The 57671-nt window shown below is 52.5% G+C and carries 36 protein-coding genes, 1 tRNA gene and 1 pseudogene (1 of these 38 running past the window's edge); 32 read left to right on the forward strand and 6 right to left on the reverse strand.

Going from position 1 to position 57671, the window contains the following annotated elements; all coding sequences use genetic code 11:
• Positions 1 to 1350: the 5' portion of an amidase gene (locus tag ACXYMU_RS05760; RefSeq protein WP_458985408.1), read on the reverse strand. 243 nt of this gene lie to the left of the window's left edge; 1350 of the gene's 1593 nt are visible here — the first part of the coding sequence; the start codon lies at positions 1348 to 1350; the stop codon falls past the left edge of the window.
• A 202-nt stretch (positions 1351 to 1552) separates the two neighbouring features.
• Here ACXYMU_RS05760 and ACXYMU_RS05765 point away from each other — a divergent pair, with 202 nt between their 5' ends.
• The 6 genes from ACXYMU_RS05765 (at position 1553) to ACXYMU_RS05790 (ending at position 7845) form a co-directional block, all read left to right on the forward strand.
• Positions 1553 to 1771 (forward strand): energy transducer TonB, encoded by a 219-nt coding sequence (locus tag ACXYMU_RS05765; RefSeq protein WP_458985409.1) that lies wholly within the window; start codon positions 1553 to 1555, stop codon positions 1769 to 1771.
• 56 nt (positions 1772 to 1827) lie between these two features.
• Positions 1828 to 2244, forward strand: coding sequence for a hypothetical protein (locus tag ACXYMU_RS05770; protein WP_458985410.1), 417 nt, complete (start codon positions 1828 to 1830; stop codon positions 2242 to 2244).
• 493 nt (positions 2245 to 2737) lie between these two features.
• The gene (locus ACXYMU_RS05775) at positions 2738 to 3109 is read left to right on the forward strand and encodes a nuclear transport factor 2 family protein (RefSeq protein WP_458985411.1); all 372 of its coding nucleotides are present in this window, start codon (positions 2738 to 2740) and stop codon (positions 3107 to 3109) included.
• Between the two features lie 249 nt (positions 3110 to 3358).
• On the forward strand, positions 3359 to 5839 hold the full coding sequence (locus ACXYMU_RS05780) for a zinc-dependent metalloprotease (protein ID WP_458985412.1): 2481 nt from the start codon (positions 3359 to 3361) through the stop codon (positions 5837 to 5839).
• A gap of 376 nt (positions 5840 to 6215) precedes the next feature.
• Positions 6216 to 6608, forward strand: a complete 393-nt coding sequence (locus tag ACXYMU_RS05785; RefSeq protein WP_458985413.1) for a VOC family protein — start codon at positions 6216 to 6218, stop codon at positions 6606 to 6608.
• A gap of 292 nt (positions 6609 to 6900) precedes the next feature.
• A complete protein-coding gene (locus ACXYMU_RS05790; RefSeq protein WP_458985414.1) occupies positions 6901 to 7845 on the forward strand; it encodes an NADP-dependent oxidoreductase in 945 nt (314 codons plus the stop codon).
• Positions 7846 to 8105: 260 nt separating this feature from the next.
• Here ACXYMU_RS05790 and ACXYMU_RS05795 read toward each other — a convergent pair whose 3' ends face one another.
• Positions 8106 to 9305: a phosphoglycerate kinase gene (locus ACXYMU_RS05795; RefSeq protein WP_458985415.1), complete on the reverse strand. Its 1200-nt coding sequence runs from the start codon at positions 9303 to 9305 to the stop codon at positions 8106 to 8108.
• Positions 9306 to 9620: 315 nt separating this feature from the next.
• Between ACXYMU_RS05795 and ACXYMU_RS05800 the strand changes: the two genes are divergently transcribed.
• The 5 genes from ACXYMU_RS05800 to ACXYMU_RS05820 all read left to right on the forward strand — a co-directional run bounded on the left by ACXYMU_RS05800 (position 9621) and on the right by ACXYMU_RS05820 (position 18553).
• Positions 9621 to 12320, forward strand: a complete 2700-nt coding sequence (locus ACXYMU_RS05800; RefSeq protein ID WP_458985416.1) for a D-alanine--D-alanine ligase family protein — start codon at positions 9621 to 9623, stop codon at positions 12318 to 12320.
• A gap of 139 nt (positions 12321 to 12459) precedes the next feature.
• Positions 12460 to 13236, forward strand: coding sequence for a PASTA domain-containing protein (locus tag ACXYMU_RS05805; protein ID WP_458985417.1), 777 nt, complete (start codon positions 12460 to 12462; stop codon positions 13234 to 13236).
• 77 nt (positions 13237 to 13313) lie between these two features.
• Positions 13314 to 15128 carry a T9SS type A sorting domain-containing protein gene (locus ACXYMU_RS05810; protein WP_458985418.1) on the forward strand — a complete coding sequence of 605 codons (1815 nt, stop codon included), beginning with the start codon at positions 13314 to 13316 and terminating at the stop codon, positions 15126 to 15128.
• Entirely contained in the window at positions 15125 to 15433 is a 309-nt protein-coding gene (locus ACXYMU_RS05815) for a rhodanese-like domain-containing protein (protein ID WP_458985419.1), read from the forward strand. The genes ACXYMU_RS05810 and ACXYMU_RS05815 overlap by 4 nt, the downstream gene beginning before the upstream one ends.
• Before the next feature lie 363 nt (positions 15434 to 15796).
• Positions 15797 to 18553 carry a S8 family peptidase gene (locus ACXYMU_RS05820; RefSeq protein ID WP_458985420.1) on the forward strand — a complete coding sequence of 919 codons (2757 nt, stop codon included), beginning with the start codon at positions 15797 to 15799 and terminating at the stop codon, positions 18551 to 18553.
• A gap of 503 nt (positions 18554 to 19056) precedes the next feature.
• Here the strand turns inward: ACXYMU_RS05820 and ACXYMU_RS05825 are convergent.
• Both ACXYMU_RS05825 and ACXYMU_RS05830 read right to left on the reverse strand, forming a co-directional pair.
• Positions 19057 to 20346, reverse strand: coding sequence for a site-2 protease family protein (locus tag ACXYMU_RS05825; protein ID WP_458985421.1), 1290 nt, complete (start codon positions 20344 to 20346; stop codon positions 19057 to 19059).
• Complete coding sequence (locus ACXYMU_RS05830) at positions 20333 to 20965, reverse strand: HAD family hydrolase (RefSeq protein ID WP_458985422.1); 633 nt, start codon at positions 20963 to 20965, stop codon at positions 20333 to 20335. The genes ACXYMU_RS05825 and ACXYMU_RS05830 overlap by 14 nt, the downstream gene beginning before the upstream one ends.
• Positions 20966 to 21066: 101 nt before the next feature.
• Between ACXYMU_RS05830 and ACXYMU_RS05835 the strand changes: the two genes are divergently transcribed.
• The 5 genes and pseudogenes from ACXYMU_RS05835 (at position 21067) to ACXYMU_RS05855 (ending at position 24422) form a co-directional block, all read left to right on the forward strand.
• Positions 21067 to 21140: transfer RNA gene (locus ACXYMU_RS05835), tRNA-Ile, on the forward strand.
• Between the two features lie 213 nt (positions 21141 to 21353).
• Positions 21354 to 21671, forward strand: a pseudogene (locus ACXYMU_RS05840) (hypothetical protein); the annotation flags it as partial.
• A gap of 18 nt (positions 21672 to 21689) precedes the next feature.
• Positions 21690 to 22553, forward strand: coding sequence for a tyrosine-type recombinase/integrase (locus ACXYMU_RS05845; protein ID WP_458985423.1), 864 nt, complete (start codon positions 21690 to 21692; stop codon positions 22551 to 22553).
• 389 nt (positions 22554 to 22942) lie between these two features.
• Positions 22943 to 23221: a hypothetical protein gene (locus tag ACXYMU_RS05850; protein ID WP_458985424.1), complete on the forward strand. Its 279-nt coding sequence runs from the start codon at positions 22943 to 22945 to the stop codon at positions 23219 to 23221.
• A gap of 364 nt (positions 23222 to 23585) precedes the next feature.
• Positions 23586 to 24422 carry a hypothetical protein gene (locus tag ACXYMU_RS05855; protein ID WP_458985425.1) on the forward strand — a complete coding sequence of 279 codons (837 nt, stop codon included), beginning with the start codon at positions 23586 to 23588 and terminating at the stop codon, positions 24420 to 24422.
• Positions 24423 to 24746: 324 nt separating this feature from the next.
• Here ACXYMU_RS05855 and ACXYMU_RS05860 read toward each other — a convergent pair whose 3' ends face one another.
• Both ACXYMU_RS05860 and ACXYMU_RS05865 read right to left on the reverse strand, forming a co-directional pair.
• On the reverse strand, positions 24747 to 26414 hold the full coding sequence (locus ACXYMU_RS05860; protein WP_458985426.1) for a carbohydrate-binding protein: 1668 nt from the start codon (positions 26412 to 26414) through the stop codon (positions 24747 to 24749).
• Between the two features lie 1107 nt (positions 26415 to 27521).
• Complete coding sequence (locus tag ACXYMU_RS05865; RefSeq protein ID WP_458985427.1) at positions 27522 to 27869, reverse strand: DUF7793 family protein; 348 nt, start codon at positions 27867 to 27869, stop codon at positions 27522 to 27524.
• Between the two features lie 128 nt (positions 27870 to 27997).
• On the opposite strand from ACXYMU_RS05865, the gene ACXYMU_RS05870 reads away from it, so the two are divergent.
• The 16 genes from ACXYMU_RS05870 (at position 27998) to ACXYMU_RS05945 (ending at position 57623) form a co-directional block, all read left to right on the forward strand.
• Positions 27998 to 30442, forward strand: coding sequence for a GNAT family N-acetyltransferase (locus ACXYMU_RS05870; protein WP_458985428.1), 2445 nt, complete (start codon positions 27998 to 28000; stop codon positions 30440 to 30442).
• Between the two features lie 11 nt (positions 30443 to 30453).
• Complete coding sequence (locus ACXYMU_RS05875; protein ID WP_458985429.1) at positions 30454 to 32148, forward strand: PAS domain-containing hybrid sensor histidine kinase/response regulator; 1695 nt, start codon at positions 30454 to 30456, stop codon at positions 32146 to 32148.
• Between the two features lie 58 nt (positions 32149 to 32206).
• Positions 32207 to 32476 (forward strand): hypothetical protein, encoded by a 270-nt coding sequence (locus tag ACXYMU_RS05880; protein ID WP_458985430.1) that lies wholly within the window; start codon positions 32207 to 32209, stop codon positions 32474 to 32476.
• Positions 32477 to 32659: 183 nt separating this feature from the next.
• Positions 32660 to 33004 (forward strand): hypothetical protein, encoded by a 345-nt coding sequence (locus ACXYMU_RS05885; protein ID WP_458985431.1) that lies wholly within the window; start codon positions 32660 to 32662, stop codon positions 33002 to 33004.
• 75 nt (positions 33005 to 33079) lie between these two features.
• Positions 33080 to 34021 (forward strand): hypothetical protein, encoded by a 942-nt coding sequence (locus ACXYMU_RS05890; protein WP_458985432.1) that lies wholly within the window; start codon positions 33080 to 33082, stop codon positions 34019 to 34021.
• Positions 34022 to 34217: 196 nt separating this feature from the next.
• Positions 34218 to 38366, forward strand: coding sequence for a hybrid sensor histidine kinase/response regulator transcription factor (locus ACXYMU_RS05895; protein WP_458985433.1), 4149 nt, complete (start codon positions 34218 to 34220; stop codon positions 38364 to 38366).
• Between the two features lie 1046 nt (positions 38367 to 39412).
• Positions 39413 to 41230 carry a family 16 glycoside hydrolase gene (locus ACXYMU_RS05900; protein WP_458985434.1) on the forward strand — a complete coding sequence of 606 codons (1818 nt, stop codon included), beginning with the start codon at positions 39413 to 39415 and terminating at the stop codon, positions 41228 to 41230.
• 17 nt (positions 41231 to 41247) lie between these two features.
• The gene (locus ACXYMU_RS05905) at positions 41248 to 43227 is read left to right on the forward strand and encodes a c-type cytochrome (protein ID WP_458985435.1); all 1980 of its coding nucleotides are present in this window, start codon (positions 41248 to 41250) and stop codon (positions 43225 to 43227) included.
• A 57-nt stretch (positions 43228 to 43284) separates the two neighbouring features.
• The gene (locus ACXYMU_RS05910; RefSeq protein WP_458985436.1) at positions 43285 to 44052 is read left to right on the forward strand and encodes a 3-keto-disaccharide hydrolase; all 768 of its coding nucleotides are present in this window, start codon (positions 43285 to 43287) and stop codon (positions 44050 to 44052) included.
• Positions 44053 to 44116: 64 nt separating this feature from the next.
• Complete coding sequence (locus ACXYMU_RS05915; RefSeq protein WP_458985437.1) at positions 44117 to 44794, forward strand: GDSL-type esterase/lipase family protein; 678 nt, start codon at positions 44117 to 44119, stop codon at positions 44792 to 44794.
• A 1105-nt stretch (positions 44795 to 45899) separates the two neighbouring features.
• On the forward strand, positions 45900 to 49106 hold the full coding sequence (locus tag ACXYMU_RS05920; RefSeq protein ID WP_458985438.1) for a SusC/RagA family TonB-linked outer membrane protein: 3207 nt from the start codon (positions 45900 to 45902) through the stop codon (positions 49104 to 49106).
• Between the two features lie 18 nt (positions 49107 to 49124).
• Complete coding sequence (locus ACXYMU_RS05925; RefSeq protein ID WP_458985439.1) at positions 49125 to 50795, forward strand: RagB/SusD family nutrient uptake outer membrane protein; 1671 nt, start codon at positions 49125 to 49127, stop codon at positions 50793 to 50795.
• Between the two features lie 29 nt (positions 50796 to 50824).
• The gene (locus ACXYMU_RS05930; RefSeq protein WP_458985440.1) at positions 50825 to 51982 is read left to right on the forward strand and encodes a glycan-binding surface protein; all 1158 of its coding nucleotides are present in this window, start codon (positions 50825 to 50827) and stop codon (positions 51980 to 51982) included.
• A gap of 23 nt (positions 51983 to 52005) precedes the next feature.
• Positions 52006 to 53301: an IPT/TIG domain-containing protein gene (locus ACXYMU_RS05935; protein WP_458985441.1), complete on the forward strand. Its 1296-nt coding sequence runs from the start codon at positions 52006 to 52008 to the stop codon at positions 53299 to 53301.
• 139 nt (positions 53302 to 53440) lie between these two features.
• The gene (locus ACXYMU_RS05940) at positions 53441 to 55105 is read left to right on the forward strand and encodes a glycosyl hydrolase (RefSeq protein WP_458985442.1); all 1665 of its coding nucleotides are present in this window, start codon (positions 53441 to 53443) and stop codon (positions 55103 to 55105) included.
• Positions 55106 to 55214: 109 nt separating this feature from the next.
• The gene (locus ACXYMU_RS05945) at positions 55215 to 57623 is read left to right on the forward strand and encodes a xyloglucanase (RefSeq protein WP_458985443.1); all 2409 of its coding nucleotides are present in this window, start codon (positions 55215 to 55217) and stop codon (positions 57621 to 57623) included.
• Positions 57624 to 57671: the final 48 nt, after the last annotated feature.

The following is a 57671-nucleotide window of genomic DNA, read 5'->3' on the forward strand; positions in this document are numbered from 1 at the left end:
GTCGCCCACTTTGGCTGGCGGGTTGTTCCAGGTGGGGTAAATCAGGGCATCTACCTGGTACCTGTCCATGGTGGCTACCACGGCTTCCCGGAAAGCGATCCGGCGGGCATCTGTATAGGCATCGCTGCAACGGTCTTCCCCTGTTTCATCTTCCTGGCTAAACTCCTGCTTCAGGCTCTCGGCAATGTAGGGAGCGTATTTGCCCGACTTAATCACTTCCTCGAGGCTGGTAACCGGCGCCCCATCGCCAAGCGAAAAGAGGTATTGGTTGATGTCTTGCTTAAAAACAGCGCACCACTGGTTTTGGCGCAGCTGCTCAAAGTCCGGTACTTCCACTGAGTCCACCACCACAGCGCCCAGGCGGCGCAGGTCGGCAATAGCCTGCTCAAACAAAGCCTTCACCTGCGGGTCGGGGTCTTTTTCGCTCAGCGTCCGCAGCACCCCGATGCGGGCACCTTTCAGGCCGTCTTTCTTCAGGAACTGGGTATAATTGTCCGGCACCTTGCTCTCGCTGTATTCTGTCAGCGGGTCGGCGGGGTCGTAGCCGGCAATTACCTCCAGCACTTTGGTGGCATCCTCTACGGTGCGCGCCATCGGGCCGCCTACATCGTTGCGCAGGTACAATGGCGCTATGCCGCTGCGACTGGTCAGGCCTAAAGTAGACCGGAAACCAACAAGCGCATTGTGCGAAGAAGGCCCCCGGATCGAGTTGCCAGTATCGGTGCCTAAGCCCACGGTGCCGAAGTTAGCAGCCACTGCCGCCGCCGTGCCCCCACTGGAGCCGGCAGGCACATAGGCCAGATTGTAAGGGTTCAGGGTTTCGCCGGCAATGGAGCTAATGGTCACTTTCGGGCTGAAGGCCCACTCGGCCATATTCGACTTCGCCAGCACGATGGCCCCGGCCTCTTTCAGCGCCTTTACCTGGTGGGCATCGTCGGAGGGTGCGAAGCCTTTCAGGGCCAGCGAGCCAGCTGTGGTTTGCAGCCCTGCGGTGTTGTAGTTGTCCTTTACGATAACCGGGATGCAGTGCAGTTTGCGCAGTTTCCCGGTTTGGGCGTATTCCTGGTCGAGTTGCCGGGCCGTAGCCAGCGCTTCGGGGTTGGTGACGATGATGGCGTTGAGCTTGGTCGGCTTGTCGTAGCTTTTGATGCGGTTGAGGTAGGTGGTCACGAGCTGCTCGCAGGTGCAGGTACCATCCTGGAAAGCCTGTTGTATCTCTGCAATAGTAGCTTCCTCTACCTGCAGCGGCTTTTTCTTTTTGGCAGTAGCCTGTTGGGGTTGGGTAGTGCAACTGCTGAAAAGCAGGGTAAGTAAAAGGGAAAAGGTAAGCGAAAGCTGTATGGCGCGCATGTACAATATCAGTCAGAATGTCTTCAGGTAAAGCTAAGGCTTATTCGGCAAAGAGGAAAAGGGAGGCGCTAAAATAAATCTAATATAGTTTTGTATAATGCTGATGCTATATAGTATATTCGGTAAATCAATTTCATTTAGAAGTTGAATTTAGGTGGCAAGTGAGGAGTTACTTGGAAAAATTCAATAGCCTGAAGCAGCAATGGAGAATAATATAACGGGCAAGGTATTAGTCCAGTACACGATTGATGCAAATGGTAATGTTAAAGATGCTGTTGTCGTTGAGGGGATTGGGTATGGATGTGACGAAGAAGCTTTGAGAGTTATCAAGTTAGCAAAGTTTAAAAATTACATGAATCAGGATATTGAAAGAAGGTCAAGAGTGCCATTTGAAATAAAATCAGAAACTAACAAAAATTAAAGCACATTGAGATGCACTTTAACCAAAACGTTGGCAATTGTAAACCCTAATAAAAGATGAAAAAAACTTTACCCTTAGATAAAGGAGAGATAGAATTAAGCGAAGATATGCTGACTATCCGGGACAATGCTAAAAGGTATAAATGGAAGAGAATTCTTTATTCATGCATATGGATTGTCTATGGTGTATTATCTCTACTCAGATACACAAAAACAGGTGACCAGTTCTTGCTATGGTCTGGTGTAATCATTGGGTTAGGGCATGCAGGAGCAATAGTTTACAAGCTATTTGAAACGACCAGCAGTCAAATAGAATTGCATAACATCAAAATAGCTGTTTTCAAGAGAAGATTTGGCACTTCATATCTAATGCTAAAATTGAAAAGTGGATCTAAAAGAAGAATCAACAAAATTGAGCCTATAGAAGATGATTTAAGAGCTTTTTTAGACAGAAAGAGTATCGTAACCCGATAAATTAATTTTGCCAATAAGGTGAAGCCTTAATCTTTGCTATGCTTCGGGCTCCGGCTGCACGAACACCGTTGTAGCAAATCTTAAATTAAAAATAAAAAAAATGAATAGCATTAAAGATCTATTTTCTAACACTTGGAGAAAGTCTCTTATAGTAATTGCGACGTTGATTATTGTATTCCTAGCAGGTTATCATGTAGGGGGTAGTATCGGCGAGCTTATTTTTAACCTCACGCATTAATCTATTACTGACACTTTAGAATCAGTTGTAAAATTAGCTGTAAGTTTTGCGTTGGAAACCAGTATGCCACGACCCATACGGATAAATGCCTTTGAAACGCTTTTTCAAATCTTCTGCTAAAATTGTGCAGGCTGCAATGGCGAAAATAAATGATTCCATAAAATAGTCTAAGCGGAACAACTAGTGAATAAAAACCTTTTATTCTTAGCCATCTTCATGGTACTGATTTCCTGTAACAACCAAAACAAACCAACAATGGAAACAAAAAATGTGGATTTAGTGAATCGGTATTTTGAGCACTTCAATAACCACGACTGGGAAAAGATGGCAGCAATGTACACAGAAACGGCTGCGTTCAAAGACCCATCAATCGGACAAGGGATTGTAAAACAGACACGAGAACAGACTATCCAAAAGTACAGTGAGTTAAATGAGGTATTTCCTGACTTAACCGACAAGGTCATTCAGGTATACCCGTCAGGAGAAAAGCATGTCATTGTAGAGTTTGTATCGAGCGGAACAGCACCAGATGGGTCTGTATTTGAACTTCCAATCTGCACGATTTTCACTATAGAAAATGGTAAAATCATTAAGGACTTTACCTATTACGATAACTTTGAAGAATAAAGAAAACAGATCATAACACTGCACAGGCTCAAACCTCGGCTGCGCCTTGCTCTTAGCCTGTCCAATTCCGTTGCCGGACCCTCAACTCTCTCATCCCAATAATTGCGCTGTGTGATACCTGCGGTATCAAAGCAGGAGCCAGAAGATGCAATCACTCGCAGCTTCGTTCAGGATATTTTTAGAATAAAACCTATCTTTAAGGAGCGCTTTGCGGCGCTCTTTTTTATTTCCGTTTATCAAACTACACACATGTCTAAATTTTACCAGGTGCTTGGTGCTGCCTGTCTAATAGCCCTTTCGCAGGCAGGTTGTACGGTCGCGACAGTGCCTGACAAAGCAACCGCCAGCAAAACAGAAAACAGCAAAAAGCCCAAACCCGCCGCCAGAGGGGGTATGAAAAGCTATGCCGAGGTGATCACCAAAGATGCCGTTTCGGATCAGGGCCTCTTCAACATCCACAAGGTGGGCGACAAGTATTATTATGAGATTCCGGACTCGCTGTTGCAGCGCGACTTCCTGTGGATCAGCCGCTTTGCCGGTTTGCCTTCGGGGCTCGGTGGCGGTTACGTGAACGCGGGTTCGTCGGTGAACGAGCAGATGGTGGAGTGGCAGAAGTTTGGCGACAAGATCGTGCTCAAGACCAAATCGTACAACGCCGTGGCCGCCGACTCGCTGCCGATCAGCCTCTCGGTGCAGGCCAACAACTACCAGCCCACAATCTATGCGTTTGATATTGCCGCGCTGTCTCCGGACTCTGCAGGCTATGTGATCGACGTGACCAAGTTCTTCACCAGCGACGTGAAAGCCTTCAGCGGCCTGGACTCCGACATGCGCAAGAACTACAAGGTGAGCAAGCTGGATGAAAGCCGCAGTTTTATCTACAGTGCCAAAAGCTTCCCGCTGAACATTGAGGTGAAGCAGGACTTCACGTTTGAGGCTTCGGAGCCGCCAACCAATGCCGCCACGGGTGCCATTAGCCTGATGATGAACCAGTCGATGGTGTTGCTGCCGCAGGTGCCGATGCAGCCCCGCCTCAACGATTACCGCGTGGGCTACTTCAACATCAAGCAGTTCGACTACGGCTCCGAGGCCCTGAAAGCCGACGAGAAATCCTATATCCGTCGCTGGCAACTGGTGCCCAAAGACATCGAAGCCTATAAGCGCGGCGAACTGGTGGAGCCCATCAAGCCCATCGTATACTACCTCGACCCGGCCACCCCGGACAAGCTTCGCCCATACATCAAAGCAGGGGTAGAGCAGTGGCAGGAGGCTTTTGAGACAGCTGGTTTCAAAAATGCCATCCTCGCGAAAGACCCACCTTCTAAAGAGGAAGACCCCGATTTCAGTCCAGAGGATGTGCGCTATTCGGTGATCCGCTACGTGGCCAGCACGACCCGCAACGCCGTGGGGCCAAGTGTATCAGACCCGCGCTCCGGCGAGATCATTGAGAGTGATATTATCTGGTACCACAACCACCTGCGCTCGTACCGCAACCGCTACCTGCTAGAGACCGGTGCCGCCAACCCGAGCGCCCGCACCCTGGATACGCCGATGGACGACCTGGGCGAGATGATGAAAGAAGTGATCACGCATGAGGTGGGCCATGCCCTGGGCTTGCCGCACAATATGAAAGCCAGCGCCGCCTACCCCACCGACTCGCTCCGTTCGGGCAAATTCACGCAGCAGTATGGCATCGCCGCCACCATCATGGACTATGCCCGCTACAACTACGTGGCCCAGCCCGGCGATAAAGACATCCGCTTTGTGCGTCAGCTCGGCCCATACGACCATTATGTGATCAACTGGGGTTACCGCTACCTACCAGAGGCCAACAGCGCCGAAGCTGAGGTGCCAACGCTATCGCAGTGGATCAAGGAAAAGTCCGGTGACCCGATCTACCAGTTTGGCAGTGGGTATGGCAACCACGACCCCGAGAGCCAGACCGAAGGTATTGGGGCCGATGTGGTGCAGGCCAGCACCTATGGCCTGAAAAACCTGAAGCTGGTGGCCCCGAAACTTTACGACTGGACCGCAGCCCAAACTAACGACTACGACGACCTGGATGAACTGTATGGGGAGTTGCTGGGGGTATGGAGCCGCTACATCGGCCACGTGGTAACCAACGTGGGCGGGGTGCACGAAAATCGCCTGAAGCCAGAGCAGCAGGGCTTTATTTATACTCCTGTAGCCGCCAAAACGCAGCAAGCATCGCTGGATTGGCTGTTGAAAAACGCCTTTACCTCGCCGGAGTGGCTGCACCAGGCTAAGATCGCCCGCAACATCCACCACGCCAGCTATGTAGAGGGCATCCGAAGCCTGCAGGTGCGCCACCTTAATAGCCTGCTCTCCGCAGACCGTATGGCCCGCCTGATGGAGAACGAGGTGAACAAAGTGCCTTACAATGCCCTCGACATGGTGCGCCAATTGCAGCGCGGCATCTGGAGCGAGGTATACAGCGGTGCCAAGATCGACATCTACCGCCGCAACCTGCAGAAAGCCTACCTCGACCGCATGAACTACCTGCTGAACGAGCAGCCACCGCGTAGCCGCAGCAGCACGCCGGTTGATATGAGCCAATCTGATATCCGCTCTATTGCAAGGGGCGAACTCGTGAACCTGCAACGGCAGCTGAAAAGCGCCCGCAGCCGGTATGGCAACGACCTCTCCCGCTACCATGTGGAGGATGCCCTTGTCCGGATCGACAACATCCTCAACCCGGTGAAAAGCTAAACGAAAACGCCCCTTGATTTCAAGGGGCGTTTTTTTATGTAAGCCGGGTCAAACCACCCCCGGCCCCTCCTTGTCCAAGGAGGGAAGTAAGGCCTCATCTGCCTGGCGCAATTCTTTAGAATTGTGCCTTTATATAAAATCGAATCTGTGATTCGATTAAACCGGAGGTTTAGCCACAGTTGTTAAGTGAGCAACTGGCTTAGTCGAGTCACAGACTCAACATTATATACAGTCATGGATTCCAAATCCGCGCCATAAGCTGGGGAAAAAATTATGCACCAGACTCCATTCTTGGGAGGGGTAGGGGTGGGTTTTCATCCCTTAGGGATTTCTTTAATTTTGTGACTTCAAATCATACCCTCAACCCCTTATACCCATGCATCACATTACTGCCACCATCAACCACATCGCCCTCTACGTCCACGACCTGAAGCGGAGCGTTAAGTTTTATGAGGAGGTGCTGCAATTGCGCCAGATTCCGGACCCGTTTCAGGATGGCTGGCATGTATGGTTCAGTATGGGCGGGCGTAGCCAGTTGCATTTGATTGAAGGGGCTCCGGCTGAGATTTTGCAGGAAAAGAACAGGCATGTATGTTTCAGTGTGGCCTCGCTGGAGGAGTTTATGGAGAATCTGGACGAACTGGCTATCCCATACGGCAATTTTGCAGGCGAACCCAAGGCCCAAAACAAACACTCGGACGGCATCCGCCAGATCTTCTTCCAGGACCCCGACGGCTACTGGCTGGAGGTGAACAACGACCACGCGTAGCTCTTTTTTCCTCATTGGGGGTAGGGGCCTCGGCAAAGAAGGGGGCAGGGGGGATTACATTGCAGTGATACATTTCACGGTTATCTCGCGTGCTGTCTTACACTTAAAGAAGTGCTTAATATCGCTACCGGCCTTTCATCCCCTACTTCCTTCTTTGCCAAGGGCCCCTACCCCCAAGGGGGACTTTTTCCCGAATTATGATTTTGAGAAATGACTGCTTGGATTGCGTTTTAGCCAAAAACCTTTTATGCTGCATCAAGTTAAAAAGAGATATATTAATGAGAACGTAGTTATGAAAGCAATTACCTTAAAGGCGCCGGGAGGCGTGGAAAACTTCGAGATACTAGATATTGAAAAGCCAATTCTCAAGCCTGACGAGGTGCTGGTGAAAGTAAAGGCCATCAGCATTAACCCCGTGGATACCAAAACGCGTGAGGGCAAGGCGTTTTATAGCCAGTTAAAGGAAGATGTACCGGTGATTGTGGGCTGGGATATTTCCGGAGAGGTTGAAGCTGTGGGAAGTGAGGTGGTTGACTTCAAACCCGGCGAACCTGTATTCGGAATGGTGAACTTTCCGGGGAGCGGTAAGGCCTATGCCGAGTATGTAGCGGCTCCGGCTGCACACCTGGCGCACAAGCCTGTCAATATCTCACACGAAGATGCGGCGGCGGCTACGTTAGCGGCGCTCACGGCCTGGCAGGTGCTGGTGCACGAGGCGAATATTCAGGCAGGGCAGCGGGTGCTTATCCATGCGGCGGCTGGCGGTGTGGGGCATTATGCGGTGCAAATCGCGAAGCACTTCGGAGCTTATGTCATTGGCACGGCTTCTGTCGAGAACCATGATTTCCTGCGCAGCATCGGCGTGGATGAAACCATCGATTACAAACGACAGCATGTGGAGGAAGTGGTCAGGAACGTAGACCTTGTATTCGACTCGCTGGGGGCTGAGAACTCCATGAAGTCGCTGAAAACGCTGCGGTCTGGCGGGAAACTTATTTCCATCCTGGGCGGGGCCAACGATACCGTGCAGGAAGAAGCGAGCAAGCACCACGTGGAGGCCAGGAGCTACCTGGTTCACTCCAGCGGCGAAGACATGGCCAAACTGGCAGAACTCCTGCAACGTGACATTATCCGCTCGCATGTGGCCTTTACCTTCCCCTTTGAGGAAATGGGCAAAGCGCATCAGCAGGTAGAAACCCGCAAGACCAGAGGAAAGGTAACAGTGCTGATAAAGTAAGTGATTAAAAGGGATGAGCCAATTACAACAACATGGATTTGAAAGTCCGAAGGAGCTGTAACTGGCTAACTGCAATAGGGTATGACTGTTTCGTGTTTTTGAAGTTTCTATCTTTTTCGATTTAGGGTGAAATATGAATGATAGTTATGACACCACTATAACTCAGATTTCTTGCTAAGGCGCCAAATCACGAAGAGAAACAAAAAAGCCCTGTAGGTTTAGCTAACCTACAGGGCTTTTTACATTGAAATTTATAGCGATTAGTAATCGTTGCGCTCCAGGGCGGCAACGCCCGGCAGGGTTTTTCCTTCCATATACTCCAGTAGCGCGCCGCCACCTGTTGATACATAGGATACGCGGTCTGCGTAGCCCAACTGGTTCACGGCAGCGGCAGAGTCACCCCCACCGATCAGCGAGTAAGCACCCCGGCGGGTTGCTTCTACCACAGCCTCGGCTACGGCCTCGGTGCCTACCGAGAAGTTAGACATCTCAAACACACCCATCGGGCCGTTCCACAGAATGGTCTTTGAGTTGGCGATCACGCTGGCGTATTGCTCACGGGCCTCAGGGCCTATGTCCAGTCCCATCCACATCGGCTTGATGTGGTGGCTCAGGCAGGTATCAATGTTGGCATCATTGCTGAACGCATCGGCCACCACAGAGTCAACCGGGATCATCAGCTGCACGCCTTTCTCGCGGGCCATGGCAATCAGTCGGCCTGCCAGTTCTACTTTGTCTTCTTCTACCAGCGACGAGCCGATCTGGCCACCATCCGCTTTCACGAAGGTATAAGACATGCCGCCGCCGATGATCAGGTTATCCACCTTGTCCATCAGTTTCTCGATGATCAGGATTTTGTCGGAGATCTTGGCACCGCCCATGATGGCAGTGTAGGGGCGCTCCACGTTATCCAGCACGCGGCGGGCGTTGTCCAGTTCGGCCTGCATCACATAGCCCATCACTTTGTCGTTCGGGAAGTAGCGCGCGATTACGGCCGTAGAAGCGTGCTCGCGGTGCGCAGTACCGAAGGCGTCGTTCACGTATACATCACCCAAACTGCCCAACTCGCGGGCAAAGTCAGGATCGCCCTTCTCCTCCGCCTTATGGAAGCGCAGGTTCTCCAGCAACAGGATTTCGCCTGGCTGCAGTTCGTGCGACAACGTGGCCGCATCCGGACCCAGGCAGTCCTTGGCGAACTTCACCTCCGTGTTGAACTCCTCTTTCAGGCGGGGCACCAGGTGCTTCAGCGAGAATTTGTCTTCCGGTCCGCTTTTCGGGCGGCCCAGGTGCGACATCAGGATAACGGCACCGCCATCGTCCAGGATTTTCTGGATGGTGGGCACTGCCGCACGGATGCGGGTATCGTCGGTGATGCGGTAATTCTCGTCGAGGGGCACGTTGAAGTCAACACGCACCAATGCCTTCTTGCCGGCAAAGTTATACTGGTCTATCGTTCTCATGAAATGAAATGGTTTCGTTATCTGATACTCGTTGTTCGTTAATCAGAATTTTTTGTTGCTGTAGCAAATATAGTAAAACAGGTATAAGTTTGGCGTAAAAGCCATGGGTTTGTGAACGGGAGATGCTACTTTTTGAGTTATTTACAATGGTGCCCCCTCCATGGTAGGCGGGCGTAAGTGCCCAGCGCGTGTTTTGGTATGATTCCAGGGGGGCGGGGTACCAAGAAACCGGGCGCATGAGGGCGGCGGCTAAAACAATTTTAACTGACAGGGATATAGCATAACTTTATTACCTGATTTATTACCTTTGCAAGGATGAAAGTAGGAATAATTTTCGGGGGACCATCCCGTGAGCGCGAGATCTCGTTTGCAGGTGGCCGTACGGTATACGATAATTTAGACAAAGCGCTTTTTGAGGCAGTGCCGGTTTTCGCCGACAGCCTCGGTAACTTTATACTGCTCGATTGGCAGTATATCTACAAAGGCACCATCCGGGACTTTTACCCGCCCGTGGAGGCCTTGCCGGAAAGCGAGCACGGGCTGCAGATCTACCTGGAGTCGTTGGGCGAGTTGAGCATTGCCGAGCAGGACGCCATTATTGCTAAAGCCGGCAAGCGCCTGCTGCCGCATGAGTTCAAACAGCACTTTGACTTTGCCTTTTTGGCGCTGCATGGGCCTTACGGCGAGGATGGCAGCATTCAGGGCTTGCTGGAGTGGTACCACATTCCATACTCCGGTTCCGGCATCCTGCCATCGGCCATTGGCATCGACAAGGCGGCACAGAAAGAGATGCTGAAGCAGCACGGCTTCCCGACACCAGACTACAGCACCATACCCTACGCCGATTGGTCTGACCACGCGAAGCGGAGAGATATTTTTGAGCGATTGGTGGCCAAGCTGGGCTTGCCGCTTGTGCTGAAGGCGCCGCACCAGGGTTCTTCTATCGGGGTGTCCATCATCAAGGAGCACGACTTTGCCCGGTTTGAGGAAGGCGTGGAGCGCAGTTTCTTTACCAAGACTATTTACAAAGACCGCTGGCAGGCGCTGAGCGAGGAAAAACAACTGGCCAGTATGAAGCAACTGGTCGATATCCGCGAGGGCATCGGTATGCCGGTGCTGCTGCAAGACGGTGCGGTGATCTATCACCCGGAAGAATTACTTGGCCACATCAACCAGACATTCCAACAGGGTGCTGCTGACAGCATCATGCTGACAAACGTAGAGCACGAGCAGCAGGTGCTGGTAGAGGCGTTTATACAGGGCAAAGAGTTTTCGTGCATCGTGGTGCAGGAAGAGAACGGGAACGCCCTGGCTTTGCCGCCGACTGAGATCGTGAAAGGTACGGAGGTATTTGATTACCGCTCAAAATACCTGCCGGGCCTAAGCCGGAAAATCACCCCGATCAACCTGCCCACAGAGCAGATACAGGAAATACGGGAGGCATGCGCCAAGCTTTACAAGAGCTTTGGCTTTAACGTGTATGCCCGCCTGGATGGCTTTATCACCGAATCCGGCGAGATCTTCCTGAACGACCCGAACACAACGTCGGGTATGCTGCCGTCGTCGTTCTTCTTCCACCAGGCAGCTGAGATCGGACTCAACCCGTCGCAGTTCCTGACTTATATCATCCGTACCTCGGTGGCTGAGCGCCTGAAGTCGGGCAAGGATACTGTGAAGTTGACGCGCTTGCTGGCGAAGCTGGACGGCGCTATCCAGGACGAGCAGGCCCATCGCCATGATAAAGTGCGCGTGGGCGTGATCATGGGTGGCTACTCCTCGGAGCGCCATATCTCAGTGGAGAGCGGCCGCAATATCTATGAGAAGCTTTCCTCGTCTACCAAGTACGAGCCGTTTCCTGTCTTCCTGACGGGAAGTAACGAGGCGCACCGCCTGTATTCCATCCCGGTCAACATCATGCTGAAGGACAATGCAGACGATATCAAGGAAAAAATTCATCATTTTGAGCAGGGCGGCAGACCGCACCCGGTGCTGGCGCAGATAATAGCAGAAGCCGAAAGCATCACCCGCAAATACACGGGCCGCAGCCTGCAGGAGCCGCAGCGCATTTCGTATGCCCAGTTGCAGAACCTAGTTGATGCCGTGTTCATCGCCCTGCATGGTCGCCCGGGTGAGGACGGCGCCTTGCAGGCGGAGTTGGAGAAACTGCACATACCTTACAACGGGTCCGGTATTCGATCTTCCCGCATCACCATCAATAAGTACGATACCAACGAACTGCTTGCCAAGCACGGGGTGCTGGTGGCCAAGCACGAAATGGCGCTCAAGGAAGACTGGCTGAAGGATGAGGAAGCATTTTTTAAACATATAGAAGCTGAGTTCCCATACCCATTTATCGCCAAGCCCGCAGACGATGGCTGTAGTTCTGCCGTTAAGAAAATAAAGAACCGTCAGGAACTGGCCGCTTTCTCCAAACTGATGTTCCGGGAGATGGAGGAGCTGGACGCGGAATGCGCCCGCACACTCTCGCTTGGCTTTAAAGAGGAGTTCCCGAACAAGGCAGGCTTCCTGGTGGAGACGCTGATCTCAAGGGAGGGGGCAAAGCACTTCCTGGAGATAACCGGCGGCCTTTTAACGAAGTTCGGCCCGGATGGAGACGTGGAGTATGAGGTGTTTGAGGCATCTGAGGCGCTGGCGGAAGGCGAGGTACTGTCGTTAGAGGAGAAGTTTCTGGCCGGAGAAGGGCAGAACATCACCCCGGCACGTTACGCCGCAGACCCGACGCGCCGTCAGAAGATATCCGACAAGGTGAAGGAAGACCTGAAGCGCGTAGCGCAGATCCTGCAGATTGAAGGGTATGCCCGCATCGATGCCTTTGTGCGCGTACTGGACAACGACGAGGTGGAGACAATCATCATCGAGGTGAACTCGTTGCCGGGTATGACGCCGGCCACCTGCATTTTCCACCAGACAGCTATCAACGGGTATAAGCCTTACGACTTTATCAACCGTATCCTGCAGTTCGGCATGGAGCGAAACAAGATGAAGAGGAATTAGCGCGTCAGGAAATTGAAAAGTCAGCGCGACGGGAAGGTTTTAGCGTGGAGAGTTGCATGCAACAGTTCATCCTAAAGCCATTTAACAAGCGGCAATCACCACATTAATCAGTAAGCAACCTGGTATTTATACATCAAGCATGTTAAAATCAAATTCATTTTTAGGAGTACTCCTGCACCTGGGCCTGATGATTCTCATCGTGGTGATCCTGGTGGTGGGTTTCTTTTATGTATACCTGCCTTCTGCCACCAACCACGGCGAGAGCATTTCGGTGCCTCGCATAGAGGGCATGCAACTAGGCGATGCCGAGGAACTGCTGGAGGAGCAGAACCTGCGCTATTTCATCAACGACTCCAGCTATCATTCCGACAAGGCTCCTTATACCATCCTGACGCAGGACCCAGCCCCGGATGCCTTGGTAAAAGAGAACCGGAAAATCTACATCAGCGTGAACATGAAAAACCCGCCGATGATCAAGATGCCCAAGCTGATTGACGGGTCGGTGAAGAACGCGGAGTTGATTCTGAAAAGCTATGACCTCAAAAAGGGCAAGGTGACGATGGTGCCTGACCTGCAGCAAAACGCCGTGCTGAAGCAGTTTGTGAACGGGAAGGAAGTGAAGCCGGGTGATCCGATTCCGAAAGGCTCGGTGGTAGATCTGCACGTGGGCGACGGGCTGGGCAACACTGAGTTTGAGGTGCCGGAGGTGATCGGCATGCCGGTGGATGAGGCTTCGGTGCTGTTGGTGGGGCAAGGGCTTCAGATTGGCAACATCATTTATGTGCAGGGCAGCCAGGAGCCGGACGGCACGGTACTGAAGCAGCGTCCTTTCTCAGAAGTCGGGGCCATGATCCGGGTAGGGGAGTTCGTGGATCTTTGGGTGGCAGGCAGTGAGCCGATGGAGGACCTCGACTAAACTTTTGAAATTATTCAGCGAGCGCCTGCCCTAAAACGGCGGGCGCTTTCGTTGTAATCCTACATACCGCACAAAGCATGAGACGAACGCTGGCATTTCTTATCGTAACGCTGTGGGCCCAAATTGCCTGGGCGCAAGCCGTGCTGCAACCTTTGCAGCAGGAAGCGCGCACAACCAGCCAACAGGCTTTGCGCGGCGTCAATGCCACCCTGTCGTTGCCGTTCTTCGATGACTTTGCCGCGACTTCGGGTGCGCCAGCGCTCTCCAGGTGGCAGGCAGGCGGGGGCGTGTACGTAAACAACCGCTTTGCCCTCGAGCCCATCACCATTAACGTGGCTTCTTTTGATGGCCTGAATGGCCTTGGCAAGCCCTACAGCCCCGGCTCTACGGGGGCAGGCGCATCCGATACGCTTACATCACAGTTTATTCGGCTGACAGGCTTGAGCCCGTCGGATTCGGTGTACCTAAGCTTTTACTGGCAGTCGGGAGGCCTGGGCGACGTGCCTGACCGGACGGTGAGCAACCTGCGTTACCTAGCGCTGGAGTTCAGGGACAATACGGGGGCCTGGAGAGAGGTATGGCGACAGGCGGCAGTCGGTGTGGTCACGGATTTTACCCAGCAGTTTATTGCGCTACGCGAGCAGGCCTACTTTCATGAAGGCTTTCAGTTTCGGTTCCGGAACGTGGGGCAGCGCAATGGGCTTGCCGATGTATGGAACCTGGATTACGTGCTGCTGGACAAGAACAGGCGCAAAGCCCAACCCATTACCCGCGACATTGCCATCAGCGAAAGCATAAGCAAATTGCTCAGGCATTATACCGCCATGCCTGCCCGGCAGTTCCTGGCGAACCCTGCCGCAGAACTGGCCGAGGAGGTGAGCGCTACCCTGAACAACCTGGGCAGCCTGCCGGGGGCTATCAGCTGGCGAGGCTACATCCGGAAACAGAACGAGGCGAGAGCCGATACATTTTTGCGGGCGCAGGCATTGGTGCCCGGCAGCGCTAGGCAGTACCGGGTTGCGGGGAGCCCTACTATCAGCACAGCAAGCCTGCCGCGCCAGGGGCCCTTTACGCTGCTGCACGGCATACGCCTGGACACGCGGGAACAGAACCCTTTGCAACGCGCGAACGACAGCACGGAGCGCAAAACAGTATTCGCCAATTACTTTGCCTATGACGACGGCACCGCCGAGGCGGGTTTCAGCTTCGTGGGAACCGGCAACACGCAGGTCGCCCAGCGCTTCGATGTAAACCAGCCCGACCAGCTGAGCAGTTTCCGGGTATATTTCCCCCGGATAGACGGCAGGAGCGTGGAGGGCGCTACGCTGACATTTAAAATATGGGCGGCAACGACAGACGGCCTGCCGGGCGAGGTGCTGCACCAGCAAAACTTCCAGGTGCAGTACTCCGATGCCCTCAACAGCTTTTACGAAGTGCCCCTGACCAGGCTGGTACCCGTGGAGGGCAGCTTTTTTGTGGGCTGGTCGCAGGCAGGGAGCCTTTTCATCAACATCGGCTTCGACCGAAACGAGCGGGCAACGAATCGCCGCTATACCCAAACCCCCGGTGAGGGCTGGGTGCCGGAGAATGTACTGGAGGGCGTTGTGATGCTGCGCCCGGTGCTGGTGGGCGAGGCACTTGGCTTTGAGGAGGAGCAAGCAGCTGCCAGGTTGCACGTGTTTCCCAACCCGTCGGCTGGGTTGGTTTATATAAACGAGCCTTATGAGCAGGTGGAGGTAGTAGATGTTATAGGCCGGAAGGTGCACGAGCAGGCTTACAGCGGGCCATCGAACCCAATTAACCTAAGCCAGTTGGCACCAGGTCTGTACACTTTGCGTATTTATACTAGAAAAGCTATTATCATTAAAAAACTAATATTGACAAAACTATGATTACTTCATCAACCGATATCACGGCAGAAGAGCTGAAAGAGCGTTTAAGCAAAGGCGAAACGCCTATTATTATAGATGTGCGGGAAGACTGGGAGTACCAGGAGACAAACATTGCCGGTGCTAAGAACATCCCGCTTGGCACTTTGCCGCAGCGCCTCGACGACATCGAAGACTACAAAGATCAGGAGTTGATTGTACAGTGCCGCTCTGGTGCACGCTCTGCCAATGCAAAAGCCTTCTTGCAGCAGCAGGGCTTCAGCAATGTGCGCAACCTGCTCGGGGGTATACTGGCCTATCAAGGTTAAAACATCGATAAGGAGTAGCTAAAAAATTAATGGACGGCAGGGAAGTTTAATACTTCTCTGCCGTTTTTTTTTGAGTGGTTTATGTTCATTTGGGCTTAAAACGCCTAACAGTTGTAAGTATATACTTTTGCTATATTTAGTTAAAAAGCAATAGAGGTTTATTATAGTGTTTTTATAATGCTAGTAAAATATAAACTCATATAAAAATAAGTAATGTTACCTGAGGGGGTAATGAGTTGTTTTTTAAGGAGTTGATAAAAGATACATTTGATCATGTACAATCCGGTGCTGTAATGACTTCCGTAGTTATTCGTCACCGGTACCTAAACTAATTACATGTCAAACTTTTACTACTTACTTCTTATGAGAAAAATGATAAGTGCTCTTGTCCTTAGCCTGTTAGCTATTGGGCAAGTCTTCTCACAAGCCTTTGTGGATCCTAAGCTAAAGGCCGCACTCGCTGAACAGGCAACCCCTGTGCAGGTAGTGGTTACGTTTGCGGGCCAGGGCGCCCCAACTGCGCTGGATATCGCAGCCCTCTCGCAGGCAGGCATCACGAAAGGTCTTACCCTGCGCGCACTTCCGATGGCAGGTGTCGTGGCCACGGCCGCTCAGGTGAATGCGCTGGCACAAAACCCAAATGTGCTTTCACTGTACCTGAACGAATCGCTGAAGCTGGAAAATAATGCGGCTACGTCTATCACAGGTGTGAACAAAGTACGCAACGAGATGGCTTTCACGGTAAAGAACGGCGGTTTGCCGGTTTCCGGGAAAGGCATTGGTGTTTTGGTGAACGACAGTGGTGTAGACGGCACGCACCCAGACCTGACTTTAGGTAAAAACCTGAAGCAGAACGTGACGGCTGCCACTAACCTGAATTCCGTATCGGGTATCCTGCCCTATACACCTGTCGAGAATATTCCTAACACCGACGCCACAGGCGGACACGGCACACACGTTGCCGGAATTGTGGGTGCCACAGGCCAGGCGTCTTCTGGTAAGTACGCCGGGGTTGCCCCGGGTGCCGGGCTGGTAGGGTATGGCTCTGGCGCAGCTTTGCTATTGCTGGATGTGCTTTCCGGTTTCGACTATGCCATCATCAACCAGGCAACTTATAATATCCGCGTGATCACGAACTCATTCGGTACCACCAGCGACACAGGCACGGATGTGAACCCGAATGACCCGATTACCCTGGCTACCAAGCGTTGCGTAGACAGAAACATTGTCGTGGTTTTCTCTGCCGGTAACTCAGGCCCTGGCTCAGGCACCATAACGGGCCAATATAAAAAAGCCCCTTGGGTAATTGCTGTTGCCGCTGGTGACAAATCCGGCCGTTTGGCTAGCTTCTCTTCCAGAGGCGTCCAAAACAAAGGAGGCTCTTTTACCTTGAATGGCTATACCTATAACTGGGAGGATCGCCCGACCGTGACGTCTCCGGGTGTGGATATTATCTCAGCGCGTGTGCTGGCACCGGTATCCTCTTTATCGGCCGATAAGGATGCCACAGAGCTTGCTCCGGCGCATGTGCCATACTATACGCACATGAGCGGTACGTCTATGGCGGCTCCGCATGTGGCAGGTATCGTTGCCCTCATGCTGGAGGCCAACCCTAAGCTGACCGTATTCCAAGTGAAAAGCATCCTGCAGCAAACTGCCACCAACATCCCGAACAGGGCTTCGTGGGAAGTAGGCGCTGGTTACGTGAACGCCTATGCTGCCGTTGACCAGGCTTTCCGGGCAACTGCGCCTTATGGCTCCACGCTGAACATGAACAGAACCTTCAACAGCAACGTGAACGCTAACTCGGTAACCGAGAACTTCACGATCAACTACAACCCTGCCACTGCTGCTACCAACCGCACAACGTTTAACGTAGCGCCTGGCACTACCGGCCTGGAGGCTAAGATCAGAACAACAGGTATAGAAGGTGAGACTGGCAACCCGGTACGTTTATCTCTGATCTCTCCTAGCGGTGTGAAGACAAGTGCTGGTATCCCGGTGCTTTTCGCGCTGAGCTATGACCGCGGTGTGGCCGTTTCCTCTCCCGAAGCAGGAACCTGGACAGTTGAAGTTTCCGGATTGAACGGCGTCGGATTCCCTGAGTCTATCAAAGGTGTGATCAATATGATGACAGCTGCCGGTACTTCCGGGCTGAACGACATCACCGGACACCCGGCAGAAGCAGCCATTAAAATGGCCGTGAGTAGCCGTTTAGCGGATGGCCTGAAAGGAGGAGGGTATAAGCCGGATGAATTGCTGAAGCGCATCGAACTGGCCGATTACCTGATGATGGGCGAAGGCGTACGCCAGTTCCTGCCTATTAACGGTTCCTTTACCATGACTGATGTAAACGGCGATAACCTGCTGGTGGAGTCGATTGTAGCCAAGGGTGGCGCACTGCGTGACCAGGCATTGGCTTACGAGGGCATCATGAAGCCATTGGCGCCAGGTAAATTCTCGCCAAGCGGCAAAGTGACCCGTGCTGACATTGCGTACTCGCTGGTACAGGCACTAGGCTTACAGCCCTTCGCGGTGGAGCGCAACGGTAAAACCCCTACCGTAACGGTGGATGGCAAAACCTACCCGATCGAAGATGCCGCTTCTATTCCGGCTGGCTTAGAGGGCTACGTGAGCGTGGCGCTTGAGCTGAACCTGATCAACGCTTTCTTTACCCTGACGCAGGGGCCGTACGACTTGCAGCCTGTGCTACATGCCTCGTTCAAGCCAGGTCAGAACCTGACCAGAGCCGACTTCGCTGTGATCATCACCCGCACCCACGCACAGTGGAACGCGGCGACACAGCCTATGGCTGCATCCAGCAGTTCTTCTGCCACGGATGCGAGCGGCTTAGCCGCCGCCAAGGAGTATGCCTATAGCTACCCGAACCCTTTCTCTGGCAGAACCACCATCACCTACGTAGTAGCGCAGGATGGCCCGGTGCAGGTAGAGGTGTATGACGTGTTGGGTAAGAAGGTGAAAACCTTGGTAGCCAAAACACTGAAATCCGGCAACTATTCTGTGGACTTTGACGGAAATGCGCTGCCAGGTGGTACTTATATCTACCGTGTGCAAGCCGGCGACAAAGTATACTCTAACCGTATGATCCTGACGAAATAAATTAATCCTGCTAAGTTGTTGAGATTGAAAAGAGCCGCCCCGTATGGAGCGGCTCTTTTTTGTTTTTGCTTGTTGTACCGTCCTGCCACAGGTTTACATAAAAGCTGGCTTGTATGGACGGAGTAGCAAGAAGGGCCTTTTAAGGAAAAGTCAAAAGGACCACAGCCTAGCCTTCAAGTTGGCCGTAGTGGACTTCCTGGCCTGCCTAAACACGCCGGAACCTTGTTGAATCGGGCAACTTCTTGCAGCACGATTCATATGTTACATAAGGCTTTCTTACAGTATAAAATAGAAAACCATGTCTCACACAATGTTTAGGGTGCGTCCTGGGTATGCCATGAGCAACATGAATCTGCTTTTACGGAGGAGGCCCTTATGGTAATTCGGGCGCAGGGTACAGGCAGTTTAGCGCTGGCTTGATAAAAGTATAGGGCCAGCATATACAAGTTATCCTGGCCCTTTACCAATCCTGCAGGTCGGTGCTGATATGCCAGCGCCTCACCTTAATCAATTATGAAAGGGGACGGGCTGAAGCAAAGTATGAAAATAATAAAAGCCAGGATGCCCAAAGCCTTGCGGAAGGGTGTCAGCGGACGCTCATCGGGGCAGGAGGGATGGAAGATGCCCATCACCTGCGACAGGAGCAACCCAAAAACCAACCAGCCGCTATACCCGTCTGCCTTCGGGAAAACAAACGAAACCAGCACCTGCACGAACAACACCAAGCCTGTGAGATAGAAGGTATACCGAAGGTTAGGCGTCGCCGGCTGCAGCACAAACACCAGGTATAAAATATAAAAAGCCCAAATCCAGATATACCCCTCCAGGGCCGGCAGAAAGCCCGAAAGGCTGTAGAGCACTAGTAGCAAAGCCCCAGCCGCGATCAAGCCAAGCCGTTTATCGTCCAGGATCTTGCTGAAAGCCCAGTAGCTAAAGGGGGCGAAGACCACTAGCAGTTCCTCCGACCACAAGGGCTCTGTGTTAGGCGAGATGATACCCAGTCCGGCATAGGTGATGAACAGGGCAAAGAAAATCGGTGACAACTGGTTGAAGCGCCTGTCGCCAATCAGTCCATACAGCACATGCCCACCATCCAATTGGCCAATAGGCAGCAAGTTAAGGGCAGTGAAAAACAGCGCCAGGTAACCCGCAAACACAAGGGGGTAATGGATGACCTCGTATTGGTTTGGTAGCAAAGCCGGGTCAGCCACAAAATGCTCGAAGCCCATAAACAGGAGGTTCCGGCCTAGCGAGAAACTGCCCAGGCCATCTTCATACACGTAGCGGGCGTAGTCTAGGCCAAACCGCTCATACTCGGGATGCACCTCAAAAATGTACGTAGGAGGCGGCAGGTGTGTAAAAGCGTAAAAGAGCAGCGGGATGGCCACTACAAAACCAGCCAACGGTCCTGCCACCCCTATGTCGAAGAACTGGCGACGCGAGAAGATGCGCTCTTTGATACGGATAAATGCCCCCATGGTGCCCAGCGAAAAGGAGATGCCGAACCACAGCGGGATATAATACGGCAGCGTAACGCGGGTGCGGTAGTAGCGGGCCGTAAAGTAATGCCCGAATTCATGCACCGTGAGTACGCCTAAAAAAGGGAGTGAAAAGTACAGGCCGCCTGCAAACTCCGCCCATGTGAGGGTGCCCGTCCAGTTGAAGCCCTGTGGCCCGAAAAAGAAGAGCTTCCCATACCGCCATTCCGAACCTGCGATGGTGGTGGTGGTGAGGGTAATGCAGAAGAGCAGCAGGTGCAAGCCATACGTGCGTTGCTGCTTAGTGAAGGGCATCCTTGAAAAATTCGTTGATCGTAAGCGGTGGCTGTAGGTGCAGGGTTTGCAGCCCTATCTTGCTGGCGCTCTCGATGTGCTGTATGCTGTCGTCGATAAAAAGCGTTTCGCTCTTCTGTAGTTTGTTCTGGACGATGATCTCCTCAAAAACCAGGGCGTCGGGCTTGCGCTTCCCGATCAGGTGCGAGTAATAGCTTTGCTCGAACAGCGAATCGAGGCTTGGGATGGTGAAACTATGCGACACGATCTCGTTAAACCGGATCAGGTGGATGGCGTTGGTGTTACTTAGCAGAAACAAGCGGTATTTTTTGCCCAACTCCAGCAGCAGGTCGATGCGCTCCTGCGGAATGTCGAGGAGCATGGCGTTCCAGGCCGCGTCAATTTCCTCGTCGGGAGCCGAGATGGCGTAGGCCTCACGCAACTCCTGGCGAAACTGCTCCGGTGAGCTGGCCCCCGTCTCAAACATATCAAACAGTTTCGACTGTTCGCGCTGACTGTAAGCGATATCGCAGTTGTTCCTGCACAGTTTCTGTAATTCGGCAATGCTCTTGTAATAGTCGATGTTGATGATCACACCGCCGAGGTCAAAAATTATATTCTTGATTTGCGTGAGTTCCACTGAAAAATTTTTGGTTTCTGTTTGAAATATTGAATGCAAATATGTAAAATTGCACTCCCAAATCAAAGAAAGCCCTTCACAGAGGGCTTTTTTATGGGAACGGGCCTATAGCTCATTCGGTTAGAGCAACTGACTCATAATCAGTAGGTGCCTGGTTCGATTCCAGGTGGGCCCACATCCTTTGTAAAGCCAGACAACAAAATGTTGTCTGGCTTTACTGTTTTCGCCCTTTTCCGTACAATTAGCCTATACCAAATAAGAGAATTTGATGCCGTTTTATACGTTCTCGCGGCACACTCTACGGATTAAAAACGGCACACTACTTTTCTATGATTTCTATCCGACTCTACCTGCATACGAAAGTAAGTAAAAAAGCACGCACTCCCTCTACATGGATGTGCACTGTGACGGCGTGGCAAGGCTCCGGCAGGCCACTGGCGAGACATTAAGGGCCCAAGACTGGAACCCCAACCGCATGGCGGTGCGCGGCTCTCATGACTACCATAAGGAGATCAACGCACGCCTTGAGCGCCTGAAGCTGCGGGTGCAGAGCGAGTTCCGGGAGATGCTGGACCGGGAGCAGGTACCCTACGGCGATGACCTGCGCAGAATACTCAGGCCCCTGCGGAAGCAGAAGCTGGAGGGGCAGGCACAGACTGCTCCCGAGATCCTGCTAGCCTTTGCAGAGAAGTACAAGGAGCGGTAACAGGTAGGGGGTAAGAAGGTGACAGACTCTTACGCCAGAAAGTTTAAGCAGGTGGCCGGGCACCTGGAAAACTTTCGTCCCGGCCTGCACCCAAGGGACCTGACAGAGAAGGTATGGCATGAGTATTTGAAGTACCTGTATGAGGATGCCGGGGTACAGGACTCTACTGTAGGAAAGCATTTGCAGTCCTGGAAAGTGGCCCTGAAGGAGACGGGGCTACCGCACGAGCACCACTGGCTGCGCAATACCTTCAACAGCCAAAAGTTGAAGCCGGATTTGTCATGGCCCGAGGTGCTGAAACTGGCCAATCACACATATGAAGACATGCAGCTGCAGGAGGCAGCTCATGCCTTTGTGATTGACTGCCAGCTGGCCCTCCGATGGGGGGATCTCTCCACCCTCACGGAGAACCACCTGATTGAGCTGAACACCCCTTCCTATGGGACAGTGCAGTGCTTCAGGAAGCGGCAGGGGAAAACGGGGCAGCCGGTACTGGTGCCTTTGCCTCCCTTAGGTGCAAAGCTTTTCCATCAGTACAAGATGGTACCGGTCCCACGTGCTGCCCGCACCGGTACACCCAACCTGACAGAGTATAACAAGCGGCTGAAGAAAGCGGCGGCGGCAGCAGGGCTTAAGCGCATGGTGGCAGTGGAGACGATCAAGAACGGGCATGTGACGGAGGAAATGAAACCCCTGCACAAGGTGATCTCCAGCCATAGCGCGCGCCACACGGCTGCCACCAGGATAAGGGAGGCTGCGGGCTATGAACTGGCACAACTGCTCTTAGGTCACGCGGCGACGAGCAACACGGCAATATACGCCCACCTCGACCCGGTGAAGACGGCAGAGCGGGTACTGAAGGCCTGGGAGTACTATAAATAGATAAAACCTTTATCGTTGATAGGAGGCCTTTCGTGTAGGCCAAGGTGCTCAACTATCGAGCAATCTCTTTGAGGATTCAACTGCCACTTCTGATTTTTACCATACTAATATTTGACTGCTAATTTAGCCTTGGCTCATAAGTTGTGTAATAGTAAATCATTTCTGGGCCTTGGCGGCTCAGCAACAGGTATGCTTAATCACTGTACTTATCATAACTACTGTTAAGGGACAAGTATAGCGCAGCTGTGCCTGGAGTGCCTCAACGGTCAAGCATTCGCCTTCTGTACCACACCTGGAGGACTACTTACCTGGGCCGTAGCCCAGTCCGATAGGCTCTTTGATGGCTTCTACGTGATTTTTTTACACATACAACTTATTAATCTAAAGCCATGATGTCCTACAACCAGCTCACGCCCCGCCAGCAAACAGTCCGGCAGAACGCCTTCAGGACGGTGTTCTATGCTGTGTTCGCCTGTGTGTCATTGTGGCGCGTTTCCGAGCTGCAGGAGGAGGCGAACGCCGACGCCGGAAAGATAGAAGATGCCATCATAGGGTATCAGGCGCTGGCAGAGGAGAAGGACTGGGCGGACACCCTGTTCATGAGCGATTACATGCGCGACAGCCTTACGCTAGAGCAGTACCGGCTTTGGTGTGAAATGGGGAAGTAGTGCATATCTAGATACCCTACTTGGCTGATACTTTCTTTCCTTTTGTAAGGATGAGTTGCGAATACTCACCTCAGGCCAGAGGCGCTGGCAATAGAATTTCCGGAGGGGTTTTGTGCTTAGGCAGAATCCGAATCGTTGCAGTATTATTAGAACCAATAGAGAGGGTGCAAGCCAGGCGGGAGTTGCAGTAAAGGTGTTACAATGTGGAACAGGTTGCGGCATGTTATAGGCGGACCGCATCATCCTTTCTTCCCCGATATTCATTAAATCGGCTCCTATATATTAAATATTATTTTTTATATCCTTTCTTGCTTTTATTCAGTATATAGCCTCCAAACCATACTGTCTCGCAAAAGCCCCACTTATGAAAAAACTATACCTGTTGCCTGTCGCGCTGTTCTTTTTCTTTGTGTCCTGCAATGATGAGGACGGTACCCCAATCCCTAACCCTATTGAAACGGAAGCCACCTGCATGGTGCTCGAAGAAACCATGAGCTCACTTAGCGGTCTTAATGACCGAACAGCTACTGTGGAGTATGACGCGGAAGGGCGCATTGCGTCCGTTACCTACACGAACAGGCATGGAGCTGGGCTTGTTGATAGGTATGAGCGGAACTCTGACGGCAAGATCAGCAAAGTCCAAACCTTCAACGGAGCTAACGTTACATGGGAGATGGACGTGGAATATAATTCCAAGGGAGATGTGATAAGAGGGACAACATCTGAAAATGGAGGCATGGTTACCCAGGTTATCCAGCTTGAGTATGAGTATGATCCACAGGGGAACATAACGAAGACCACAAGGACAGTAGTGAGGAATGGGAGAGGAGAAGGAAGCAGGGTCAAAACCTACGAGTACACAAACGGAAACCTAACTAAAATGGTAATTACAAGCGGTAACTCTGTTAACCATTACGTCTATGAATATGACCTGGACAAGCCTGCTTTCCCTTTAGAATTCGATAATCTCTTCTCAATCACTTGGGACCGTGGGACACCATCCAAGAACCTGGTGAAGAGGTATACCATAACACATCCTAATAATGAGGATTCCAAAGATATTGTTGACTTCACCTATAAATTGAACGAGGCAGGAATGCCAACTAGGACCACCAGCACGTCTGTTGCTTATATTGGTGAGGCCGTTTACAATCACGCAGCAGACTCATTGGTTACCACCCGTTCCTACAAGTGTGAGTAGTGACTATCCTTCTGCATAAACCATATACCTGTTAGAATAACTCACCAGGGCAGCAGTCTTGGTGAGAACACAGCACGCCCCCTTATTTCTCCGGAATCGCACCCTTAGAAACCCCCTCTATTTAACATAAGAGTAGTTGTCAGAGAAACCTTAAGCCCGGACGTAACTGCCAAAGCCGCTGCCATCTGACCTTAACGGCTCAGCTATTGAGTGACACGCAAGAATTAGGTGGCCCCTGGGGCGCACGGATAGCCCAACCATAGCCCTCAGTGCACCCCAGAGTCCAACCATCTTGCCCTGTATATTCGTGAGTCGGGTGCGTGACTACTCGACTACCAAAACGTTGGTAACGGTCTGAGCGGCCGAGTGGTCCTCCCAACTCCATACCAGGTCGTTCTCTGCGTCGAATTCCACCGCGTGCGGACCCGTGCCGATGTTGCCATCGCCCAGCCAGTTGGCAACGAGGATATTGCCGTTGCCGGGAACAACACTGAAGCCCGAGAATTTTCTCAGCCTCGCATTCGGGTGAGTGGCCATGCCGCCCCAGAATTTGACGATGTCGCCGGTTGGGCCGAACTGTACCACCTTGTTGTCATCCCTGCCCGGCTCGTGCAGGCTGCCGATAGGACCCATCGTGGCCCGCGTGTCGCCGTTGGCAAGGCGGTTGGCAACGTAGCCCCTGCTGCCAAACAGCAACTGCCACCAGACGATGTCTCCGGTCGGATTGACCTCGAACACCTTAAACATTAAGTCGTTGTTGATGTCGCCGGTGAATAGCGTGTTGCCGTTCGCCAGCCGACGGGCCAGGCGTAAGGTGGTGATATTGTTGACCGTCACCCTCGAAACTTCCGTGCCTGCGCTGTTTACTTCCGAAAACATCACTTTGGCGGGCGTGGTCCCGGAAGCCGCTGTCGACCAACCAAGCAGGGTATTGCCATTGGCCAGGCGCTGGGCAGTGGATACGCCCGAGTAGGTGCTGATCGACCAGCCCTTGGCGCCTGTGGTGCGATCGTATTCAGCAGCACCGTTGCCGTGGCTCACCAGTACCTTGTTATTGGCGACCAACTGCAGGTCGCGCGACCCAATGGGAATCGGCACTGTCCAGCTCTTCGAAGGGTCTTTTTGGTTGAGGTAGACGAGCTTACTGAAGCCATTATCGACCATGAATAGAATGTGTTTGATATCGCCGCTGCTATAAGTAAGGTTATCAATATTTGGCCCACTGGAACCAATAGCGGTTAACCGTATTCTGTTTACCCCCGCAATTAAGTTAGCATTTGCCGAGGAAACAGACCAGTTGGACCAATCGCCTGTTGGTGAAAAAGCAAGGCTGGCCGCAACGGTAGTGCCGTTTACCTGCAACTTCAAGGGGCGATTGCTGGTTTCCCCATTGGCATATCTGAACTTCAGCGAAAATGAGCCGGCATCCGCAGCGTTGACTGTCCATTCGACATAGTCTCCCGTTGCATTTATATAGTCGGCAAATCCGCTTCCGGTATAGCCGGGGCGGTTGTTGGCCACTACTGCGCCGCTTAAGACTGCCTGCTCCGCTTCTGTAGTTCCTGACTGAGCTATAGAAGTCTCAATTGCAAGATGATCAATATTTGGCCCACTGGAACCAATAGCGGTTAACCGTATTCTGTTTGCCCCCGCAATTAAGTTAGCATCCGCCGAGGAAACAGACCAGTTGGACCAACCGCCTGTTGGTGAAAAAGCAAGGCTGGCCGCAACGGTAGTGCCGTTTACCTGCAACTTCAAGGGGCGATTGCTGGTTTCCCCATTGGCATATCTGAACTTCAGCGAAAATGAGCCGGCATCCGCAGCGTTGACTGTCCATTCGACATAGTCTCCCGTTGCATTTATATAGTCGGCAAATCCGCTTCCGGTATAGCCGGGGCGGTTGGTAGCCACTACTGCGCCGCTTAAGACTGCCTGCTCCGCTTCATAAGTACCGATTTTGGCATCCTGACTGGAACTTATCGGATCTATCATTTTCTCATTAAGTTCAATCGCATCTTTTTCACAACCTGTAAAGCAGAAGGCAAAAGCAATGAGAAAACTAACAAACAGCCTTCTTGCTGTAGGCAAATAACTGTCGTTAAGCGCATTCTTGTTTAAACGTTCCATTTTTTTAAGTTTTAATGATTAAAACAATATTGACCTGTTTGCAGCGGCGAAATAAAGTGAGCTGTCTGGCATCTGGGGAAATCATGCAGCATCCCCCGCTGACAGGCAGTATTCGCCACCTAAAGGATGTTTCTGAAAAGAATTTGATAACTGTACATGCGTTTGAGAGGGGGAAATAATTTTTTCACAGAACCCAGCTTTTATAGTGAAACTGACATGAATGGCGCAAGCGATAAAAGCTATTACCCCTGTAGGAACAAATCAGCAGAACTGATTTCAACAGTTGATTGGTCAAGAGCGAAAAATTAGCTATGCTACTTAACAGTAGCCATCGTAGGGGTGGTTAAACCGGCTGAACTAAGCCAGACAGCTTATTAGCAACATGCAGCAGCCGAATAAAATAGGGACACTGAATCAGTTTCCACTAAAATGAGTGTCATCTAACTATGTCTGGCAATAAAAGGTAGCGCAGATAAACGTTTAACTCAAGGTATTTGTGATGAATATGTAGATCAAGCTTCAGGTGGCTTATCAGCTTCTAGGAGCTGCAGAGGGGAGGCTGTGGAGTAGCTCTGGGTGGAAATATGCTTTTACTCCGGCTGACGTGTATCTTACAATGTCATAAAATATTGTCGATATAGTTATATACGCGTGGTTCTTTCTGAAGTTGGTGTAATAGCTAGTCGGAAAAGAAGGCAAGCGTTGCAGCAGCATTTGTTTGGAATGCCTCTCTAGCTATACTAGGTTAAAATCAGTTGATTATGGTTGAGCCACTATACCAGAAAATATTGGAATTTGAGATTTAAGCAGATAGGGACTGATCACGAAGGTTATGTTCTATAGAAAACATAGGAGATAAGAATTATTGCCTCGCCATGTGCATTCCTCCATTCTTAATGTATCAGAATCCAGGATACCATGTATAAGCGCGTAATGGTTTCTATTAGCAAGGCGTTTAGTACTTTTTTGAGACTAGGCTGTTTTGAACTGTTGCAGCCATTCTACAGCACTTGCCTCATCCGTAAACATACGGGTAGGGTTCTTGGGCTTGCTGACCCTAATGAAAAAATTAGCCATCATGCGGAGCATGGGGGAGTCTAACACGATAGCGCTCGCTTTCACCAGATCATTGCCATCTTCGGCCATAAAATCACGTGCCTCTTTAGAAATGTCTCTGACATTCCGGACATCAAAAAGGCTTGGGTAAGCAGTCCCGTTCTTAAATTCAATACGTTCTTTTACAACTTCTCTGGCTATAGTTATATCAAGATGGTGTAGTGGCTTATAGCATAAAAAAAAGATGCCGTCTTTCACCTTCATAGTAACATAGTCTGTGCTTTTAGACTTACTTTCGCCTGTATTTTTAGAATTCGCCATTCAAACGGAATCTTAACATTTCTGAGAGTGCGTGCTTACACATCAACTTCAGCAGCAATTATACTAAATAAATGGCTAAAATTAGGCATAATAATATTCTTGATACGGTAGACTCCGTATTATCAGTTTCCAAAAAAAACGGGATAATCCATTTACATGCGCAGGATGAGGAACTTAACGGACGTGAGCTTACCCTGAAGGGCGAGCGGGTGCTGCATTTTGGAACCTGCGGCTATTTAGGGCTGGAGCATCACCCGGTCGTGAAGCAGGGCGCCATTGATGCCATTGTGCGCTATGGCACACAGTTCCCGATGTCGCGCACGTACGTGTCGAACCCCCTGTATGCCGAGTTAGAGCAGCTGGTGCAGCAGCTATACAGAGCGCCTGCCGTGATCTCTAAGAATTGCACCCTGGCGCACTTAACCACCATCCCGAGCCTAATCCGGCAAACGGACCTGGTGATTCTGGACCACCAGGTGCACGCCAGTGTGCAGGAGGCGGTAAAGAAGCTGCTGAGCCAGGGCGTGGCTGTGGAGATGATCCGGCACAATAACCTGGAAATGCTCGAGGACCGCATCAAAAAACAACGCAGCAAGTATGAGCGCATCTGGTACATGGCCGATGGGGTATACTCGATGTATGGCGACTTCGCCCCGATCAAGAACATGATTGCGCTTGCCGAGAAATACGACCAGTTATATCTCTATGTGGATGATGCGCACGGCATGAGCTGGGCCGGTCAAAACGGAACAGGGTATGTGATGAGCCAGATGGAGAATACGCTCTACCGCAAGATGGTGCTGACAGCTAACCTGGGCAAGGCCTTTGGCGCTTGTGGCGGGCTTTCTATTTTTCCGGAGGAGGAATGGTATCATAAAGTAAACAACTTTGGCGGTCCGCTGACTTTTTCGGTGCAGATTGAGCCTGCCACATTGGGGGCAGCCATTGCCTCTGCAAAGATTCACCTGAGCGAGGAGATTTATACCCTCCAGGAGGCATTGCAGCAGAAGATCGCTTATTTCAATGCGCTGCTTAAACAAACAGGCCTGCCTTTGGTGCATGAGAGCGAAAGCCCGATCTTCTTTATCGGCACAGGCACCATGGACATGGGGAATTACCTGGTGCAGGCCCTCCTGAAGGATGGCATATACGTCAACCTGGCGACCTTCCCGGCAGTGCCTGCCAAAAACATCGGTATACGCATTACCATATCGTTAAAAAACACGCAGGAGGATATTGAGAAGCTGGTGAATCTGCTGGTGCTCAATTTCCGGAAAGCACTGGAGGCGACTAATCAGACGCATGAAAAGATTCGGAAAGCCTTCAAGATGCCTGCCCTTGATTTGCAGGCTGCCGTGGCTGAGGCAACCGGCTTAAAAAAGGAAACGCTGCAACTGAGCACCTTTGATTCTATCCGGGCCTTTACACCAACGTTTTGGAATGACCTCCTCGGTTACAGGGGCATGTTCGACTGGAATGGCCTGTGTTTTCTGGAAAAAGCGTTTCGGGGACATGGAGCGCCTGAGCACGATTGGGATTTTAAGTACTACCAGGTGCAGGATGAGCAGGGCGAAGTGGTGCTGCTGACTTTCTGTGTGACGGCGCTCCATAAGGAGGATATCTTTTCGCGGGTGTCGGTATCCAAGGTGGTAGAGAAGGAGCGGGAGAAAGACCCGTACTACCTCACCTCCGAGGGCATCATTATGGGCAGCTTGTTTACCGAGGGCAACCACATGTACCTGAACAGGCGCCACCAGCAGTGGAAGAATGCTTTTAAGCTGCTGTTGGGCGAATTAGCAGCAGAGCAAGAGAAAACCGGTGCTGCCAGCGTGATGCTGCGCGACTTTGACGCCGGAGACCTGGAGCTAAACGATTTTATGGTGGAGCAAGGGTATATGAAAGCCGATATGCCGGAATCCTGTGTTATGCCACAATTAGGCTGGAAAAATGAGGAAGAGTACCTGGGCACCCTGACCAAGGAAAGCCGCCGAAACTTTAACCGCTATGTGCGGCGTTATGAAAACAATTTCGACGTGGAAGTGCGTGACCAGCTGCCGGAGGCTGAAATGGCGCATGCCATCAAACTTTTTGGCAACGTAAAGGCAAAGAATTTTGGCATCAATATTTTCCTGTTCCCCGACGAGGTTTTCCGGCAAATGAACACTGACCCGAACTGGGAATTCATTACCTTAAAACTAAAGCAGGCGCAGGGCGGCGGCGAGTTGCCGGTTGCGGTTTGCTTCTGCCATAAGAACGCTGCCAAAGTATACAGCTTTATGCTGACAGGGCTGGACTACGATTATACCCATGAATTTGGGGCTTATCGGCAGGCTTTGTATCAAATTGCGAAACGGGCCAATGAACTTGGCTATAATAAAGCTAACTTTGGCATCTCGGCAACCCTGGAGAAAAAACGCGTGGGGGCCAGACCATACCCTAAAGTGGCTTATTTCCAGGCAAAAGACAATTATACGCTTGAGATGCTGGAGACGACCATCGCTATAGAAACAGAATAAACGAGAGATAAGTGAAGATTCTCAGGCAAAGGATAGAGGAAATCATCGAATTGATCACAGAAGTGGCCAATGGCAACTTCGATTACCAGCTTGAAGTATCCGAAACCGGCGACGAGTTGGACGCAGTGATTGCCGGCATCAACATGCTGGGGCAGGAGCTGAAAAGTTCGACCGTCTCCCGGGACTTTATGCAAAGCATATACCAGGGCGTGGTGGACATGCTGCTGGTGCTGAACACTGACTTCACTATCCGCAATGTGAACGAGGCGTTTGAGGAGATCACGGGGTATAAGGAGGCTGAGTTGATTGGCAAGCCCCTTGATGACGTTTTCGCCTCGAGCGTCAACCCTTTGCTACCCGAGGTCCTGGATCAGTTTCAGCGAACCGGGAAAGTCCTGAATGTAGAGTTGCTGCTCAGCTCCACTGAAGTACGGCTGATACCGGCGTCATGCTCCATTTCATACCTCAGAAACAGCAAGCAAGAACCAGACGGCATCCTGATTGTCGCCAAAGACATCACCGACCTCATCAACAAGGCCGAGGAATTGAAAGAGGCGAAGGAGAAGGCTGAGGCAGCCAATGAGGCCAAAAGCAGCTTCCTCTCCAGCATGAGCCACGAGATCCGGACGCCGCTGAACGGGATCATGGGCTTTACGAACCTGCTGAAGGACAGCCCTCTTACCACCACCCAGGCGCATTATGTCAGCCTGATTAAAACCTCCGGCACGAACCTCTCCAAACTGCTCAACGACATCCTGGACCTGCACCGCATTGAGCAGGACAAGCTGGCGACCGAGTCTATACCCTTTGACCTGCGGGAAGTGATGGCGTCACACCTGAACCCCTACAAGCACATGGCCGAGGGCAAGGACATCTCGTTTAGTTATGAGTTTGCCCCAGAGGTGCCCCGCGTGGTAGTGGGCGACCCAACGCGCATCAACCAAATCCTGATTAACCTGATCAGCAACGCCATCAAGTTCACGGACAGGGGAAGCATTAGCATGTATTGCAGCCCGCTGAAAATAGAGGAAGAGAGCGAATCGGTGCTGCTTAAATTTACCGTCACCGACACGGGCATCGGTATCCCGACAGAGAAGCAGGCGATCATTTTTGACTCCTTCACCCAATCCGACCAATCCACGTCGCGCAAATACGGGGGCTTTGGTCTGGGCTTGGCGATCTGCAAAAAGCTGGTCAACCTGATGGACGGGAACATGGGCATCGTGAGCCCGGTACCCGGGCAGGAGGATGGGGCGGTCTTCTGGTTCAGTCTCCGGTTGCCGTACGTGAAAAGCGGGGAAGTAGAAGTGGATGAAGATGAGCTAGACCCTAACTTCACTCTGGCACAGAACACCCGCATCCTGGTGGTAGATGATAACTCCGTGAATGTGATGCTGATGCAACTGGTGCTGGAGAACCTGGGCGCTGTGGTCACCACGGCCAATGGCGGGGAAGAAGCTGTGCAATTGGCGTTGGAGCATTCCTATGACCTTATTTTTATGGACATCCAGATGCCCGGTATGGACGGCCTGGAAGCCGCTAGCCGCCTGCGGAGAGCCAACATGCAAAAGCCAATCATTGCTTTCTCGGCCAATGCCTACCAGGTTGACATCGCCAAGAGTCTGAAGGCAGGCATGGATGACCACCTGTGCAAGCCCTTCACCAATCGCGATCTGGTAACCATCCTGAAGAAGTGGGCCTCATAAACCTTGCCTCAACCCATTGCAGCCTTTTGTCGTTTAGCCAGCATACCATCCTCACCGCATGAGCCAGGACTACAAAAAAGTAAAAGACAGTTTTAGGGAGCTGTTAGAAGAAATAGTGGCAAAAAAGCCCTTTACACGCATTCAGTACTTCTCTGATATCCGGGAGTTTATCACCACCACGGCTATCCCCAAAGCGCTTTTCGAGCAGGATGGCGCAGAGTACCTCCGTCTGGCAACAGGGGAGGTAATCCGGTTAGACAGAATCGTGCGCGTTGGGGACAAGGCAGCCCCAGGGTATAGCGAAGATTACTTTCAGTGTGACATTTGATCCAACTGCCTGAAATCCTTTTCTCAATTTCTTCGGCGGCGTCACCATCCTTTCATTGCCTGTAAGTTAATTTCCTAGCCTGAGAGTGGTAGGCACGATTATTCAGGGGAACCTGTCGTCGGGTTTTGGTCCGGCCCTGCTTTTTTGTTCTTTTGTAGCAGATTAACCCACGTCTACTGCAAAATGAAAAAAATACTCCTGCCTTTTTTGGCGGTCTCCCTCGGGTTGGCCAATTCAGCATCAGCCCAAATCCCCGCTGTATCGCAAGCCCCGGCGGCCAAGCCGAAATCAGAGTTGCGGTATAACCTGACAGAGGACGGCTCAAAATACGTGAAAGCCACTTTCCTGAACCAGGTATGGCTACGCTGGAATGAAAGCAACCCCGGCACGACCGTGAACAGCGACCCCACCGACAACACCCTGGACATCGGACTTCGCCGTACCCGTATGCAACTCTACGGGCAACTCTCGGACCGTGTGTTCTTCTATACCCAGTTCGGTATGAACAACTTCAACTATTTGGCGTAGAATGCAGGCAACCGAAAGCTGCAGGCCTTTTTTCATGATGTGCTGGGGGAGTATAATGTGTTTAAGGGCAGCGATATGCTAAAACTTGGCGGCGGCCTGACCATCACAGGTGGCCTCAGCCGCTTTTCACAGCCCAGCATCGGCACCATCATGACAACGGACGTACCCGTATTCGCGCAAGCCACCGTGGACCAAACCGATGAATTCGCCCGGAAGCTGAGTGTGTATGCCCGTGGGCAGGTTGGCAAACTCGATTACCGCATTGCCCTTTCTGATCCGTTCCCGATTCAAACCAACGGGCAGGCGCCTCCGGCCTTGGGGCCGAACGCCACTTTTACCCCTTTTGGCCATACAAAGCAGTATCAGGGCTTTTTCATGTATAACTTCCTGGATAAAGAGGCGCATACCACCCCTTATATGGCCGGCACCTACCTGGGTGATAAGAAGGTGCTGAACCTGGAAGGCGGCATCATCTACCAAAAAGACGCAACCTGGCACACCGGCAATGGCACAGAACCAAACTTCGAGCATATGACGCTATGGTCCATAGCGGCGTTTGCTGATATGCCGGTGCAGGAGAATAAATACGCAGTGTCGGCCTACGCGGGCTATTTCAATACCGACTACGGCACCAACTACATCCGTAACAACGGCCTTATGAACCCAGCCAACGGCAACAGCGACCCTGCTGCCTTTAACGGCGCGGGCAATGCTTACCCGATGTTTGGTACCGGTGAGACGCTGTATACCCAAGCGGGTCTTCGGCTACCACAGGATTTGCTCGGCGACCAGGGTACGCTGCTGCCCTATGCCTCATACCGCCGTTCCGCCTATGATCGGCTCGAAGACGCGATGGAAGTGTATGATATGGGCGTTAACTGGCTCATCAACAAACATCAGTCGAAGGTGTCGGTAAACTACCAGTTAAGGCCGGTATTTACGCAACAGGCGAGTGGCGCAGTGGTAAAAACCGACCACGCGAGTTCTGCCTGGCTGCAATACCAGGTATACTTTTAACCTTTCGGCATTTTGCAATAAAGTAATCCCCATTGGATTGCTTTTAAGGCCTGTGGTGTGTTGCCACGGGCTTTTTTGTGGTATGCCGGGGCCGGTAGGGTGGCTGAGGTGCAGTTAATATTTGCATGCAAATGGAATTATTTTGCTGATTATTGCTTAGTTTAGAAGAGCAATAATCTAATCCTTTCCGGTAACAATGCATCTTCTAAGGTATTTTGGCCTCCTGCTGCTATATACACTCGTTTCTGGTTGCGTGCTAGCGGCCTCGCCGTTGCAGCACCGGTTCTCGCACCTCGATATTAACAATGGCCTGTCTAACAACCAGGTCAAAAGCTTTCTGAAAGACAGTCGGGGATACCTATGGATTGGCACCGCCTCTGGCCTAAACCGTTACGATGGTTACAAGTTCAAGGTGTTTAAGTATAACTCCAACGACACCACCTCGCTGCTGAACAACGATGTCCGGAAGCTGATGGAAGGGCCGGATGGGAAGGTTTGGGTGCAAACCAGCGCAGGCATGTGCGTGTATGACCCAAAAACGGAAAAGTTCATCAGGTACCCCTCTAAACTGGCCCGGCAATACAAATTACCACAGGCGGCAGTAGATGACATCGTGAAAGACCCCGATGGCAACTACTGGTTTGTGAGCGCTGGCAAAGGGCTGACGCGGTATACCCCTGCCAGCGGCAAGTCCATACACCTTGCCCATGCCGTGAACAAACCCCATACACTGAGCACCAATTCCATCGCAACAATCCGGGCAAATAGCCGGGGCGACCTTTGGGTGGTCCACCGGAACGGCTTGCTGGAGCGGCTCGACCACAAAACCCTGCAGATAACAGAGCGGCACGAGGGCATTTTCCACACCCTGAAGCAGGCGCAGCAGCAATTCGGCATGACCGTGGACAGTGATGACGATGTATGGGTACACGTGCAGGAACAGGAGCGCGGCGTGTTCTTTTATGACCAGCAGCAGAAAACGCTTTCGCAGTTTAACAAGGCTTCCGGGCAGGTGCCACTTAACAACAACGTGGTGCGCAGCGTGGTGGAAGCCAGCAAAGGCCAGGTATGGGTAGGCACCGACCATGGCGGCATCAACGTGATCGACAAGCGAGACTTTTCAGTGCGGTATATCCGGCATAACGAGAAAATGGGGCAAAGCCTGGCCCACAATAGCATCAACACGCTGTACAAAGACGTTGACGGCATTATTTGGGTAGGCACCTTCAAGAAAGGCATCAACTATTATCACCCCGACAATATCCGGTTTCCGCACCTGGAGCGGCAGAACGTCAACTCGCAGGCGCTGCCTTTTGATGATGTGAACGCCTTTGCCGAAGACCGCAAAGGCAACCTCTGGATTGGCACGAACGGCGGCGGCCTGATTTACTGGGACAGGGGCGCCGGCTCATTTACCACCTACCGCCATGATGTCCGCAACCCCAACAGCCTGACTTCAGACATTGTTGTGAGCCTGCTGCTTGACAGCCGCGGGGTGCTGTGGATCGGCACATACCTCGGGGGGCTGGATAAGTTTGATGGTAGCACCTTTACCCATTACAAAAACCAAAGAGGCAACCCCCACACCCTGGCCGACAACAGCGTATGGGAACTGTACGAGGACCGCAAAGGGAATTTGTGGTTAGGCACGCTCCACGGCGGCCTAGCACTTTTTGACCGGGAAACAGGCAATTTCCAGCAATCGCGTTTTGGTGAGGGCGAGCTGCCCATTCATTGTGATTACATTTCCTCGCTGGAGGAAGACGCGAAAGGCAACCTCTGGGTAGGGGGCGGGTATGGCATCGACGTGATCAACCGTGAAACCGGGAAGAGCGTTTACTTTGCCCATAACCCCCAGGACCCACGCAGCCTTGTCAGCAACAACATCACCGATATTTACCGGGACAGCAAGAACCGCCTTTGGATCGGGACTACAGAGGGGCTGGACCTGTACGAGGAGGAAACCAACACCTTCCGCCATTTCACCAGTGCCGATGGCCTGCCCGCCGATGTGGTGGTAACGATTGTAGAAGATGCGGCCAATAACCTGTGGCTCTCTACGCCGAGCGGCTTGTCTTGCATGCTCCTCGACGATAAGAATGGCTTGAAGGTTAGCTTTCGGAACTACGATGAACTGGATGGGCTGCAAAGCAAGGCCTTTAACGAGAACGCCGCTTTGGTTACGCGCGCGGGTGAGGTTGTGTTTGGCGGCCCTAATGGCGTCAACCTGTTTTCTCCGGCAAATATTGGCACCAATAGTACGGCCCCCCGGTTGGTGTTCACCGACTTTCAGCTGTTCAACAAAAGCCTGGTGCCCGGCAACCCCGTGAAGGGGCGGGTAATCCTACAACAGTCCATCGGGACAACTGACCAAGTTACCTTGAAGCATGATGAGAACATCTTCTCGATAGAGTTCGCGGCCCTGAGCTTCATGCATCCCGAGAAGACCGAGTACCGCTACAGGTTAGAGGGTTTTGACGAGGAGTGGCACACGGTAACCAACAGCAGCCGGCGGGTAACCTATACCAACCTTGACCCCGGGAAGTATACCTTCCGGGTGATGGCGGCCAATAACGACGGCGTTTGGAATGAGGAAGGCATTCGGATGGCAATTGAGGTGCTCGCCCCGATCTGGCTTACTCCCCAGGCCTATATCCTTTACGCGCTGTTGGCTGTGCTGCTGCTTTGGCTGGTGCACCGCGTGATGCTGCAGCAGGCTAAGGCCAAGCTGGTGCTGGAGCAAGAGCGCCGCGAGGCAAGCCAGATGCACGAGCTGGACCTTATGAAGATCCGCTTCCTGACCAATGTCAGCCATGAGTTCCGGACGCCGCTTTCACTGATACTGGCCCCTGTGGAGCGACTCCTGAAGACAACTGAAAACAAAGACCAACTGCAACAGTTCGAGATGATCAACCGCAACGCCAAGCGCCTGCTCAACCTCGTGAACCAACTGCTCGACTTCCGGAAAATAGAGGTAGAGGAACTAAGCTTATACCCCTCTGAAGGCAATGTGGTGAAGTTTGTGGAAGGCACCGTGAAGTCCTTCTCAGAGCTGTCGGAGAAAAAGAACATCACCCTTACCTTTAAATCGAATGTAGAGGCGCTGCAGGTGTCGTTTGATATGGACAAGCTGGAGAAGATCCTGTTCAACCTGTTGTCTAATGCCTTTAAGTTTACGCCAGATTACGGGAACATCCACGTCTCCCTGAACTGCTTCGACAACGACTCTTCTTCGGAAGGCATCAAAATACTGGAACTGAAAGTGAAAGACACCGGCATTGGCATTGCCAGGGAAAACCATCAAAAGGTGTTTGAGCGCTTTTTCAGGGATGTGGTGCCAGGCAGTATGGTAAATCAGGGCAGCGGAATTGGCCTGTCCATCACCCAGGAGTTTGTGAAAATCCATGGCGGCATCATTACCCTGGATAGTGCGCCGAACATGGGAAGCTGCTTTACGGTAACCATCCCTGTGAAGGAAATGCTGCCAAACCCTGCAGATAAAGTGGATTCGTTGCTTTCTGCAGACAAGGTAGCGCCTGCGGGCATAGAAAAACCGGTGTCGGGCAGTGGCCACGACAATGCCCCGTTGGTGTTGCTGGTAGAAGACAGCGAGGATTTCAGGTTATACCTGCGGGAAAACCTGAAAGATCACTTTACGATTATCGAGGCCAGGGACGGCAAAGAAGGCTGGCAGAAGGCCTTGGCACACCTGCCCGACCTGATTGTGAGTGACCTGATGATGCCGGAAGTGAACGGAATAGACTTTTGCCGCAAGGTGAAAGCTGATTCGCGCACGTCCCATATCGCATTTGTACTGCTAACGGCCCACGCCTCCGAAGACAAGATGCTGGATGGCCTGAACATCGGCGCGAATGATTACATCACCAAGCCTTTCAGTTTCGAAATCCTGCTATCGCGCATCCGCAACCTCATTACACAGCGTGAGCAGCTGCAAAAAGTGTTTGAGAAGAAGATTAGCGTGCAGACAAGCGAAGAGAAGATCGTGTCGCTGGACGACAAGCTTATCCAGAAGGCGATTAAGGTGGTGGAGGATAACCTGGCCAATACCGACATGTCGGTGGAAATGCTGAGCCGTGAGCTGGGCGTGAGTAGGGTGCACCTCTACAAGAAGCTGGTGGCGATTACGGGGCAGTCGCCTGTGGAGTTTATCCGGAAGATCCGGCTGCAGCATGCGGCCCAGTTTCTGGAGAAGAGCCAGCTCACTGTGGCAGAGGTCGCCTACAAGGTTGGGTTTAATAACCGAAAGTACTTCACCAAATATTTCAAAGACGAATACAAGATTCTCCCCTCGCAATACGCGGAAAGCCGGCAGCCTAATTCCTGATAACCCATACGATCATTTGAACTACATCGGGTCTGATGAGCAAGACTTGCCTGCTGATGCTTGTGCTATCGTTATAACAATTTAGTGTCTAATCAACACGAAATAGATTTTGAACGTATGCAAAAATTAGCTAATATTTTATTGTTTTGTTAATTAGTGAGCAATATTGCTGTTTCATTGCTATAGTTTTTAAATATTTATCGATTTATCGACAAATTGTTATTGAATTACAAATCTATTTATTACCTTGTGTCTGTAATCACTCACATACTGCAAGCCGCTACATGTATTTGTAGGTATCAGAAATGTGAGTGAGGCGAAAAAAGGTCTTTGGAAAAACATGCTGGAGTTACCGTATTAATTAAGACAAATCTTAATTAATTGATAAGAAACATAACAGTAACCAGCGCAATTGTTTCCTGATAAGTGGCTGATTTTAAGGACAGGGCGAAAGTTCAGGCACTAGTTCTCGGTGCATCGGAGGATAGCATTCGGGGCAGATGCCAAGCAAGCCGTGACACCGGAAAGCCTTTTTTCGTTTTTAAATTAAGAATATGTTAGAAAGTGAGTAGTTTCTCAAGCATGGGGAGGGATATTGTCCCTCCCCAACTTTTTATTGTGATTTTCACACTAAACTGCTACATTACCAATCGAAATAAAAGAGAGCACATCTCCTGTGTGCTGAATCACTCATCTGAAACAGGCATGCTTCAACCACTATTCGCTTTTTTGTGGTATAGCTTTTTGCTAGCAGGCGACCATATGTCCAAATTATGCTCACATTACTTTGGCCCTGCTATGCCAACGTTGCCATTCCGACTGACACGCCAAGCCAATAGGCTTGTTATTGGTGATCAGGTTTTCATATTCCAGCAAATCCAAACCGCTTCCCGTTTGAATCATACCTGTTTGTTAACGAGGCAGGAGCCAATGCTTCAGTATGAACATGCCAGCACATGTTTTGCCATGCAAAAGCGGCGAGGGGTATAACCAATGACTTTAGATTTTCCAGAAAGCATACAATGACGAAACTACGATTGACTTTAATGAAAAGACTGGCTGCGACACTTGCCTTGGCGGCTTGTGTGGGCCTGGCACCGGAGGCATACAGCCAGCAAAACAAACTGGAACTCCGCGACCTGTCTGCCTTCCGGGATCCGGGGAAAAGCTGGCAGATTGTGGGTGAGGTATCCGCTGACCTGGAAAAGGATAACAAGTTACGCACCAGTGAGGGGACCGGCATCCTGGTGAATACACCGAAACGGGCAGGAGACGGGAAAGACCTTTATACCACCTTCGAGCATGGGGATGCCGATGTGGAGCTTGACTTTATGATGGCCCGGGGAGCAAACTCCGGGGTATACTTACAAGGCCGCTATGAACTGCAACTGGAAGACAGCTGGGGAAAAAGCGGCCTGTCGGCCGCTAACCTGGGCGGCATTTACGAACGCTGGGACGATAGCCGCCCGCGGGGGCAGCAGGGCTTTGAGGGCTATGCGCCGCGTCAGAATGCAGGCAGGGCACCGGGGCTGTGGCAGCACCTGAAGGTGTCGTTTCAGGCACCGCGCTTCGACGCCAACGGTAAAAAGACAGCCAACGCCAAAATACTGAAGGCTGAGCTGAACGGCATCACCATCCATGAGAATGTAGAGCTCTTCGGCCCGACGCGCGGTGCGATGGGCAACAACGAAGTAGCCCAGGGCCCCCTTCGCCTGCAAGGCGACCACGGCGCCGTGGCGTTCCGCAACATACAGGTAACCAATTATGTGAAGCCAAGGTTGGAGCTGACGGATTTAAGCTACAAAGTATACCCCGGCAGGCACGATAAGGAACCGCGCTATGACAGCATTCCTCCTGAAGCGGAGGGGCCATCGGGTATCCTGACTTCTAACCTGGGTACTGAAGCGAAAGAGTTTCTGGTGCGCTATACCGGCAAGCTCAAAATAAAAGAGCCGGGCCAGTATACGTTCCGGATTGCTGCGCCAGGGGGCTCTGGTCTGGTGCGCGTAAACAACCAGACGGTGGTGCCGATGAACCCTTGGGAGGGAGAAGGCAGTGTGCAACTCCAAGCCGGTGAAGTTCCTTTTGAACTGGCTTACGCCAAGTACGTGGAGTGGGCCAAGCCAAACCTGGCGCTTTACGTTTCCGGGCCCGACTTGCGCGAGTACCTCATCAGTGATAAGGAAGTAGGGCTGACGGATGTGGTAGACCCGATTTTGGTAGACCCGAAAGAGAAGCCGGTGCTGCGCAGTTTTATTGATTTACCGGGCAAATACCGTGTCACGCACGCCGTATCGGTGGGGAGCCCTGAGCAGCTGCATTATACCTATGACATGGATTACGGCACACTGGTGCAATTGTGGCGCGGCGGCTTCCTGGATGCCACCCCTATGTGGCACGATCGCGGTGACGGCTCTTCGCGGGCCATTGGCTCTGTGCAGCACTTCGGCAAACCGACCCTTTCGATTGCAAAGTTGCCATCGGCCCAGGCTGCCTGGGCTACCGACACCACGGGGACCTCTTACCGGCAGCGCGGGTATAGCCTGAACAAAAACAACGAACCGACCTTCCGCTACGATGTGTACGGCACCCGGGTGCACGATGCCATCACGGTACTGGAAAACGGAAAAGGCCTGAAGCGTGAGATAAGCCTGCAGCAACCCGCCGACCAGTTGTATGTGCGCCTGGCGACCGGAAGCAAAATTGAGGAGGCTGGCAAATCCATGTACACCGTAGACGGCAAGGCCTATTATGTGCGACTGGATGATACGAGCGGAGCAAAGCCAATAGTGCGCAGCAGCGAGGGCAAACAAGAGTTGCTGGTACCGGTGCGTGAGAAGCTGACCTATTCTATCTTATTTTAGAGCAATAGAACTGACTTATGAAACATAGCAGAAAAAATATACTGAAGAGCGCGTTGGTGGCAGCTGGCCTGTTTGTCGGATTTGGGCAGATAGCGCAGGCACAGGAATCACCGATGGAGGAAGACTTTTTTAAGATAATGCGCATCAGCTCGCCCGAGGGCACCCTGCTGGAGGTAGGCGGCCTGGCTGTGCTGCCAAACGGCGACTTGGGCGTGTCTACCCGTCGGGGCGACATCTTTATCGTGGAGAACCCCACGAGCGCCCGGCCTTACTTTCGCAAGTTCGCCTCCGGCCTGCATGAGGTGCTGGGCCTGGCCTACAAGGACGGTGCCCTATACGCCGCCCAGCGCGGTGAATTGACCAAACTGACGGATACAGACCACGACGGCAAAGCCGATTCATTTGAGACCGTGTATGCCTGGCCTTTGTCGGGTAACTACCACGAGTACAGCTTTGGGCCGAAGATCGCGCCGGACGGTTCGTTCTTCGTGTCGGCCAACTTAGGCTTTCCTGACCCCTGGTGGCATGCTAAAAGCCTGGTGCCGATGCGTGGCTGGATGATGCGCATCACCGAAGACGGCAAGATGGAGCCGTGGGCTACTGGCCTGCGCTCGCCTGCCGGTTTGGGCATGATTGACGGGGAGTTGTTTTACGCCGAGAACCAGGGCGACTGGGTTGGTTCCGGAGGTATCTGGCAAGTGAAAAAAGGCAGCTTTACGGTGCATCCCGCTGGCCTGACCTGGGCAGGACGCCCGGATTCTCCGGTGAAAATGAAAGCGGAGCAGATATACGCCAGGATCAACCCGCGCCTGGAGTTTGACGCGAAAGGAGAGTCTATCAAGCCGGAGAACATACAGAACGAGGAGTTCAAGACCATGTATGACATGAAAAAGGAGTTGCCGGAACTGCAGCTGCCCGCAGTATGGCTCCCGCATGGCATCCTGGGCATCTCAAACTCCGAGATCGTGAAGATTCCGGAAGATAACTTTGGCCCTTTTGGCGGGCAACTGCTGGTCGGTGACCAGGGGCAAAGCAAGATCATGCGCGTATTCATGGAAAAAGTCAAAGGGGAGTACCAGGGTATTGCCTTCGACTTCCGCAGCGGCTTCCAGTCAGGGGTGCTGCGCATGGCCTGGGCACCGGACGGTTCCCTGTTTGTAGGAGAGACCAACCGTGGCTGGGGCTCTGCCGGCGAAGCCAACGAAGGGCTGCAGCGCCTGGTATGGAACAATAAAATACCGTTTGAGATGCGTACGGTACGGGCCATGCCAGACGGATTTGAGATCGAGTTCACCAAGCCGGTAGATAAAAAATCGGCGGAGGATCTGGCTTCCTACGCCGTAGACAGCTATACCTTTAAGTACCATGCCGTGTATGGCAGCCCACCGATAAACCTGAAGCAGAACCCAATCAAGGGCGTGAAGGTGTCAGATGACGGGATGAAAGCGCGTATCGTGGTGGACGGCTTACGGCCGGGCTATATCCACTTGCTGAAACTGGACGGTGTCCGTGCAAAGGATAACTACTATACCCTCGTGCACCCGCAAGGCTATTATACCCTCAACAACATTCCGGATGGCGAAAAGCTGAGCCTGAAGGACGTGAGCACACGCAATTCCGGAACGGCATCCCAGAAAAAAGCCACCGCGTCTAAGGCTCCTTCAAAAGCGACAGCCGCTACAAAGTTGAAAGGCGATGGGCCAACAAGCCAGGCAGCTGCAAAGCCAAAACAGCAAGCCTTGGATTATGAGAAGGACATCAAGCCGTTGCTGGCAAAAAACACTTGCCTGGCCTGCCACAACACCGATAAGCGACAAGTTGGACCGGCCTACCGGGAAGTGGCCAAGCGCAAGTACACGGATAAGCAGATCGTGCAGCTGATACATGAGCCGAAGCCGTCTAACTGGCCAGACTATGCCACACCGATGCCGCCTATGCCGCAGGTGCCGGAAGCAGAGGCCATGAAGATAGCCACCTGGATCAACTCCCTGAAGTAATCCCCAGCAGTATTTATCCTAAAGAAGTAGAGCACTTAAGAAACACAACAACTCGATATGAAATCCATTTCGCTTCATAAAGCTGCTTTGGCAGCCGTGGCCCTGGGCCTGTTATCTTTTACCAACGTGCAGGCGCAGGAAGTGCCGAAACCGCCCAAGATGGTGCCGGAAATGACAGAGTTCTGGGAACCTGAAGTACGCGTTGTAGCGCCGGGTGCTACCAGCACCGATGCTCCTGCAGATGCGATTGTGCTCTTCGGGGGGAAAGACCTCTCGCAGTGGAAAGCCAAAGATGGCAGTGGGGAAGCGAAGTGGAAAGTAACGGACAATCATTTCGTGGTGGGGAAAGGCGATATCTCCACCAAAAAGGAATTCGGGGATTTTCAGCTGCACCTGGAGTGGAGTGCGCCCGATGAAGTGAAAGGTACCAGCCAGGGGAGGGGAAACAGCGGCGTGTTCCTGCAGGACCGTTATGAGGTGCAGGTACTGGACAACTATAACAACCGCACCTATTCCAACGGGCAGGCGGGAAGTATCTACAAGCAGCACCGCCCACTTGTAAACGCCATGCGCAAGCCTACCGAGTGGAACACCTACGACATTATCTATACCGCGCCACGCTTTAAAGAAGATGGTAGCCTGTTTACGCCAGCCCGGGTAACAGTGCTGCACAACGGCGTGCTGGTGCAAAACAACGTGGAGCTGAAAGGCCCGACAGAGTACATCGGACTGCCACAGTATACACCGCACGGCAAGGCCCCCATTTCGTTGCAGGACCATGGCAACCCAGTACAGTACCGAAACATCTGGGTAAGAGAACTTTAAAGAACGGAGTGCACGAAAAGCCTTCGGACAGAATATCTTAGAAGCACATAGCATGTATAAACTGATGAAAAAAATACGCGCCGGTATGCTGGCCGCCTTTATGGTGAGCCTCCTTTTTGCCTTTCCGTCTGTGGGCCAGTCGAAAGTAAAAGTGGCTTGTGTTGGCAATAGCATCACGGAGGGGCATGGCCTGAAGCAGACATACCCCCAGGAGTTGCAGGAGCTGCTGGGAGAGCAATACGAGGTTCAGAATTTTGGCGTTAGTGGCCGCACGCTACTCAAGAAGGGCGATTTCCCGTACTGGAATGAGGCAAAGTACGAACAGGTGCAGGCCTGGAACCCAGCTATTGTCATCATCAAACTAGGCACTAACGATTCCAAGCCGCAGAACTGGAAGTACAAAAAGGATTTCGTGAAAGATTATAAGGCGTTTGTGAAATCTTTCAAAAAACTGCCTTCGCAGCCGCAGGTATACCTCCTGTACCCGATACCGGTTTTTGAAGACAAGTGGGGTATCAACGAGACGATCGTGAAGCAGGAGATACTCCCTGCCGTGCAGAAAATTGCCCGCAAAACCCGCGTACAGACCATCGACGCTTATACCCCCTTTATCGGGAAAGCCGCGCTAACCTACGATGGCATCCACCCGAACGAGGAGGGAGCCGCCTTTCTTGCCCAGCAGGTTTACGAGGCACTGCAAGCCGCGCAGGTCTTGACTGGCACCGCGACAGCGCAGCACTAACATTTCATACCCCTTTGCCAATAAGCCACCCTGTCTCAACGGTGTTGTAGCCGCATTCTGAGACAGAGTGGCTTTTTGGCGTAAGGTCCCTTTCGTGATTTATACAATCTATAACTTCAGGGTCGTGATAGCACTGCTTTGGGAAGCGCATTTCTCAGGGTGGTAACATGAGTTGTAGTACCCATAGTTTGGCCTGCATATCCCTTGCTCCAAAAGCAAACAATCTCCTTCCCGACTTAAGAAAGCCCTCCTTCCCGACTTAAGAAAGCCCTGTTAAGTACTTGAAAAGTGCCTGTAAACGCTTTAAACGCCCTGTTAACAAGTTAGGCTTACATTGGAAACATCTGATACCCCTGCCTTATGACATAAGCTGCTACATTAGTGATAGCAACAAAGCTTAGCGCTGTCTGATCTGTATGCCAGACTTGGTTGGAAAAAGAGGCAGGGAATGGTTTTGTTAACGAAAGGAAGTTGTTTGGAGCAGGCCACGGCCAGGAAGGTTTGGGGCAGTGGTAAATGAGTATTAGTGATGGAGGAGATTTGCCCAAGAGCATTGACAAATTCAGTTCGCGACGCCATGCCAGAGAATAGAGGGTATGAGTGCGAATTACAAATCGCTTCATCTAAAAAAAAGCCTCTCCACATGGGAACGAGGGATGCAATGCAGGTTTACTTGTGATTGATTGCACACTAAAGCCTGTGCAATGCGCCAATTGGATAAAGGATTTGATAAAATTGTATTACTCACGGGTCATGGTTCTATCTATCTTTGTTTCAGTGCTTGTCAGGATAATTCATGAAGCAGTTTAGAAAAGCAGCAGCTTTTTAACGAACGTGCTCCATCATATAAACCGTCATTAAATAGCAGGGTATGAGTTGTTTACATAAGCTGCAGTCAAAAAACATCCTGAACTAGGGATAAAATCTAAAGATTATTGAGGAAGCAATCACTTGTGAATTAAAATTAAAATACCTAATCTTATGCCAACGTTGGCATAAGCTAACTCAACCAGTAGAAATAGCATTGCCACAGGCATACTTAACAGGGCAATATGTGCCCTGAATCTGACACACAAAATTTAACCTTTACTAATTAACTCTAAGCATGATGAAACACATGTACAACAACCGGGGGAATTTCCTGAAATACCCCCAATGTGAATCGCAGGGCATATGGAAGATAGCTCCTTTGATGCTGTTTTTTCTCTTTATGCAGTGCGTTTCCGCGTTCGCCCAGACGCCGCAGCCCGTTAGCGGAAAAGTAGTATCATCAGAGGACAGCCAGGGGCTGCCGGGTGTAAGCATTGGTGTGAAGGGTACTTCTGCCGGTGCCATCACGGATGCAAATGGCCAGTTCCAGGTACAGGCTGCCAGCAACGCAACACTCGTGATCTCCTATATTGGCTTCATGACGCAGGAGGTGCCTGTTAATGGCCGCTCTACCATCAACGTGACACTGAGACCTGACCAGAAAATGCTGGATGAGGTAGTAGTAACAGGGTATGGCGAGATCAGAAAGAGCGAACTGACGGGAGCGCAGTCCACAATTTCATCCGCGTCGATAGAGAAAACAGTGAACACCACCATTGAGCAGGCAATTCAAGGGCGTGCTGCCGGTGTTTATGTGACGCAGAACACAGGTGCGCCCGGCGGCGGTATCTCTGTGAACATCCGCGGGGTAAACTCTATCAACGGTACTAACGAGCCCCTTTACGTGATTGACGGGGTGCAGATCCCGGGATCTACGTCACCTTCTGGCTCAAACCCACTCTCTACCCTGAACCCATCTGATATTGAAAGCATGGAGATCCTGCAGGGACCATCAGCCACGGCTCTGTATGGATCCCGGGCTACAAACGGTGTGGTACTGATCACGACCAAGCGCGGTAAGAGCGGCGAGGTACGCATCAACTATACCTACCTGCACAGCATCCAGACGGCGCCAGAAAAACTGGAGGTGATGAACCTGCGCCAGTATGCCCAAATGGACAACGAATATAAATCCATTGCGGGAGGAAACGTTCGGGAAGATTTCCTGGACCCTTCGCTATTGGGCGGGGGCACCGACTGGCAGAAAGAGCTTTTCACGAGCGCACCGATGAAGAAGCACCAGGTGAGCCTGAGCGGCGGTAGCGACAAGACAACTTATTACCTGTCAAGTGAATACCTGAACCAAGCGGGTATCGCCCTGGGCTCTGGTTTCGAGCGTTACTCTGTGCGCCTGAACCTGGATAACCAAGCAAAAAAGTGGCTTTCGATCAAAGGTAACTTCAACTATGCGCAGACAGACGAGCAGCTGTCCACGACGCAGTCTGATATCATTACGCGTGCCATCCAGCTGCCACCGCACATCCCGGTGAGAAACCTGAACGGTACGTATGGCGGCGGTAACGTGAGCAACAACACGGCAGAACAGTTTACGCCACCAAACCCTATCGGACTTGCCAACCTGACATTGAACGAGCTAACTAAGCGGCAACTGCTAGGCGGCCTGACGTTAGGCTTCAAAATCACGGATGACCTGGATTTCAGCACCTCTGTGAACGGAAACATAGGCTTTTCCAACTCCACTTATTTCCTGCCAACCTACCAGTTCGGTTATCAGCAAAACACGGTTGCTGTAATGAACAACAACAACAGCCTGAATACCTACTGGAACTGGAACCAGATGCTGCAGTACCGCAAGCAATTCGGCAAGCACAGCATCAACCTGATGGCTACGCACGAATCGCAGGAGTCTTTTTGGAAAAACCTGTCTGGTGAGCGCCGCGGCTTCCAGACAAACGATGTGATTGACCTGAACGCAGGCGACGTGCTGACCAGCGTTGCCGGTGGTGGCCAGGGCGATTGGGCTATGGAATCATACCTCGGCCGTATCATCTACAACTTCGGCGACCGCTACATCGTGCAGGGTAACTTCCGCGCAGATGGCTCCGTGAACTTCGGTCCGGAAAACAGATGGGGTTATTTCCCTTCTGTGTCAGCGGCCTGGAGAGTTTCGGAGGAGGATTTCTTTAACGTAGGCTTCGTGAGTGACCTGCGCCTGCGCTATGAGATCGGCCTGACAGGTACACAAGGTGGCGGCGGTGCTATCTATGGCACGCTTGCTCCGGGCCCAACGCCTTGGGGAACCGGTTTTATACCCAACAGATATCCGAACCCGAACTACCAGTGGGAGGAGACGAAGACAAACAACTTCGGTGTTACAATGGGCTTGTTCGATAACAGAATACAGGTGGAGGCCGATTACTATATCAAAGACACCGATAACCTGATCATGCAGAGCGCCCTGCCTTGGTACATGGGTACCAACGGAAACGGTTCTATCCAGGCACCGACAGTAAACATCGGATCCTTGCAGAACAAAGGCTGGAGCCTTACCCTGAACACGGTTAACATAGACAACGGTAGCTTCAACTGGTCTTCTAACTTTAACATCTCGCATTTCAAGACAGAGTTGAAGAGCTTGACCTCTGAGAACAGCCAGATCGACCGCATCAACTGGTGGATGAACAACTGGACACAGCGTTCTGTGGTGGGCCAGGCACCTTGGCTGTTTTATGGCTACGTAGAGGATGGTATCTTCCAATCATTGGAGGAGCTGCAGAACAGCGCCTTGCCAGCCGATAACAACGGCGTGGAATTCCCGATCGCAGAGAACAGCATCTGGGTAGGAGATGTGAAGTACCGTGACATCAACGGCGACGGCATCATCACAGGCGAGGACCAGACGTTCATCGGAAATCCGTGGCCAAAATACTATGCCGGTCTAACGAACAACTTCTCGTACAAAGGCTTCGACCTGAGCGTGCTGATCACCAGCACCATCGGCAACGATATCTACAACTACCTGCGCAACGAGAACTCAAACCCGAACAACATCAACATCGGCCGTAACCTGTTCATTGGTGCCTTCGACTACGCCAAGGTAGCAGTGGACGAAGAAGGAAACCCATACCTGCTTAACCCCGGAACGAATGTGGCCAGAATGTCGGGCGGTAACAAGAACAACAACTTCCAGCGCCATACCGACAAGTATGTGGAAGACGGTTCTTTTGTAAGGCTGAAAAACGTGACGCTGAACTATAACCTGCCAACAGCGGCCATTGAGAGGCTGAAGTACATCAAGGGGGCCCGCATCGGGGTAAGCGCACAGAACATTTATACCATCACCGGCTACTCAGGCTATGACCCGGAAGTTGGTTCTTATGTAGGTGCGAACGCAAACGCAGGCAACGCTGCCATTGGCGTGGACTACGGTCGCTACCCACTGACGCCGATCTACTCTGTGAACGTTGGCATTGATTTCTAACACTAGACGACAAGAAAAATGAAAAATAAATATTTATATATCGGTGCGCTCATGGCACTTTCCGTTTTCTCGGGCTGTGAGAAGGAGTTTTTGGAGCGCCCGCCGCAAGACACCCTGGTAGACGCCAATTTCTTTAAAACCAACGACCAGGTGCTGGCAGCCTCAGCCCCGCTCTACAGCGTGGTATGGAAAGACTACGTAGACAAGGCCTCCTGGGCGCTTGGCGACCTTCGGGCCGGAACCGCGTTCCGCGCCTGGGGGTATAGAGACGACGTATTGTTCAACACGACGGAGGTTTCTACCTCTAACAGCGAAGCCTACCGCGCCTTTTATATTGTGGTAGGGCAGGCCAATACGCTCATCCAGAACATCAACCGCTATGCCGGTCCTGGTGTGTCGGATGAGATCAAGCGCCATGCCATTGCCGAGGCCCGCTTCATGCGTGCCACCGCTTACACCTTGCTGGTGATGAACTACGGCCCGGTGCCGATCATCGAGAATAACCTGGAACTGCTCAACAGTGCCGGCATAAAGCGAAATACTGTAGAGAGTGTTTGGGAGTTTATCACCAGAGATTACCAGTACGCGGCTGAGAACCTGCCGGCTAAGGCGGTGCAACTGGGTAGGATCACGAAATGGTCGGCTGAGGGGATGCTGGCCCGCACGTACCTGACCAGAGCAGGTGTTGGCGGCGGTGGCGGAAGCAGGAACCAGGAGTACCTGGATCAGGCAAAGAACTACGCTGACCGGGTAATTACCATGAGCGGCAACGCACTGCTGCCAAAGTACGCAGACTTGTTCCGCTACCCATACGACAACAACGTGGAGTCGCTGTTTGAGCAGCAGTGGGTGTTCACGACCAACTACGGCTATGCCAACACCATGGTATCGCAGATAACCTACAGCAACGACATTGCCAACGGCGATGGCTGGGGCGGTGACCTCAGCGCATCCTGGTGGATGCTGAGCCTGTACGACGGGCTTTTCGAAGACGGCTTCACGAACGATGAGCGTTTGAAGGCCACCTGGATGTTGCCTGGCTTCCATTATCCGGAGATTTCGCAGACGGTGCGCGACGCGGACGGCAACCAGAAAGAGCAGCAACTGATCTTCCCGGCACCGGCTGCCACGGCGGACAACAGCTTCGCTAACATCAAGAAGTATGTGGTGGGCAAGGCTGCTGACGTAGGCGGACAGGCCATGGCACAGCGTTACCCGAACGATACCTACATGCTGCGTTTGGCAGAAATGTACCTTATCTACGCGGAGGCTGCCCTTGGCAACAACCAATCGACCACCGATGCCCAGGCGTTGGCTTATTTCAACAAAATCCTGAACAGAGCGGGGCTTCCGGCACACCAAGGCGCACTGACCTGGCAGGATATCTTTGAGGAGCGCATGAAAGAGTTCGCGATGGAAGGCCTGGCGTGGTACGACCTGGTAAGGCTGCACTACTACAATCCGGAAAGAGCCTACAGCATCATCAACAACCAGGACCGAGGGTTATTTGTGGTGCACCCGAACCGCATGCCGAACCCTACTTCGTGGGATTTTGCTAAAACCACGTGGTTTGCCGAAAGAACCGCCACGGCCAACTCAGGTAACTTCCTGCTGCCGATTCCGGCCTCTGAAGCGAGCCAGGCGCCAAGCCTGCGCGACGAGCCTGTTCCATATGATTTCGGAAAGTAACATTGCTGCACTTTAAATTAGAACACGATATGAAATTCAATTATAAATCCCTGTTGTTCCTGTTCATCGCATTTGCGATGACAGGGATTTTCGCAGGCTGCTCAGAAGATGAGGATTTGCCGAACAATGGCAAGCCTACAGTTAGCTACATCAGAGTAACCCGCCCCGATGCCTCAGACTCCCTGGTTGCCAAAGCAGGGCAGGGCAACATGGTGGCCATCATGGGGCAGAACCTGGGCAAGGCCCGAGAACTGTGGTTCAACGACCAGCAGGCGGTGCTAACGCCGACGTTTATCACCAACACCACCATTATTTCCCGCGTACCGACCAACATTCCAAACAACATCACCAACCAGATGAAGATTATCTTCGCCAACGGTGATTCGCTGCTGCACGACTTTGTGGTGGACATCAGCGAGCCGGTGATTACCAGAATGCAGAGCGAGTATGTGAATACCGGCGAGGTAGCCACGATTTCGGGCAATTTTTTCTATGAGCCCGTGAAAGTGACCTTTACCGGTGGGGTAGAAGGGGAAGTGGTGACGCTGGAAGACAACCTGATTGAGGTGAGAGTGCCGGAAGGCGCGCAGCCTGGTCCGATCACGGTGACCACCAACTTCGGGGAAACAGAGTCAGATTTCTGGTTCCGCGATAACCGCAACATCATCGCCAGCTTCGATGGTGGCCTAGCAGGCCTGTGGCACGGGCCGGACTATATCAAAGCCTCTGACGCGGACATCAGCAACATCAACGGCAAGTTTATCCGGATCAAGCGTGACCTGGGTGCATGGGCGTGGTTCGAGATGTATGTAGGCACTTCCACCAGCGACGCGGCTAAGGAAACCAAGAATATCCCTGCCGCAGCACTGGCCAACCCAGGCGACTACGAGCTGAAGTTTGAGATCAACACCCTTGCCCCGCTAACCGGTGCGGAGATAAAGATGTACATGGGCGCGAACATGCCGGACGAGCGTGGAAGCACCAACTATACCTGGAAGCCAAACGTGGACACCAAAGGCAAGTGGGAGACTGTGAGCATCCCGTTCGAGAACTTCTACACAGCTAACAAATCGTTTGCTTACAACCCGAACGGCTACGGCGTGTCTTTCCACTTCAGCGGTCCGCTGGCAGTTAAGGCCAACTTTGCGCTGGACAACATGCGCGTGGTACCAAAAAAAGCTGAGTAACCCTTCACCTTTAAAAATCGGATATGAAAAATAGATATAATGTAAAGCTGCTGGTGCTGGCATTCCTGGCGCTCTTCACGGGCTTCCTGACCTCCTGCGAGGATGATGCGGACGTCGACCCGAGCAATGGGCAGGTAACGCTATTGAGCTTTGGGCCATCAGGCGTGCAGCACGGCCAGGACATTCGCTTTATCGGGTATAACCTGAACAAAGTGGAGGCCATTGAACTACCCGGCGTAACTGTGCCAAAGGCCAGTTTCAAGGAGCATACCGCAGAACTGATCGTGCTGACGGTGCCGCAGGAAGCGGGCGAGGGCCTCGTAACGCTGAAAGCGCCCCAAGGCGATGTGGTATCCAAGACCATCCTCAGCTTCGAGGTGCCGGTAACCATCGCCTCCATGACGCCGGAAGCGCGTCCGGGCTCCAACATCACCGTAACGGGCAACTACCTGAATTGGGTAAAAGGCGTGCTGTTCGAGAAGGACACCGTGAAAACCTTTGTGAGCCAGGGCATGAACGAGTTAGTGCTGCAGGTGCCGGCAAAAGCCAAATCCGGCAGGTTAGTTTTCCTGACGGGCGGCACAGAGCCGTTGGTGATTGTAACGGAGCAGGAACTGACGGTGACCCTGCCCACTATTACGGGCCTGGCGCCAACACCGGTAGAGCGCGGTGCTAACCTCACCATCACAGGTACGAACCTGGACCTGGCCACCGGCGTGTATTTTAACGGCGTAACAGGAGCAGTAAAGGACTTCGTAAGCAAAACAGAGTCACAATTGGTGGTGATGGTGCCTGCGGAAGCCGGCAAAGGTAAAATCAAGCTGGAAGTGCTTTCAGGAGAGCAGGTGGAGTCCACGATGGGCATCCAGATTGCCGGAGACCTGCCGCCACTGGCCGCCTTGCCATACCCGATGTATACCGATGCCCGAGCCGCTGGCTGGGACAACTACAGCTGGGGAGGCGCAGCCGACTGGGCAAGCACTGCCCGTGTGCGGCAAGGCGAGTTCGCAGCCAAGAAAACGTATGATGGCAGCTATGATGCCATACGCCTGCACAACAACACCGCCCTATCCACAGCAAGCTATACCCATTTCGTGTTCTCGGCCTACGGAGAGCCCGGCAGTGGTGGAAGAACGATGAACATTGTGGTGAATGAGAAATATGGGACTCCTTATACTTTCAAGATTGTGGAGGGAGAGTGGACAACCTACAGCATTCCGCTGGCTGATATGGGCAGCCCTGCCACGATCGGCGATGTCATGTTCCAGTCTGCTGGTTGGGCTGGCGTGGTGCACTATGATCACATCGGACTTAAATAACTTCATATAATGGTAAACTCGGTAAGCCTCTGTAATTTTTACAGAGGCTTATTACTTTAAATACCCTCTGTGAAAAATTCGATGGATGCTTGGATCAATTGTTTGCAGCATCCATACCTAAACGAAAGCAGTTATATCCATGAAACAAACTTTCCAGTTGCTGTGCTGCCTTTTTTTGGCCCTATCAGGCACCAGTCAGGTGCAGGCGCAACGTTATGAGGCCGAAGACGCCTCTCTGAGTAATGGAGCTGCCAAATTAAGCTGTGCGGGTTGCTCCGGAAATGCCGCCGTGGCACAGGGCGAGGGCAACCTGAGCTTTGCCGTGAACCTGCCGAATGAAGGCTTCTACAACATTCACTTAAGAGTTGCCGCGCCCGGTGGCAATAAGATCAACAAGTTAGAATTAGACGGCAACACCCTGGATTTTGCTGTGCAGCAAAGTACGCAGTACAGCACCCAAAAGCTGGTGAGTGCCCAGAAATTGACTGCCGGGCAGCACACCATCAAAATCATCAAGTCGTGGGGGTGGATTAACGTGGATTACCTCGAGCTTGAGCAAGTGGACGGAACCAACCGCTTTCATCTGAACCAGACGCTTGTTACGCCGAATCCCACCCCGGAGGCAACAGCGCTCTACGATTTCCTGCTCGACAATTACGGCACAAAGATTATCTCCGGCGTGATGACCCTCCAAAGCATGGACGAGGTGAATTGGTTAAAGCAAAATACCGGCAAAGAGCCTGCCCTGGTGGGCATCGACTTTATGCACAGCGGCCGAAACTATACCTGGTACAACGACCGGGAGCCTCTCATGGATGCCCGGAACTGGTATGCCCGAAACGGCATCCCGGCGCTGATGTGGCACTGGCGCGACCCTTCCCGCGCGACCGAGGAATTTTATACCCGAAACACGTCAAAGCCCAACGGCACGGCCTTCGATATTTCCAAAGTGTCGGATGTGAATAGCCCGGAGTACGCATCCATGCTGGCCGATATCGATTACATCGCCGGAATGCTGAAGGAGTTGCAGAGCCAAAACGTGCCGGTGATCTGGCGTCCATTGCACGAGGCCGCAGGCGGTTGGTTCTGGTGGGGCGCCAAAGGGCCGGAGCCGCTGAAGGCCTTGTGGCGCCTAATGTATGCGCGCATGGTGCACCACCACGGCCTGCGAAACCTGCTCTGGGTATGGACGCGGGAGCCAAACGATGATGCCTGGTACCCGGGAGATGCCTACGTGGACATTGTGGGGCGTGATATCTACAAAGACGGCGACCACGGCTCGCAGACGCTGGAGTTTGGTGACATGAACAGTCGCTACGGCGGGAAAAAAATGCTGGCCCTAAGCGAAGTGGGTTCCTTCCCGGACGTGGATAACCTGGTGCGCGACGGTGCCGCCTGGTCGTGGTACATGCCCTGGTATGGCAATTATACCCGTAGCAGCCAATACAACTCCCTGGACCTGTGGAAGAAAATGTTTGCCCATGACTACGTGCTCACGCTGGATGAAATGCCGGTGCTGAGCACCTATGTGCGGCAGGGGCAGGCAGGCAACCCAACCGGCTTCTGGGACAAACCCGCTCCAACGCGTAGCTTCAAGGCTTACCCCACACTGGTAGAGGACAAACTGACGCTCCAAAGCAATACCCGCATCGACCATGTGAAGGTATACAACGCCCTGGGCGTACTGGTGCACGAGCAGCAGGCAGGCGCAACAGAAGTATCCGTGTACTTAGGCCAACTGGTGCCCGGCGTGTACACCGTCCGAACTGACCGGCAGGGCGCCGTGAAAGTGGTGAAGCGATAAACCCAGGAGTGATTGTAGTAGAACTGGCAGAAGTGCTGCTTGCCTATGTCACTCTCAAGCAATCCATGATGAAACCAGATTATACGCTATGCCTCAGGTAACATACACGATGAGGAGGACCCTTCTTACAATAGTGACAGCAGGGGTGATGCTGGCCATATGCTTTCCGGGATGGGCACAAGCCCCTGAAGCCTATACCTGGAAGAACGTGCAGATACAGGGTGGGGGCTTTGTGACGGGCTTGATATATCATCCGAATGCGCGCAATCTTTTGTACGCCCGCACGGATGTGGGAGGTGCCTACCGATGGGAAGCAGCAACTGCCACTTGGATACCGCTGACGGACCAATTGGGCCCTGCTGAGGAAAATCTAACAGGTGTGCTGAGCCTGGCCCCGGATCCATCCGATCCTGACAGGGTGTACCTGGCCGCAGGGCTTTATACCCCGTCGTGGGCTGGCACAGCTGCCTTATTTGCCTCTTCTGACAGGGGAGCCACGTGGGCCCGATCCAACCTGCCCATCAAGCTGGGCGGCAATGAGGACGGCCGGTCAACAGGAGAACGGCTACAGGTAGACCCCAACCAGGGCAATATTCTTTTTCTGGGTTCCAGCACAGATGGGCTCTGGAAAAGCGTGGACTGGGGTGCAACTTGGGGCAAGGTAAGTGGTTTTCCGGTGGCAGCGTCGCCGGTAGGTTCAGGTGGCATTTCCTTTGTGCTACTGGATGCAGCCAGTGGAACGCAGGGAAAAGCCATGCCAACGCTTTATGTGGGAGTGCTGCAAAAAGGGATTAACCTTTACAAAAGTATGGACGGAGGCAACAGCTGGCAACCGGTTGCAGGTGCCCCAACGGCTAACATGCCGCACCAGGCTGCACTGGCATCCGATGGTTCGCTCTACCTTACTTACAGTAACGGCCCCGGCCCAAACAACGTCACGGCGGGTGCTGTCTGGAGGTTATACCCCGCTACCGGGCAGTGGACCAACATCAGCCCGCCGGCAGGGCAGGGTGGCTATACCGGTCTTGCGCTCGATCCGCAGCAGCCGGGCACCCTGCTGGTTTCTACCCTCAACCGGTGGTGGCCGCGCGACGAGGTGTTCCTCAGCAAAGACAGTGGCGCCACCTGGAAGCCGCTCCTCGCCACTGCCTCCCTCGACCACAGCCTGGCGCCTTATGCAGCGGCTTCTACCCCGCATTGGATCGGGGATGTGGCCCTGGACCCCTATGATTTTGATAAAGCATGGTTTACGACAGGGTATGGGGTATACCAGACAAACAACTTGACCGCAAGCGAAGGCAATGCCCCGACCACCTGGACATTCCAGAACAGGGGACTGGAGGAAACCGTGCCGCTGCAGTTGATTAGTCCGCCTGCGGGTGCCCCTTTGCTAAGTGCGCTGGGAGATATCGACGGGTTCCGGCACGATGACTTGGATACCTCCCCAGCAGTTGGCCGCTTTTCCCCCGCCTATGGCACAAACACCAGCCTCGATTTTGCAGCGCTCCAACCCACCTTTATGGCACGGATACATAACAACAAGGAGGGGAAGTATGGCGCGTACTCTACGGATGGCGGGAACACCTGGCAGGCCTTTGCCAGCGCACCCCTGGGTGCCTCAGGCGGAGGTTCAGTGGCCGTGAGCGCGGATGGCAGCACAATGGTATGGGCACCGGGAGGAAGCAGCAATATTTTCTATTCCCGCAACAAGGGCAATACCTGGAACCAGGCTGCCGGGGTTTCCAGAAACAATCTCAAGCCCGTTGCCGACCGCGTGAACAGCGCCAGATTTTACACCTATGATGCCACGTCCGGGCAGGTGCTGGTGAGCAGCGATGGCGGTGCCTCCTTCTCCAGAGCAGCTTCTGGGTTGCCTGCTGTGCCTGAATGGCAGTTGAGGCGGGCTAACTTAAAGTCCGTATTTGGGCAGGAGCGCGCGCTTTGGCTCACCAACCCCACCGGTGGTCTGTACCATTCTTCCGATGGCGGCCAAAGTTTTCAGCAGGTTGCGGGGGTGCAGGAAGCCTCGCACGTCGGATTCGGAAAGGCCGCCGAGGGGCAGCCATACCCGGCCGTATTTATCGCTGGCAGTGTGAACCAGCAGACGGGTTTTTATCGGTCGGATGACGCGGGGAAGACGTGGGTTAAAATCAACATGGCGCACCAGCAATATGGCGGCGTGAACGACATCACCGGAGACCCACGCCGCTTTGGGCGGGTATACGTGGCTACCTCAGGGCGCGGCATCCTTTACGGCGATGCCATGGGTGTGGTAAGCAGCGTTTCAGCGCATGGGCAACTGGCTTTTAGCTATGCTCCGAACCCCTTTCGGGAAACACTGCAGCTACAGGCTGCGGAAACGTTTAATTATACCATCACAGATCTGGTGGGCAAGCAGCTAGAAGCCGGAGAATGCGGCAGTGGTTGCAGTGTCGGGAACAGGTTGCCGCCTGGCGTGTATGTCTTGCATGCCTGGCAGCGGAACAGGCACTCAAGTATCAAAATAGTCAAGAACTGAAACGTTTCAAACTTCCCAATCAACAGCTATAGCCTAAATAATCCCTCC

The organism is Pontibacter sp. CAU 1760 (assembly GCF_054482735.1).

What these genes read in the sequence shown, in the direction of transcription:
- ACXYMU_RS05870 (WP_458985428.1), top strand. Translation starts at nt 27,998, where the DNA reads ATGGCTAAAATTAGGCATAATAATATTCTTGATACGGTAGACTCCGTA.
- ACXYMU_RS05895 (WP_458985433.1), top strand. Translation starts at nt 34,218, where the DNA reads ATGCATCTTCTAAGGTATTTTGGCCTCCTGCTGCTATATACACTCGTT.
- ACXYMU_RS05905 (WP_458985435.1), top strand. Translation starts at nt 41,248, where the DNA reads ATGAAACATAGCAGAAAAAATATACTGAAGAGCGCGTTGGTGGCAGCT.
- ACXYMU_RS05800 (WP_458985416.1), top strand. Translation starts at nt 9,621, where the DNA reads ATGAAAGTAGGAATAATTTTCGGGGGACCATCCCGTGAGCGCGAGATC.
- ACXYMU_RS05860 (WP_458985426.1), bottom strand. Translation starts at nt 26,414, where the DNA reads ATGATAGATCCGATAAGTTCCAGTCAGGATGCCAAAATCGGTACTTAT.
- ACXYMU_RS05825 (WP_458985421.1), bottom strand. Translation starts at nt 20,346, where the DNA reads ATGCCCTTCACTAAGCAGCAACGCACGTATGGCTTGCACCTGCTGCTC.
- ACXYMU_RS05930 (WP_458985440.1), top strand. Translation starts at nt 50,825, where the DNA reads ATGAAATTCAATTATAAATCCCTGTTGTTCCTGTTCATCGCATTTGCG.
- ACXYMU_RS05855 (WP_458985425.1), top strand. Translation starts at nt 23,586, where the DNA reads ATGAAAAAACTATACCTGTTGCCTGTCGCGCTGTTCTTTTTCTTTGTG.
- ACXYMU_RS05775 (WP_458985411.1), top strand. Translation starts at nt 2,738, where the DNA reads ATGGAAACAAAAAATGTGGATTTAGTGAATCGGTATTTTGAGCACTTC.
- ACXYMU_RS05890 (WP_458985432.1), top strand. Translation starts at nt 33,080, where the DNA reads ATGCTAAAACTTGGCGGCGGCCTGACCATCACAGGTGGCCTCAGCCGC.
- ACXYMU_RS05815 (WP_458985419.1), top strand. Translation starts at nt 15,125, where the DNA reads ATGATTACTTCATCAACCGATATCACGGCAGAAGAGCTGAAAGAGCGT.
- ACXYMU_RS05820 (WP_458985420.1), top strand. Translation starts at nt 15,797, where the DNA reads ATGAGAAAAATGATAAGTGCTCTTGTCCTTAGCCTGTTAGCTATTGGG.
- ACXYMU_RS05945 (WP_458985443.1), top strand. Translation starts at nt 55,215, where the DNA reads ATGAGGAGGACCCTTCTTACAATAGTGACAGCAGGGGTGATGCTGGCC.
- ACXYMU_RS05785 (WP_458985413.1), top strand. Translation starts at nt 6,216, where the DNA reads ATGCATCACATTACTGCCACCATCAACCACATCGCCCTCTACGTCCAC.
- ACXYMU_RS05915 (WP_458985437.1), top strand. Translation starts at nt 44,117, where the DNA reads ATGAAAAAAATACGCGCCGGTATGCTGGCCGCCTTTATGGTGAGCCTC.
- ACXYMU_RS05900 (WP_458985434.1), top strand. Translation starts at nt 39,413, where the DNA reads ATGAAAAGACTGGCTGCGACACTTGCCTTGGCGGCTTGTGTGGGCCTG.
- ACXYMU_RS05920 (WP_458985438.1), top strand. Translation starts at nt 45,900, where the DNA reads ATGATGAAACACATGTACAACAACCGGGGGAATTTCCTGAAATACCCC.
- ACXYMU_RS05795 (WP_458985415.1), bottom strand. Translation starts at nt 9,305, where the DNA reads ATGAGAACGATAGACCAGTATAACTTTGCCGGCAAGAAGGCATTGGTG.
- ACXYMU_RS05765 (WP_458985409.1), top strand. Translation starts at nt 1,553, where the DNA reads ATGGAGAATAATATAACGGGCAAGGTATTAGTCCAGTACACGATTGAT.
- ACXYMU_RS05880 (WP_458985430.1), top strand. Translation starts at nt 32,207, where the DNA reads ATGAGCCAGGACTACAAAAAAGTAAAAGACAGTTTTAGGGAGCTGTTA.
- ACXYMU_RS05850 (WP_458985424.1), top strand. Translation starts at nt 22,943, where the DNA reads ATGATGTCCTACAACCAGCTCACGCCCCGCCAGCAAACAGTCCGGCAG.
- ACXYMU_RS05935 (WP_458985441.1), top strand. Translation starts at nt 52,006, where the DNA reads ATGAAAAATAGATATAATGTAAAGCTGCTGGTGCTGGCATTCCTGGCG.
- ACXYMU_RS05805 (WP_458985417.1), top strand. Translation starts at nt 12,460, where the DNA reads ATGTTAAAATCAAATTCATTTTTAGGAGTACTCCTGCACCTGGGCCTG.
- ACXYMU_RS05925 (WP_458985439.1), top strand. Translation starts at nt 49,125, where the DNA reads ATGAAAAATAAATATTTATATATCGGTGCGCTCATGGCACTTTCCGTT.
- ACXYMU_RS05780 (WP_458985412.1), top strand. Translation starts at nt 3,359, where the DNA reads ATGTCTAAATTTTACCAGGTGCTTGGTGCTGCCTGTCTAATAGCCCTT.
- ACXYMU_RS05810 (WP_458985418.1), top strand. Translation starts at nt 13,314, where the DNA reads ATGAGACGAACGCTGGCATTTCTTATCGTAACGCTGTGGGCCCAAATT.
- ACXYMU_RS05790 (WP_458985414.1), top strand. Translation starts at nt 6,901, where the DNA reads ATGAAAGCAATTACCTTAAAGGCGCCGGGAGGCGTGGAAAACTTCGAG.
- ACXYMU_RS05770 (WP_458985410.1), top strand. Translation starts at nt 1,828, where the DNA reads ATGAAAAAAACTTTACCCTTAGATAAAGGAGAGATAGAATTAAGCGAA.
- ACXYMU_RS05940 (WP_458985442.1), top strand. Translation starts at nt 53,441, where the DNA reads ATGAAACAAACTTTCCAGTTGCTGTGCTGCCTTTTTTTGGCCCTATCA.
- ACXYMU_RS05865 (WP_458985427.1), bottom strand. Translation starts at nt 27,869, where the DNA reads ATGAAGGTGAAAGACGGCATCTTTTTTTTATGCTATAAGCCACTACAC.
- ACXYMU_RS05910 (WP_458985436.1), top strand. Translation starts at nt 43,285, where the DNA reads ATGAAATCCATTTCGCTTCATAAAGCTGCTTTGGCAGCCGTGGCCCTG.
- ACXYMU_RS05885 (WP_458985431.1), top strand. Translation starts at nt 32,660, where the DNA reads ATGAAAAAAATACTCCTGCCTTTTTTGGCGGTCTCCCTCGGGTTGGCC.